The sequence below is a fragment of the Saccharopolyspora sp. NPDC050389 genome, from assembly GCF_040655595.1.
In the GTDB taxonomy this organism is placed as follows: domain Bacteria; phylum Actinomycetota; class Actinomycetes; order Mycobacteriales; family Pseudonocardiaceae; genus Saccharopolyspora.
Genome location: NZ_JBFAKG010000019.1, coordinates 46,552 through 103,500, shown reverse-complemented (window position 1 = coordinate 103,500; position 56,949 = coordinate 46,552). Strand labels below are relative to the sequence as shown.

General features: G+C 70.0%; 52 protein-coding genes (1 of these 52 only partly in view). 26 read left to right on the top strand and 26 right to left on the bottom strand.

Annotated elements, in window-relative coordinates:
* From AB0I53_RS15245 to AB0I53_RS15235, 3 genes are all read right to left on the bottom strand, one after another.
* Positions 1–1,515, bottom strand: the 5' portion of a protein-coding gene (locus AB0I53_RS15245) for a 2Fe-2S iron-sulfur cluster-binding protein (protein WP_358602199.1). 1,320 nt of this gene lie to the left of the window's left edge; the window shows 1,515 of its 2,835 coding nt (coding positions 1–1,515); the start codon lies at positions 1,513–1,515; the stop codon falls past the left edge of the window.
* Positions 1,512–1,778, bottom strand: a complete 267-nt coding sequence (locus tag AB0I53_RS15240; protein ID WP_358602196.1) for a sarcosine oxidase subunit delta — start codon at positions 1,776–1,778, stop codon at positions 1,512–1,514. The genes AB0I53_RS15245 and AB0I53_RS15240 overlap by 4 nt, the downstream gene beginning before the upstream one ends.
* 241 nt (positions 1,779–2,019) lie before the next feature.
* Positions 2,020–3,240 carry a sarcosine oxidase subunit beta family protein gene (locus tag AB0I53_RS15235; RefSeq protein WP_358602194.1) on the bottom strand — a complete coding sequence of 407 codons (1,221 nt, stop codon included), beginning with the start codon at positions 3,238–3,240 and terminating at the stop codon, positions 2,020–2,022.
* Between the two features lie 96 nt (positions 3,241–3,336).
* Between AB0I53_RS15235 and AB0I53_RS15230 the strand changes: the two genes are divergently transcribed.
* The 5 genes from AB0I53_RS15230 to AB0I53_RS15210 all read left to right on the top strand — a co-directional run bounded on the left by AB0I53_RS15230 (position 3,337) and on the right by AB0I53_RS15210 (position 10,972).
* Complete coding sequence (locus AB0I53_RS15230) at positions 3,337–3,993, top strand: GntR family transcriptional regulator (protein ID WP_358602191.1); 657 nt, start codon at positions 3,337–3,339, stop codon at positions 3,991–3,993.
* A gap of 221 nt (positions 3,994–4,214) precedes the next feature.
* Complete coding sequence (locus AB0I53_RS15225; protein WP_358602188.1) at positions 4,215–6,683, top strand: FAD-dependent oxidoreductase; 2,469 nt, start codon at positions 4,215–4,217, stop codon at positions 6,681–6,683.
* Positions 6,684–7,012: 329 nt separating this feature from the next.
* Entirely contained in the window at positions 7,013–8,206 is a 1,194-nt protein-coding gene (locus tag AB0I53_RS15220; RefSeq protein WP_358602185.1) for a glycine cleavage T C-terminal barrel domain-containing protein, read from the top strand.
* Between the two features lie 229 nt (positions 8,207–8,435).
* On the top strand, positions 8,436–9,278 hold the full coding sequence (locus AB0I53_RS15215) for a methylenetetrahydrofolate reductase (RefSeq protein WP_358602182.1): 843 nt from the start codon (positions 8,436–8,438) through the stop codon (positions 9,276–9,278).
* On the top strand, positions 9,275–10,972 hold the full coding sequence (locus AB0I53_RS15210; RefSeq protein WP_358602179.1) for a formate--tetrahydrofolate ligase: 1,698 nt from the start codon (positions 9,275–9,277) through the stop codon (positions 10,970–10,972). Before AB0I53_RS15215 ends, AB0I53_RS15210 begins: the two co-directional genes overlap by 4 nt.
* A gap of 63 nt (positions 10,973–11,035) precedes the next feature.
* Here the strand turns inward: AB0I53_RS15210 and AB0I53_RS15205 are convergent, their stop codons facing one another.
* Both AB0I53_RS15205 and AB0I53_RS15200 read right to left on the bottom strand, forming a co-directional pair.
* The gene (locus AB0I53_RS15205; RefSeq protein ID WP_358602176.1) at positions 11,036–11,233 is read right to left on the bottom strand and encodes a DUF397 domain-containing protein; all 198 of its coding nucleotides are present in this window, start codon (positions 11,231–11,233) and stop codon (positions 11,036–11,038) included.
* A gap of 5 nt (positions 11,234–11,238) precedes the next feature.
* Entirely contained in the window at positions 11,239–12,090 is an 852-nt protein-coding gene (locus AB0I53_RS15200; RefSeq protein WP_358602173.1) for a helix-turn-helix transcriptional regulator, read from the bottom strand.
* Positions 12,091–12,223: 133 nt separating this feature from the next.
* Between AB0I53_RS15200 and AB0I53_RS15195 the strand changes: the two genes are divergently transcribed.
* The 4 genes from AB0I53_RS15195 (at position 12,224) to AB0I53_RS15180 (ending at position 14,295) form a co-directional block, all read left to right on the top strand.
* A complete protein-coding gene (locus AB0I53_RS15195; RefSeq protein ID WP_358602170.1) occupies positions 12,224–12,448 on the top strand; it encodes a hypothetical protein in 225 nt (74 codons plus the stop codon).
* Entirely contained in the window at positions 12,445–12,786 is a 342-nt protein-coding gene (locus AB0I53_RS15190) for a hypothetical protein (RefSeq protein ID WP_358602167.1), read from the top strand. Before AB0I53_RS15195 ends, AB0I53_RS15190 begins: the two co-directional genes overlap by 4 nt.
* A 226-nt stretch (positions 12,787–13,012) precedes the next feature.
* Entirely contained in the window at positions 13,013–13,798 is a 786-nt protein-coding gene (locus AB0I53_RS15185; RefSeq protein WP_358602164.1) for a DddA-like double-stranded DNA deaminase toxin, read from the top strand.
* Positions 13,795–14,295: an Imm1 family immunity protein gene (locus tag AB0I53_RS15180; RefSeq protein ID WP_358602161.1), complete on the top strand. Its 501-nt coding sequence runs from the start codon at positions 13,795–13,797 to the stop codon at positions 14,293–14,295. Before AB0I53_RS15185 ends, AB0I53_RS15180 begins: the two co-directional genes overlap by 4 nt.
* Before the next feature lie 102 nt (positions 14,296–14,397).
* On the opposite strand, the gene AB0I53_RS15175 is transcribed toward AB0I53_RS15180, so the two are convergent.
* Complete coding sequence (locus AB0I53_RS15175; RefSeq protein ID WP_358602158.1) at positions 14,398–14,826, bottom strand: ASCH domain-containing protein; 429 nt, start codon at positions 14,824–14,826, stop codon at positions 14,398–14,400.
* A 72-nt stretch (positions 14,827–14,898) separates the two neighbouring features.
* Positions 14,899–15,243, bottom strand: coding sequence for a metalloregulator ArsR/SmtB family transcription factor (locus AB0I53_RS15170; protein WP_358389040.1), 345 nt, complete (start codon positions 15,241–15,243; stop codon positions 14,899–14,901).
* A gap of 98 nt (positions 15,244–15,341) precedes the next feature.
* Here AB0I53_RS15170 and AB0I53_RS15165 point away from each other — a divergent pair, with 98 nt between their 5' ends.
* From AB0I53_RS15165 to AB0I53_RS15155, 3 genes are all read left to right on the top strand, one after another.
* Complete coding sequence (locus AB0I53_RS15165) at positions 15,342–17,240, top strand: heavy metal translocating P-type ATPase (protein WP_358602155.1); 1,899 nt, start codon at positions 15,342–15,344, stop codon at positions 17,238–17,240.
* A gap of 134 nt (positions 17,241–17,374) precedes the next feature.
* On the top strand, positions 17,375–17,722 hold the full coding sequence (locus AB0I53_RS15160) for a hypothetical protein (RefSeq protein WP_358602152.1): 348 nt from the start codon (positions 17,375–17,377) through the stop codon (positions 17,720–17,722).
* A 40-nt stretch (positions 17,723–17,762) separates the two neighbouring features.
* The gene (locus AB0I53_RS15155) at positions 17,763–18,965 is read left to right on the top strand and encodes a hypothetical protein (RefSeq protein ID WP_358602149.1); all 1,203 of its coding nucleotides are present in this window, start codon (positions 17,763–17,765) and stop codon (positions 18,963–18,965) included.
* Here the strand turns inward: AB0I53_RS15155 and AB0I53_RS15150 are convergent.
* A complete protein-coding gene (locus tag AB0I53_RS15150) occupies positions 18,960–21,041 on the bottom strand; it encodes a tetratricopeptide repeat protein (protein WP_358602147.1) in 2,082 nt (693 codons plus the stop codon). The genes AB0I53_RS15155 and AB0I53_RS15150 overlap by 6 nt on opposite strands.
* 103 nt (positions 21,042–21,144) lie before the next feature.
* Here AB0I53_RS15150 and AB0I53_RS15145 point away from each other — a divergent pair, with 103 nt between their 5' ends.
* On the top strand, positions 21,145–21,999 hold the full coding sequence (locus AB0I53_RS15145) for an SAM-dependent methyltransferase (RefSeq protein ID WP_358602144.1): 855 nt from the start codon (positions 21,145–21,147) through the stop codon (positions 21,997–21,999).
* On the opposite strand, the gene AB0I53_RS15140 is transcribed toward AB0I53_RS15145, so the two are convergent.
* The 3 genes from AB0I53_RS15140 to AB0I53_RS15130 all read right to left on the bottom strand — a co-directional run bounded on the left by AB0I53_RS15140 (position 22,000) and on the right by AB0I53_RS15130 (position 25,716).
* Entirely contained in the window at positions 22,000–22,587 is a 588-nt protein-coding gene (locus AB0I53_RS15140) for a DUF1349 domain-containing protein (protein ID WP_358602283.1), read from the bottom strand.
* Positions 22,588–22,626: 39 nt separating this feature from the next.
* On the bottom strand, positions 22,627–23,040 hold the full coding sequence (locus AB0I53_RS15135; protein ID WP_358602141.1) for a universal stress protein: 414 nt from the start codon (positions 23,038–23,040) through the stop codon (positions 22,627–22,629).
* Between the two features lie 147 nt (positions 23,041–23,187).
* The gene (locus AB0I53_RS15130; protein ID WP_358602138.1) at positions 23,188–25,716 is read right to left on the bottom strand and encodes a DUF3516 domain-containing protein; all 2,529 of its coding nucleotides are present in this window, start codon (positions 25,714–25,716) and stop codon (positions 23,188–23,190) included.
* Between the two features lie 145 nt (positions 25,717–25,861).
* Here AB0I53_RS15130 and AB0I53_RS15125 point away from each other — a divergent pair, with 145 nt between their 5' ends.
* Positions 25,862–26,059, top strand: coding sequence for a hypothetical protein (locus tag AB0I53_RS15125; protein WP_358602135.1), 198 nt, complete (start codon positions 25,862–25,864; stop codon positions 26,057–26,059).
* Between the two features lie 40 nt (positions 26,060–26,099).
* A complete protein-coding gene (locus AB0I53_RS15120) occupies positions 26,100–26,252 on the top strand; it encodes a hypothetical protein (RefSeq protein WP_358602132.1) in 153 nt (50 codons plus the stop codon).
* A gap of 251 nt (positions 26,253–26,503) precedes the next feature.
* Here AB0I53_RS15120 and AB0I53_RS15115 read toward each other — a convergent pair whose 3' ends face one another.
* Positions 26,504–27,451, bottom strand: a complete 948-nt coding sequence (locus tag AB0I53_RS15115; protein WP_358602129.1) for a M23 family metallopeptidase — start codon at positions 27,449–27,451, stop codon at positions 26,504–26,506.
* Positions 27,452–27,814: 363 nt separating this feature from the next.
* On the opposite strand from AB0I53_RS15115, the gene AB0I53_RS15110 reads away from it, so the two are divergent.
* From AB0I53_RS15110 to AB0I53_RS15085, 6 genes are all read left to right on the top strand, one after another.
* The gene (locus AB0I53_RS15110; RefSeq protein ID WP_358602127.1) at positions 27,815–28,753 is read left to right on the top strand and encodes a hypothetical protein; all 939 of its coding nucleotides are present in this window, start codon (positions 27,815–27,817) and stop codon (positions 28,751–28,753) included.
* 120 nt (positions 28,754–28,873) lie between these two features.
* Positions 28,874–30,739, top strand: coding sequence for a methylmalonyl-CoA mutase family protein (locus AB0I53_RS15105; RefSeq protein ID WP_358602124.1), 1,866 nt, complete (start codon positions 28,874–28,876; stop codon positions 30,737–30,739).
* Complete coding sequence (gene scpA / locus AB0I53_RS15100; RefSeq protein WP_358602121.1) at positions 30,736–32,940, top strand: methylmalonyl-CoA mutase; 2,205 nt, start codon at positions 30,736–30,738, stop codon at positions 32,938–32,940. Before AB0I53_RS15105 ends, scpA begins: the two co-directional genes overlap by 4 nt.
* 2 nt (positions 32,941–32,942) lie before the next feature.
* Complete coding sequence (meaB, locus tag AB0I53_RS15095) at positions 32,943–33,929, top strand: methylmalonyl Co-A mutase-associated GTPase MeaB (protein WP_358602118.1); 987 nt, start codon at positions 32,943–32,945, stop codon at positions 33,927–33,929.
* A 118-nt stretch (positions 33,930–34,047) separates the two neighbouring features.
* Positions 34,048–34,404 (top strand): GntR family transcriptional regulator, encoded by a 357-nt coding sequence (locus AB0I53_RS15090; protein ID WP_358602115.1) that lies wholly within the window; start codon positions 34,048–34,050, stop codon positions 34,402–34,404.
* 154 nt (positions 34,405–34,558) lie between these two features.
* Complete coding sequence (locus tag AB0I53_RS15085) at positions 34,559–35,758, top strand: cytochrome P450 (protein WP_358602112.1); 1,200 nt, start codon at positions 34,559–34,561, stop codon at positions 35,756–35,758.
* 212 nt (positions 35,759–35,970) lie between these two features.
* On the opposite strand, the gene AB0I53_RS15080 is transcribed toward AB0I53_RS15085, so the two are convergent.
* Positions 35,971–36,867, bottom strand: a complete 897-nt coding sequence (locus tag AB0I53_RS15080) for a phosphotransferase (RefSeq protein WP_358602109.1) — start codon at positions 36,865–36,867, stop codon at positions 35,971–35,973.
* 406 nt (positions 36,868–37,273) lie between these two features.
* The gene (locus AB0I53_RS15075) at positions 37,274–37,459 is read right to left on the bottom strand and encodes a hypothetical protein (protein ID WP_358602106.1); all 186 of its coding nucleotides are present in this window, start codon (positions 37,457–37,459) and stop codon (positions 37,274–37,276) included.
* 200 nt (positions 37,460–37,659) lie between these two features.
* Here AB0I53_RS15075 and AB0I53_RS15070 point away from each other — a divergent pair, with 200 nt between their 5' ends.
* A complete protein-coding gene (locus tag AB0I53_RS15070) occupies positions 37,660–38,862 on the top strand; it encodes a cytochrome P450 (protein ID WP_358602104.1) in 1,203 nt (400 codons plus the stop codon).
* 157 nt (positions 38,863–39,019) lie between these two features.
* On the opposite strand, the gene AB0I53_RS15065 is transcribed toward AB0I53_RS15070, so the two are convergent.
* The 3 genes from AB0I53_RS15065 to AB0I53_RS15055 form a co-directional block, all read right to left on the bottom strand.
* Positions 39,020–39,859 (bottom strand): maleylpyruvate isomerase family mycothiol-dependent enzyme, encoded by an 840-nt coding sequence (locus AB0I53_RS15065; RefSeq protein WP_358602101.1) that lies wholly within the window; start codon positions 39,857–39,859, stop codon positions 39,020–39,022.
* Between the two features lie 65 nt (positions 39,860–39,924).
* Complete coding sequence (locus AB0I53_RS15060; protein ID WP_358602098.1) at positions 39,925–42,090, bottom strand: WD40 repeat domain-containing serine/threonine protein kinase; 2,166 nt, start codon at positions 42,088–42,090, stop codon at positions 39,925–39,927.
* Positions 42,091–42,256: 166 nt separating this feature from the next.
* A complete protein-coding gene (locus tag AB0I53_RS15055; RefSeq protein ID WP_358602095.1) occupies positions 42,257–42,892 on the bottom strand; it encodes a DUF305 domain-containing protein in 636 nt (211 codons plus the stop codon).
* 143 nt (positions 42,893–43,035) lie between these two features.
* On the opposite strand from AB0I53_RS15055, the gene AB0I53_RS15050 reads away from it, so the two are divergent.
* Complete coding sequence (locus AB0I53_RS15050) at positions 43,036–44,481, top strand: hypothetical protein (protein WP_358602092.1); 1,446 nt, start codon at positions 43,036–43,038, stop codon at positions 44,479–44,481.
* Between the two features lie 199 nt (positions 44,482–44,680).
* Here AB0I53_RS15050 and AB0I53_RS15045 read toward each other — a convergent pair whose 3' ends face one another.
* The 3 genes from AB0I53_RS15045 to AB0I53_RS15035 form a co-directional block, all read right to left on the bottom strand.
* Entirely contained in the window at positions 44,681–46,837 is a 2,157-nt protein-coding gene (locus AB0I53_RS15045; protein WP_358602089.1) for an EAL domain-containing protein, read from the bottom strand.
* 89 nt (positions 46,838–46,926) lie between these two features.
* Positions 46,927–47,736 carry an SAM-dependent methyltransferase gene (locus AB0I53_RS15040; protein WP_358602280.1) on the bottom strand — a complete coding sequence of 270 codons (810 nt, stop codon included), beginning with the start codon at positions 47,734–47,736 and terminating at the stop codon, positions 46,927–46,929.
* Positions 47,737–47,844: 108 nt separating this feature from the next.
* Positions 47,845–48,537, bottom strand: coding sequence for a DJ-1/PfpI family protein (locus AB0I53_RS15035; RefSeq protein WP_358602086.1), 693 nt, complete (start codon positions 48,535–48,537; stop codon positions 47,845–47,847).
* A 71-nt stretch (positions 48,538–48,608) separates the two neighbouring features.
* Between AB0I53_RS15035 and AB0I53_RS15030 the strand changes: the two genes are divergently transcribed.
* Positions 48,609–49,562, top strand: coding sequence for a helix-turn-helix domain-containing protein (locus tag AB0I53_RS15030; protein ID WP_358602083.1), 954 nt, complete (start codon positions 48,609–48,611; stop codon positions 49,560–49,562).
* Positions 49,563–49,565: 3 nt separating this feature from the next.
* Here the strand turns inward: AB0I53_RS15030 and AB0I53_RS15025 are convergent, their stop codons facing one another.
* From AB0I53_RS15025 to AB0I53_RS15000, 6 genes are all read right to left on the bottom strand, one after another.
* The gene (locus AB0I53_RS15025; RefSeq protein WP_358602080.1) at positions 49,566–50,468 is read right to left on the bottom strand and encodes an oxidoreductase; all 903 of its coding nucleotides are present in this window, start codon (positions 50,466–50,468) and stop codon (positions 49,566–49,568) included.
* A 246-nt stretch (positions 50,469–50,714) separates the two neighbouring features.
* Positions 50,715–51,422 carry a M50 family metallopeptidase gene (locus tag AB0I53_RS15020; RefSeq protein WP_358602077.1) on the bottom strand — a complete coding sequence of 236 codons (708 nt, stop codon included), beginning with the start codon at positions 51,420–51,422 and terminating at the stop codon, positions 50,715–50,717.
* A gap of 49 nt (positions 51,423–51,471) precedes the next feature.
* A complete protein-coding gene (locus AB0I53_RS15015; RefSeq protein ID WP_358602074.1) occupies positions 51,472–52,449 on the bottom strand; it encodes a LacI family DNA-binding transcriptional regulator in 978 nt (325 codons plus the stop codon).
* A 119-nt stretch (positions 52,450–52,568) separates the two neighbouring features.
* Positions 52,569–53,888 (bottom strand): M20 family metallopeptidase, encoded by a 1,320-nt coding sequence (locus AB0I53_RS15010; RefSeq protein ID WP_358602277.1) that lies wholly within the window; start codon positions 53,886–53,888, stop codon positions 52,569–52,571.
* A 110-nt stretch (positions 53,889–53,998) separates the two neighbouring features.
* Positions 53,999–54,766, bottom strand: a complete 768-nt coding sequence (locus tag AB0I53_RS15005) for an EI24 domain-containing protein (RefSeq protein WP_358602071.1) — start codon at positions 54,764–54,766, stop codon at positions 53,999–54,001.
* A gap of 79 nt (positions 54,767–54,845) precedes the next feature.
* Complete coding sequence (locus AB0I53_RS15000; protein ID WP_358602068.1) at positions 54,846–55,064, bottom strand: hypothetical protein; 219 nt, start codon at positions 55,062–55,064, stop codon at positions 54,846–54,848.
* A 204-nt stretch (positions 55,065–55,268) separates the two neighbouring features.
* Between AB0I53_RS15000 and AB0I53_RS14995 the strand changes: the two genes are divergently transcribed.
* A complete protein-coding gene (locus tag AB0I53_RS14995) occupies positions 55,269–56,297 on the top strand; it encodes an iron-siderophore ABC transporter substrate-binding protein (protein ID WP_358602065.1) in 1,029 nt (342 codons plus the stop codon).
* A gap of 49 nt (positions 56,298–56,346) precedes the next feature.
* Complete coding sequence (locus AB0I53_RS14990; RefSeq protein WP_358602063.1) at positions 56,347–56,841, top strand: Lrp/AsnC family transcriptional regulator; 495 nt, start codon at positions 56,347–56,349, stop codon at positions 56,839–56,841.
* Positions 56,842–56,949 lie beyond the last annotated feature (108 nt).

The following is a 56,949-nucleotide window of genomic DNA, read 5'->3' as shown; positions in this document are numbered from 1 at the left end:
GCCGGAGGTCTTGCCCTGGTCGCTTCCGGTGCCGATCGTGGTGTAGCGCTTGACGTGCTCGACCGAGCGCATCCCGGTGCCGACCGCGCGCCACACGTCGGCGACCGTGGAATCCCGTTGCAGGTCGACGAAGTGCTCCGTCCACCGCGCCGGGTCGCCGGACTCGCCGGGCACCAGCCACAGCGGGCGCGGCTGCGCGACCGGCCGGTCGCCGGTCACCGGCGGGACGGGCGGCGCGGCGACCCGGAAGCCGCTCGCGGTCGCCGCCTCGGCCCCGGCCGAGAGGCCCTGGGCGAGGCAGCCCGCGAGGTCGTAGGTGCCGCGCGCGGCCCCGATCACCTTGGGCAGCCCGGGTTTCTGCTCCGGCACGAACCCGGCCACCAGCTGGTCCCAGCGCACCGCGCCGCCCGCCTGGCTGAACAGGTGCACTGCCGGGCTCCAGCCGCCGCACACCGCCAACAGGTCGCAACCGACGTCCACCGGTGTGCCTGCGAGCAGCCCCGCGCCGTCGATCTCGGCGATCCGCGCGGACGACACCCGCCAGTCCCCCGCCGTGCCGATCACGGCGGAGCCGGTGAACACCTGGGCACCGATCGACCGGGCCTGCTCGACGAGCCGTTGCGGCGGCTCGGGCCGGGTGTCGACGACCGCGCGGACGCGCGCGCCCGCGGCGGCCAGGTCGAGCGCCGCCAGGTAGGCGCTGTCGGACGTGGTGACCACGACGGCCTCCCGGCCGGGCAACACCGCGAAGCGCTTGAGGTAGCTGCGCACCGCAGAAGCGAGCATGATGCCGGGCCGGTCGTTGTCGGCGAAGACCATCGGCCGCTCGTGCGCGCCGGTGGCCAGCACCACCCGCTGAGCGCGCACGTGCCACAGCCGCTGACGGTTGCCCCGGCGCTCGGCGATGAGCAGGTAGTTGTGGTCGTAGTGGCCCACGGCGGTGGCGCGGGTCAGCACCCGGACCTCCGGGAGGCCGACCAATTCCCTTGCCGCGCGGGAGATCCACTCGGCGGCGGGCCGGCCGTCGATGTGCTCGCCGCCGTCCAGCAGCGACCCGCCGAGCTCGCGGCCCTGCTCCACCAGCACCACCCGGGCGCCGCTGCGCCCGGCCGCCGACGCGGCGGCGATCCCGGCGGGGCCGGCGCCGACCACGACGACGTCGGCGTGCACGTACTTCTTGTCGTAGACCGCGGGATCCGGCGCGTTGCTGAGCCAGCCGACGCCCGAGAGGCTCGCGACCTGCAAGCCGTCGCGGAGCTCCAGCCGCGTGGCGGGCACCAGCGGCTCCGGGCCGCCGTCGAGCACCTGCACCAGCGCGTTCGGTTCGGTGCAGTCGGCGGTGACGATGCCGCGCGGCCGATCCCGGTAGATCGACGGGCCCACCTCGATCCGGCCGTTCGCGAGCAGCGCCGAGGCGAGCGTGTCACCGGGATGCCCGGCGAACTCCATGCCGTCGAAGGTGAACCGCAGCGTTCGGGCCCGGTCGATGCGACCACCTTCAGCGAGGCGTGTCATGGCGCCACCTTTCCGGGCATCTCCGGGTGCATCTCGTTGGTCGCGGTGTCGCGGACGACGTTGAACCAGCGCCGGCAGCCCGCGGCGTGCGTCCAGCGCTCGTGGAACAACCCGCGCGGGTTGTCGCGCACGAACAGGTACTCGGCCCAGGCAGCGTCGTCGATGTCGGCGGGGCTCTCGGGGTAGTCGACGTGGGCCTGACCGCCATAGTGGAACTCGGTCTCGTCCCGATCGCCGCACCAGGGGCAGTGGATCAGAAGCATTGGGGCTCCAAACCAATCAAGCTTTTGTCTTTGAAGCGGCGCAGCCGCTTAGCCCACCCACGCCACCTGCACCGCCGCGGGTTCACGGTGCCCACCCCTCCGGGGTTCTCCCAGCGAGGACAGCCCCGACGTGGTGAATTGGCATTCATGATGTCGGGGATCCCACAGCGAGAAGACCGCGGTGACTCCCGCAGGGGGCCGCCACCCGCACCGCCACGCAAAACGAGCCTGGAAATCCTCCTTAGTGGGCGACGGCGGCCGCGCCGTGTTCGTCGATCAGGGCTCCGGTGCGGAACCGGTCGAGCCCGTAGGGCTCGTTGAGCGGATGCGGGCGCCCGGTGGCGATGGTGTGCGCGTACACCCAGCCCACGCCGGGCGTGGCCTTGAAACCGCCGGTTCCCCAGCCGCAATTGAGGTAGAGGTTCTCGAACGGCGTCGGCCCGATGATCGGCGAGGCGTCCGGCGTGACGTCGACCGTGCCAGCCCAGGTCCGGATCACGTGGGCCCGCGCGAAGATCGGGAACAGCTCCAGCGCCGCGGCCATCTGGCGTTCGATCACGTGCACCGATCCGCGCTGGCCGTAACCGTTGTAGGAGTCGATGCCCGCGCCCAGCACCAGTTCGCCCTTGTGCGCCTGGCTGCAGTAGACGTGCACATGGTTGGACATGACGACGCACGGGTGGATCGGCTCCAGCAGCTCGGACACCAGCGCCTGCAACGGATGGCTCTGCAGCGGCACCCGCAGCCCGAGCGTGTCGGTCAGCAGCGTCGTCCGGCCGGCCGCCGCGAGCGCCACGCGCCCCGCGCCGATCGGGCCGAGCGACGTCCGCACGCCGGTCACCCGGTCGCCGTCGGTCTCGAATCCCGTTACCTCGCAACCCTGAATCAGGTCCACGCCCATTTCGTCGGCCTTGCGGGCGAACGCCCACGCCACGTGGTCGTGCTTGGCGATCCCGCCGCGCCGCTGCAGCGTCGCGCCCAGCACCGGGTACCGGATGTCTTCGGAGAGGTTCAGGATCGGGCACAGCTCCGCGATCTCGGCGGGCTCCACCCATTCCGCGTCGACGCCGTTGAGCCGGTTGGCGAACACCCGCCGCCGCGAATCCCGGACCTCCTGCTCGGTGTGCGCGAGGTTGAGCACGCCGCGCTGGCTGAACAGGAAGTCGTACTCCAGCTCGGCGGGCAGCTGCTCCCACAGGTCCAGCGCGTGGTTGTAGAGCGCCGCGCTGGCGTCGAAGAGGTAGTTGGAGCGGATGATCGTGGTGTTGCGCGCCATGTTGCCGCCGGCCAGCCAGCCACGTTCGAGCACCGCGACGTCGGTGATGCCGTGGTTGCGCGCCAGGTAGTAGGCCGTCGCCAGGCCGTGGCCGCCGGAGCCGACGATCACCACCTCGTAGTGCCGTTTGGGTTCCGGGGTGCGCCACAGCCGCGGCGGCGGCTCGGGCAGCAGGGGACGTGACACCGCAGCCTCCCGCAGAAACATGTTCTACCAGGTGGAATGGCATGGGTAGATGTAATCGACAACTGATATACCAGTCTTGCGGGTAGGCTACGAGACGTGTCCGCAGCCGTCAATTCCCGATCCGGCGATCCGCCCTCCCAAGCCGAACGCGCGTACCTGACGCTGCGCGACCTGATCCTGACCCTGCAGCTGCCGCCCGGCGCGCCGGTGCAGGAGGAGCCGCTGACCACCGAGCTCGGCATCGGCCGCACCCCGTTCCGGGAGGCCGTCAAGCGGCTGGAATCCGAGTCGCTGGTGGCGATCTACCCGCGCCGCGGCAGCTTCGTCACCGAGGTCAACATCACCGACCACGCGCTGATCGCCGACGTGCGCCGCCGCCTGGAGGGGCACGCCGCCCGCCGCGCCGCCGAGCACGCGACCGAGGCCGAGCGGGCCGAGCTAGCCGGACTGCGGGAACTGGCCGAGGACCTGGGCGGCGACCAGTCGGTGATCATCGACGTCGACGCGCGGGTGCACCGCACGATCTACCGCTGCACCCACAACCGCTACCTTGAAGGCACCCTCGGCCAGTACTACAACCTGGCGCTGCGGATCTGGCACCTGTTCTTCGACCGGCTGCCGAACGTCTCCGAGCACGTCGGGGAGCACGCGGAACTGCTCAAGGCGGTCATCGCGGGCGACGCCGACAACGCGGACCGGATCGCCGTCGTCCACGTCGATCACTTCGAGCGGGCCATCCGCCAGGCGATCTGAGATTCCCTTTGCCCGCAACGAGATCCGCGTTGATCCGTTCGGGTTCGCCGCCACCCGGACGGGCGCGCCGGGGCGCACCGCGCGTGGCCGCCGGGCAGTCTCCGGCCCTCGATCGGCCGACACCGAAATTGACTTACGCGCGTCCTTGACGCGGCCCATGGTCAAAGCGCACTGTTGCGATACACGCGGAGTGTTGTCGTAGACGCAACAAGGCGGCAGCGATGGATTCGAGCGCCCAAGTCCTCGTCGTCGGGGCCGGCATCGTGGGGTGCAGCACCGCATACCACTTGGCGCGCCTCGGGATCAGCGACGTCCTCGTGGTGGAGCAGGGGCCGTTGTTCGCCACCGGCGGCTCCAGCTCCCACGCGCCCGGCCTGGTCTTCCAGACCAACCCGTCGGAGACGATGAGCCGCTTGGCCGCCGACACCGTCCGGTGCTACGCCGGGCTGGAGCTCGACGGGCTGCCCTGCTTCCACCAGGTCGGCGGGATCGAGGTCGCCGTGACGCCGGAGCGCTGGGTGGATCTCAAGCGCAAGCTCGGATTGGCCACCGCGTGGGGCATCCGGGGCGAACTGCTCGACCCGCGGCAGGTGCACGACCGCATCCCGCAGATCGACCCGGCGCGCATCCACGGCGGCCTGCACGTGCCCACCGACGGCATCGCCAAGCCGGTCCGCGCCGCGGAAGCGATGGCGCGCGAGGCGAAGCGGCTCGGCGTGCGGTTCGCCGTCGGCACCGAGGTGATCGGCTTCGACGTGCGCGACGGGTGCGTCCGCACCGTGCACACCTCGAACGGCGACGTGGCGGTGCAGACCGTGTTGTGCTGCGCGGGAATCTGGGGCCCGAAGATCGGCCAGCTGGCCGGGGTGTCGATCCCGGTGCAGCCGCTGGCGCACCAGTACGCCGTGACCAGCCCGGTGCCGGGCCTGGAGCCGGACGGCGAGGTCCGGCAGCCGATCCTGCGGCACCAGGACAGCTCCATGTACTTCCGGCAGATCCACGACCGCTACGGCGTCGGCTCCTACCAGCACCGCGCGATTCCGGTGCACAGCGACGACCTGCTGCCCACCGCCGCGCCGGGCGCGGGCGCCGAGGCGCCCTCGGAGGGCGGCGGCTGGAAGGGCATGGCGTCGGTTCAGCCGTTCACGCCCGAGGACTTCGCCGGGCCGTGGGCGGACGCCCGCGAGCTGCTGCCCGCGCTGCGCCGCACCGAGATCACCGAGGGCATGAACGGCCTTTTCCTGTTCACCGCCGACGGCATGCCGGTGCTCGGCCCGTCCAACGAGGTCGGCAACTTCTGGGTCGCCGAGGCCGTCTGGATCACCCACGCCGCCGGGGTCGGCCGGGCGATGGCGCAGTGGCTGGCCGGCGAGGTGCCCGACATCGACCTGCGGCAGGCCGATCTCCGCCGCTTCGAGGAATTCGCGCACAGTCCGTCCTATGTGGGCGAACGCGGCGCGCAGAGCTTCCGCGAGGTCTACGACGTCATCCACCCGCAGCAGCCGCCGGAGCACCCGCGCCCGCTGCGCACCAGCCCGTTCCACGACCGGCAGCGCGAGCTCGGCGCGGTGTTCCTGGAGGCCAACGGCTGGGAGCGGCCGCACTGGTACGAGAGCAACAAGTCCCTGGTCGACGGCCGGGACATCGTCGAGCCTGGGCCGTGGGCAGGGCGCTACTGGTCCCCGATCGTCGGCGCCGAACACCAGGCCACCCGTGAGCGAGTCGCGATGTACGACATGACTTCCCTTCCCCGCGCGGAAGTCTGCGGTCGCGGCGCCCTGGACCTGCTGCAGCGGCTGACCACCAACCAGCTCGACCGCCCACCCGGCTACGTCACCTACACGCTGATGCTGGAGCCCACCGCGGGCATCCGGGCCGACATCACGGTCGCCCGGCTGGCGCGGGACGCCTTCCAGGTCGGCTGCAACGGCCCGCGCGACATCGCCTGGCTGCGCCGCCACGCCGACGAGACCGTGCAGGTCCGCGACATCACCGGCGGCACCTGCTGCATCGGTCTGTGGGGGCCGCGGGCCCGGGACGTGCTCGCCACGCTGGCCGACCGGGACGTCTCGCGCGAGGCCTTCCGGTTCTTCCGCGCGAAGCGGCTGTTCGTCGGCGAGGTACCGGTGCTCGCGCTGCGACTTTCCTATGTGGGCGAACTCGGCTGGGAGCTGTACTGCTCGGCGGAGTTCGGCAGGCGACTGTGGGACCTGCTGGCCGCTGCGGGCGCCGAGCACGGCATCTTCCCCGGCGGCCGCGGCGCGTTCAACGGACTGCGCCTGGAGAAGGGATACCGAGCCTGGGGGGCGGACATGTGGAGCTTGCACGATCCCGATGAAGCGGGCCTGGCCTTCGCGGTGAAGGCCGACAAGGGCGAGTTCGTCGGGCGAGACGCGTTGCTGCGGCGCCGGGAGCAGGCCCCGCGGCGGCGATTGTGCTGTCTGAGGATCGACGACGGCACCGTGTTGATGGGATCCGAGCCGGTGTTCGCCGACGACGCCCCCGTCGGCTTCACGACGAGCGCCGGCTATGGGCACAGCGTCGGAGCGAGCCTCGCCTACGCGTGGCTACCCGCCGACCTGTCCGATCCGGGCACCCCCGTGCGGGTGGCCTACTTCGACCAGCGGCATCCGGCGACGGTCGTCGCTGACCCCGTGTTCGACCCCGAGATGACCAGAATGCGCTGCTGATCAGCGCATTCCCCCACCAGATCTGCACAACGCCCGGCCGTGGCGATCGGCCAGCGGTGTGGGTGCCGCACACCCTGCCACACCCTCGGATTTGAAGGAGCTCGTCGTTGAAATCGCTTTGGTTCTTGCTTTTGAAGCGGCGAAGCCGCTTAGCCCACCCTCGCAGCTCGCGCCGCCGCGGGTTCTCAGGTGGTGTCTCGCGAGGACAGCCCCGGCGTGGTGCATCGGACATACATGAGTCGGGGATCCCACAGCGAGACGCCGCCTGAGGTTCCGCCACCCGCACCGCCAAGCAAAACGACCACGAAACAGTCACGGAGGAACCAGCCATGAGCATCAACCCGAACCCCGGCGTCCTGCTCTACCCGCGCCTGCGCAAGTCGCCGTTCTTCCACGCCTCCCGGCGGCACGGCGTCGGCCTCTACAGCGTGTACAACCACACCTACCACGCCCGCCACTACGGCGACCCGATCGGCGAGTACTGGGCGCTGCTGGAAGGCGTGACGCTGTGGGACGTCGGCGTCGAGCGGCAGGTGGAGATCACCGGACCCGACGCGTTCGAGTTCACCAACATGCTCGTGCCCCGCGACCTGACCAAATGCAAGGTCGGGCAGTGCAAGTACGTGTTCGTCACCGCCGAGGACGGCGGCATCATCAACGACCCGGTGCTGCTGCGGCTCGCCGAGAACCACTTCTGGCTGTCGCTGGCCGACAGCGACGTGCTGCTGTGGGCGAAGGGCCTGGCGCACAACCTGGGGATGGACGTGCAGATCCGGGAGCCGGACGTCGGACCGGTGCAGATCCAGGGGCCGAAGTCGCGGGACGTGATGGTCGACCTCTTCGGCGAGTCCATCCTGGACGTTCCCTACTACTACGCCGTCGACCGCGAGCTCGACGGCATGCGGGTGGTGGTGTCGCGCACCGGCTACACCGCCGAGCTCGGCTACGAGATCTACCTGCACGACGCCAGCCGCGACGGTGTCAAGCTGTGGGACGCGATCTGGGAGGCCGGGAAACCGCACGATCTGAAGGTGATCGGGCCGTGCCACATCCGGCGCATCGAGGCCGGGATCCTGTCCTGGGGCTGCGACATCACCTACGACACCAACCCGTTCGAGGTGGGCTACGGCTTCGAGAAGACCTGGATGGTCGACCTCGACCAGGAGGCCGACTTCATCGGCAAGGCCGCCCTGCGACGGATCAAGGACGAGGGCATCAGCCGCAAGCTCGTCGGCGTGGAGATCGGCGGCCCGAGCGTGGGCTCGTTCAACGACGGCGCGATGATCGACGCCTTCGACGTGCACGACCCGCACGGCCTGCGCATCGGCGAGGTCACCTCGGCCTGCTACTCGCCGCGGCTGGAGCGCAACATCGGCTACGCGATGGTGCCGATCGCCTACCACGGACTGGGCACCGAACTCGTGGTGGACACCCAGCACGGCCCGCAGGAAGCGGTCGTGGTGGAGAAGCCGTTCCTGGATCCCACCAAGGACATCCCCAAAAAACTAGTCCGGACAGCGTGAAGGATTGATCAGGAATGGCCTTCGCAGCGGTGCAAGTAGCGGAACCTCAGACGCCCCCTCGGTCCGGGATCCCCGACTCATGTATGTCCAATACACAGCGCTGGGGCAGGTCCTCCTGGAGGAGCCCTTCGGGGCGGGCACAGCCTGAGAACCCGCGGCGGTGCGAGTTGAGTCCCACACCGCAAGCGGCTGACGCCGCTTCTAAAGACGGCGGACGGAGGTGATCGCGATGGCCGCCAACGTCGAGCAACTGGAGCAGTACCTGATGAACGCCCGGTTCGAGGTGCTGCCGCTGCGCGGCGCGGTGGAGCAGGCCGAACTGCTGCCGCCGGGGACGACCGTGACCATCACCGCCTCCCCGTCGAAGGGCACCGAGGCGACCCTCGACGTTGCCGCCCAGCTGGTGGGCCGCGGCCTGCGCGCGGTGCCGCACCTGGCCGCCCGCTTGATCGCCGACAACGCGCACCTGACCGCGCTGCTGGACCGCGCGGAGGGGCTGGGGTTGTCCGAGGTGTTCGTGGTGGCCGGCGACGCCCCCGAGCCGCGCGGCGACTTCCCGGACGCGTTGGCGCTGCTGCGCGCGATGGACGAGCTGGGCAGGCGGCCCGCGCGAGTGGGCATCACCGGCTACCCCGAGCGGCACGCGTTCATCTCCGACGCCTCGACGATCCGCGCGATGGCCGAGAAGTCCCGCTACGCCGACTACGTCGTCTCGCAGATCTGCTACGACCCGCACACCGTGGCGGCCTGGGTGAAGACCGTGCGGGCCCGCGGCCTGGCGCTGCCGATCCACATCGGGGTGCCGGGCGTGGTGGACGCGCACAAGCTGCTGCGGATCTCGCTGAAGATCGGGCTGGGCGAGTCGATGCGCTTCCTGCGCAAGCAGCACGGCGTGGTGTCGAAGCTGCTCACCCGCTACACCCCCGAGGAACTGTTCGACGAGCTGTCCCCCTACCTCGCCGACCCGGCCCTCGGCATCGCGGGCTGGCACTTCTTCACGTTCAACGAGATCGCGAAGACGCTGCAATGGCGCCACGACCTGGCCGCCAGACTACGGGAGGTCCCAGCATGAGCATTCCGTCCGATTTGGACATCTCCCGGGCCACCGCGCTGCTGCCGCTGGAGGACATCGCGGCGCAGCTGGGCATCGGCGCGCACCTGCTCGAACCCTACGGGCGCAGCGCGGCGAAGATCTCGCTGGACGCGATCGACGAGCTGCCCGAGCGGCCGACCGCGCGCTACGTCGTGGTTTCGGCCATCACGCCCACCCCGCTGGGCGAGGGCAAGACCACCACGACGGTGGGGCTCGGTCAGGCGCTGCGGCATCTCGGCAAGCGGTCCGCGGTGGCGATCCGGCAGCCGTCGATGGGCCCGACGTTCGGCATCAAGGGCGGCGCCGCCGGCGGCGGCTACAGCCAGGTGGTGCCGATGGAGGCGCTGAACCTGCACCTCACCGGCGACATGCACGCGGTCACCGCGGCGCACAACCTGCTGGCCGCGATGCTGGACAACCACCTGGACAAGGGGAATTCGCTGGGCATCGACCCGAACCGGATCACCTGGCGGCGGGTGCTGGACGTCAACGACCGGGACCTGCGCAACATCGTCACGGGCCTGGGCGGCAGGCTCGACGGCACGCCGCGGCAGACCGGTTTCGACATCACGGCGGCCAGCGAGGTGATGGCCGTGCTCGCGCTTTCCACGTCGCTGCAGGACATGCGGCGGCGGCTGGGCCGCATCGTCGTCGGCTACACCCGCGACGGCGAGCCGGTCAGCGCCGAGCAGCTGCGGGCGGCCGGGGCGATGGCGGTGATCATGCGCGAGGCGATCAAGCCGAACCTGATGCAGACCACCGAGAACACGCCGGTGCTGGTGCACGCGGGGCCGTTCGGCAACATCGCGCACGGCAACTCGTCGGTGGTGGCCGACCGCATCGCCAGCCGCTGCGCGGATTACGTGGTCACCGAGGCGGGATTCGGCGCCGACATGGGCGCGGAGCGGTTCTTCAACATCAAGTGCCGCACCTCGGGCCTGCGTCCGGACGCGGCGGTGCTGGTGGCGACGGTGCGCGCGTTGAAGGCGCACTCCGGCCGGTACAAGGTGGTGGCGGGCAAGCCGCTGCCCGCGGCGATGCTGGCGGAGAACCCCGGCGACGTGCTGGCGGGGGCGGCGAACCTGCGGAAGCAGATCGACAACATCCGGCTGCACGGGGTGTCGCCGGTGGTGGCGATCAACGCGTTCCCGACCGACTACTCCAGCGAGCACGAGGCGATCCGCCAGGTCGCCGAGGCGGAAGGAGCGCGCGTCGCGGTCAGCAACCACTTCCTGGAAGGCGGCAAGGGCGCGCTCGAGCTGGCCGAAGCGGTGGTGGCGGCGGCCGAGGAACCGAACGGTTTCCAGCTGCTGTACCCGGATTCGGCGGATCTGCGGGCGAAGATCGAAACGATCGCGACGAAGGTGTACGGAGCGGACGGCGTGTCGTACCTGCCGGCGGCGGCCCGCGCCCTGGACGACTACGAGGCAAACGGCTTCGGGAACCTCCCGGTGTGCATCGCCAAGACTCACCTGTCGCTGAGCTCGGACCCGACGCTGCTCGGAGCCCCGACGGGCTGGACCCTCCCGGTCCGAGAGGTCCGGGCGTCGGTGGGAGCGGGCTTCATCTACCCGATCTGCGGAGAGATGAGGACGATGCCGGGCCTGGGCTCCCACCCGGCGGCGGAGTCGATCGACATCGACGAACACGGCCAGATCATCGGCCTGAACTGAGGCATGCAGGGCTTGTGAGTGAATATCCGGGCTCTAGCCAGGATATTCACTCACGACTCCGCGTCAGGCGTCGAAGCGACCGGACTTGATGCTGCTGATCAGGCCCGCGAAAGCCTTGGATGACAAGACCATGACCGGAGACGATTCGCCGAGCTTGCTGTCACGGACCAAGGCGGTATCCGTCATGTTCGTGGCGATCTCAACGCAATTGCCTGCCTGAGCACTACGGCTGGATTTGCGCCATAAGGGTGTCGGGCTCACGTCTCTCACTCCTTCGAACCGGTGTGCGCATCCGCGATGCTACCCAGCAGGCGCTTGGACTCCTTCGCCGAAAGAGCCTGCGCTTGGAGGGTGCCGAACAACCGCGAAAGCTCCGCCACGTCGCGCAGATCATCGATCACGTGCCCACCGAGCGGGGTGTCGCTGAACGCCACATCGTCGTGCGAGGCGTCCTCGAACCGCAGAACGGTGATCGGACCGACGGCGCCGGCATGAGCACCGGCTTCGAAGGGCAAGACCTGAAGATTGACGCTCGGTCGCTTCGCCGCGGCTGCCAGATGTCGAAGCTGCTCGGCCATAACGGTCCGAGATCCAACAACGCGATGTAGGGCCTCCTCGGCCACCACGGCGTGCAGCGTCAGACCGCCGCCGTCATTCAGCCTCTCCTGCCGCTTGAGGCGGACATCAATCCAGCTCTGGAGTTCCGGCTCGGACAGCTTGAGTCGGCCGACCTCGTGCACCGCTCGCGCGTAGTACTCGGTCTGCAACAGCCCTGGGACCAAACCGAGCTCGAAGTGGAAGATCTCGCTGGCCTCGGCCTCGAATCCGACGAATGGAGCGAGGTACGACGGCAACTTGTAGCTGTGCCACCAGCCGCGCTGACCGCTCTCCCGGCGCAGCTGCTGGAGCTGTTCGACCATCTCCTCCGGAGCGTTGTAGAGCTCCAGCAGCGCATCGAGATCTTTCGAGGACACCCTGGAATGCCCGCGCTCCCAATGCCCGACCGTGGCTCGCGATCGCTCCAGGTGCGCGGCCGCTTCGTCCAGAGACAAGCCCGCGTCAGTCCGCAGCTGCCGGAGCTGGCGCCCCAGATGCACTTGTCGTGCGGTTCCTGCCATGCGCCCAGCTTCGCACGGAAGTGCGAGCGGACAAGATCGCCCGATCAGGCAGTCGACTTGATTACCGGGTAACTATTACCGTCTAACGCATAGTCGCCAGCTCGTAACTCAACGCAGCAGGAATGAGGTCGGCATGACACAGGCATGTCAGCGCTACTACTGGCTTCCCGTGGTCGACGAATCGAGCAGCCACGGGCTGGTCCGCCACGCCTTCGCCGGTCGGTACATCGACGCCGGGGCGAATGGCGAATCGTTCTGCGCCAAGAACTTCGCCCTCGCGAAACCATCCGAAGTGGACTGGATCCAGGCACCGTCCTGCCAGGACTGCAACTCCATGCTGAAGGAGCTCAAAGGATGAACACGCAGATCGTGATCGCTTGGAGCACCATCCTCGGCATCGCAGCTCTTGCGATCCTCGCAGTCTGGATCCTCCGCTACTGGTCACATCGCCCGCAGCATTCCGGCGGCGGCGAAGGTGCCCTGACGGTCCGCTACCTGGCCATGCGAATAGAGGCAGAGACCAGCGGCGGCGGTCGCCACCGGCTACGCGAACCCACCACGACCCGCGAGGCTCCGGCTGACGAACAAACCCGGACCCCCCTGCCACATCCCGAAGACCAAGCGCCTGTGCCTGACGAATGGACGCGTGATCCCACGGCGCTGCACCGCATCCTCACCGGGCTGCGGCGCTGTTAGACCGGCTCGGTGCCGACCTCCCCTCCCCGACCCCCGGCACCGAGTCACCACCGGCCGGGCGGCCCCTCCCTCAAGGCCGCCCGGCCGGGCCCCGGCAGCACGACGTACCGGGAAAATGGCATGCCGAGTTACCTCACACCCGTGCCGGAACAAGCCCTTGCGGGTGTGTCGGTGGTGAGCGGCAGGATCGTCGGCACGACCGAACGGCAACGGGATCGGGTGGCGCATGTCTGCTCTTGAAAGGGTCCAGCAGCAGTTAGCAGATGCCGTCGGCAAGCTCGATGAGGCGGCCACGCACCTCGATGCGGCGTTCACGTCGTGCGAGGAGAGTCAGGCCGCTCTCGGCCTGGCGCTCGACGGCGCGACTGATCAGGAAGCGACCGAGGCACTCGGCTCGCAGGAGACAGCCACCGCTCAAGTCGACGAGGTACGCAGCAAAGTGCAGGCGATCCGCGAGCGGATCATCGCCTACCTGACCAGCATCGGCGCGCTTGCCAGATCGGGTTCTGGCGTCGGGAGCAACCCGCCGGAGCGGGAGCGTCCGGCCGCACTTACGCACCCGCCGAACGCCATCGGCCTCGATGGCTCCGAGTACCCGCCGGAAGCAGCGTGGGCGGTACCGGAGCTTCCACCTAGAGTGCAGAACCAAGGAGACCGCACAGTCGGCAAGGTCAAAATTGGGGACCAACCGATCCCCGGCTCGATCCGGTCAGGCCAGCGCGACATCTGGGCTGATGAGGCTCAGCAACGGCTGAGACGACTCGGCATTAGAACGCCGCCGTTCCTGCGGTTCCACGTCGAGTTGCGGGCGGCTGCGATGCTGATAAGAAGCGGCGTAACCGCGGCCGAGATCGTGATCAACCACGTACCGTGCGGCTACCTGTCAAGGCCACCTGGGTGCCATCAGGTGCTTGAGCCGTTCCTCCCAGAAGGCTCACAGGTGACCGTGATGGGTACTGATAAGAAGGGGCGTCCCTACCGGCGCACGTACACGGGGAAGGCGAAGGCATGACATTGAAGATCGAGCGCGACGACGGCACGCCGCTCGACGCGGCCGACGTGCGCGCGACCCTGACCGCTGAGTCGGAAACCGATCGGAACATCGTGTTCATCTGCTTTAGGACGGATGACAGCGAAGCCCAGGGCAGGGACTTCGAAACCGCCCTCGAAGCTGAGCTCTTGGTCGGATTCCGAGCGGATCGCGGCGTCTGCATGTGGCAGACGTACGGGGACGACGACGCCGTGACGACGGACGGAACGAATGACGAAGCCATCATCTACGGGACACATCAAATCCCGTTCCCCCCTGGCTCGGAGATCGACGCGGCGGCCGTGATCGACGCAGCGGAGGAGTTCGCGTCGACGGGGGCGCGGCCAACATGCGTCACTTGGACCAGCTACCAGGAGTCGATCCCCTTTGAGGACACGGGAATGAGCGGTGAAGCCTTGGACGCGTTGTTCGAAAACTCCGGCAACGCTAGTTCGGCAAGCCCGGACGCGAGCCGCTGAGGACCGCGATTCGCACAGCCAGGCACGAAAAGAGCCCCGCGCCGAACAGGGACGAACCCAAGTCAGCGTGTGGGCGCGTTCGGCTCGGAGCGAAGGCGAGGGTCAGTACCGCTCCGCCGCTGTTCGGTCGCGGGGATCGATCGTGCGGGTGAAGTGCATGCACACCACGGGGGTGGTCTCGTCGACTCGGCGGCCTTCGGTTTCCTCCCAGTACCGGCGGTGGGCGCGGCGCCAGTGGTCGAGGTCGGCGTAGCCCTCGCCTTCGGCCTCGGCGAACTCCCACGGCACCTCGCCGAAGGCCACGGTCGTCACCGCCGTGACCCGGAGCTCGGCCAGGACCGCGCCGTGGTCGTCGAGCAGGGCGAGGCGCTCGCCGGGCGATTCGAGCTCCTCCCCCTCTTCCGCGTACTCGGCCAGCAAGGAGGCAGTGGCGGTCTTGGTGCCCGCCAGGACGAGGGCGTTGAGTTCGCCGCGGAGGCCACCGAGAGTGCCGAGTTCGAGCGTCCGCATCCCGTTCACACGTGGCCACATCCCGCCGACTCTACCGAGGCTCCGGCCGGTTCCACCGCCGTGATCATGTACGCGCCGCGTTCGGCCTGACGGTCAGTCCGACAGCCCGAGGCGCAAGTGCTCGATGTGGTAGACGGCCTCGTCGAGCAGCTGGGCGACGTGGTTGTCGTACAGCGAGTAGACAACGCTGCGGCCGGAGCGGTTTCCGACGACCAGCCCGAGCGAGCGCAGCAGGCGCAGCTGGTGCGATACCGCCGACTGCTCCATGCCCACCGCCTCCGCCAGCTCGCCCACCGCCATCGCGCGCTGGCGCAGCTCGCTGAGGATCAGCAGCCGCGACGGCGTGGCCAGGGCCTGCAGGGTCTCGGCGACCGAGGCGGCCGACGCCGCGTCCAGCCGCGCAGTCGGCGTGACATCGCGCTTGACCACATGACCCATGTACGGGAGTCTAACGTTCTGGGACATATGAACGATTGATCAGACGTTCATGTATTGTGCTCGCCCGGACCGAAACCGACGCCGGAAGGGTGCTCGCGATGACCACCGTCACCGACCGCACGACGACGCCGATACCTGAGCCGCCGAGCACCAGGCGCGGCCTGTTCGCGCTCCCGGAGGCGCGGTGGGCCGCCGCGGCGCTGGTGGCGTTCCTGCTCGGCCTCGCCGTGCAGCTCGCCGGCGGCCCGGCCGGGCTCTACTGGGCGTTGTACCTGGTCAGCTACGCCACCGGCGGCTGGGAGCCGTGCCTGGCCGGGCTGCAGGCGCTGCGCGAGAAGACCCTGGACGTGGACCTGCTGATGATCATCGCGGCCATCGGCGCCGCCGCGATCGGGCAGATCACCGACGGCGCGCTGCTGATCGTCATCTTCGCCACCTCCGGCGCCCTGGAGGCCTACGCCACCGCCCGCACCGAGGACTCGGTGCGCAGCCTGCTCGACCTCGCGCCGGAGACCGCGGTGCGGGTGCGCGACGGCGTCGAGGAGACCGTCGACACGGCGAAGCTGCAGGTCGGCGACGTGATCGTGGTGCGCCCGGGCGAGCGGATCGGCGCCGATGGCGAGGTGTTCGAGGGCACCAGCGACGTCGACCAGGCGACCATCACCGGCGAGCCGCTGCCGGCCGCGAAGCAGCCGGGCGACGAGGTGTTCGCGGGCACCCTCAACGGCACCGGCGCGCTGCGGGTGCGCGTCGCGAAAGACGCCTCGGAATCGGTGATCGCGCGCATCGTGGCGCTGGTCGCCGAGGCCGGCGAGACGAAAGCGCCGACGCAGCTGTTCATCGAGAAGATCGAGCAGCGGTACTCCATCGGCGTCGTCGTGGCCACGCTCGCGGTCTTCGGGATTCCGCTGCTGTTCGGCGACGATCTGGAGAGCGCCCTGCTGCGCGCGATGACGTTCATGATCGTCGCCTCGCCGTGCGCCGTGGTGCTGGCCACGATGCCGCCACTGCTGTCCGCGATCGCCAACGCCGGGCGGCACGGCGTGCTGGTGAAGTCGGCCGTGGCGATGGAACGGCTCGGCGAGGTCGAACGCGTCGCGCTGGACAAGACCGGCACCCTCACCGAAGGCACGCCGCGCGTGGTGCGGGTCGACCCGGCCGACGGCCGCGAAGCCGACGAACTCCTCGCGCTGGCAGCTGCCGCCGAGCACCTCAGCGAGCACCCGCTGGCGCGCGCGATCGTGGCGGCCGCGCGCGAAAAGGGCCTCGTCATCCCGGCCCCCGATGGCTTCCAGGCGACGCCGGGGCACGGCGTATCGGCCACAGTGGACGGATGTGCCGTGGAGGTCACCAGCCCGCGCGACTCGGACATCGCCGCCGATCTGGAGACCGCGGGCCACACCGCGGTGCTGGTGACCGTCGACGGCGCTCCCGCCGGAGTGCTCGGGATCGCCGACCGGCTGCGCCCGGACGCCGCCGAAGCGGTGCGTGATCTGCGGGAACTCACCGGCTCGGAGCCGGTGCTGCTCACCGGCGACAACAAGCGCGCGGCGGCCCAGGTCGCGGCCGAAGTCGGCATCGGCGACGTTCGCGCGGGCCTGCTGCCCGCGGACAAGGTCGCGGCCGTGCGGGAATCCGGGCAGCGAACGATGGTGCTCGGCGACGGCGTCAACGACGCACCCGCGCTGGCCGCCGCGCACAGCGGGGTGGCGATGGGGCGCACCGGCTCCGACCTCACGCTGCAAACGGCGGACGTGGTGATCGTCCGCGACGAGCTGCTAGCCGTGCCGAAGGTCGTGGACCTGTCCCGCCGGGCCCGCCGCCTGGTCAAGCAGAACCTCGTCATCGCGGGCACCTTCATCACCGTGCTCGTGGTGTGGGACCTGGTCGGGCACCTGCCGCTGCCGCTGGGAGTGGCCGGCCACGAGGGCTCGACGATCATCGTGGGCCTCAACGGCCTGCGCCTGCTCGGCGAACACGCCTGGCGCCGCCGCTGACCGCCCGCGGCTAGTGTTGCGCCATGGCGGAATCCCCGGGTGACGGCGCGGCGCAGCCCGATGTCGTGAGTGGATGTGGTCGCTGCGACGACCACGACCACTCACGACTCGAAACCGTCCGCACCCAGCGCCGCGTGCGGATCGTCGTCGACAACGTCACCGCGATGACGCGACTGCTCGACGTGGTGGACCTGTTCGAGGGGGACTTCCGCGTCGGGCTCGACTTCGCCTGGAACAGCGCCGATCCGCAGCCGAACGGGCTGGCGGAACTGTTCGCCGCCAAGGGCGTCTTCCCGGTGCCGCCGGGATGCAAGCGGGAATACCACCTCGCCATCACGGCAGGCCACAGTGGACTCCGTGACCTGAAAGCGCCGATTCTTTCGCTACCACACGGGATTCGTTACACTAAGATCGTTCCGGAAGCCCGGAAGCCCGGAAGCCCGGAAGCCCGGAAGCCCGGAAGCCTTCGGCCTGTCGCCTGAGCTGCTGCTGGACGACGGCCGTCCGATCCCGTCGGCGATCGTGCTCTCCCACCACGAACAGCTCGCGAGGCTGCGCGCCTCGGCTCCGCAGGCCGCCGAGGTAGCGGCCGTCACCGGCGATCCCTGCTACGACCGGCTCCGCGCCAGCGTGCCGTGGCGGCTGCGCTACCGCCTGGCGCTCGGTGCCGACGGCGACCAGACCGTCATCGCCATCAGCTCGACGCATCGGAAGAACTCGCTACTGGGCGAGGTTTCCGTGCTGTACGAGCGACTTCTGACCGAGCTGCCGGTCGACGAGTTCCGCGTGGTGGCGATCCTGCACCCGCACATCTGGAACCAGCACGGCCCGCACAACGTGCACCGCTGGCTCGCGCCGCACCAGCGGTCGGGCCTGATGGTGGTGCCGCCGGAGTACGGCTGGCGCGCCGCGCTGGTGGCCGCCGATCTGCTCATCGGCGACCACGGCTCGGTGACCGCCTACGGCGCGGCGCTGGGCCTGCCCACGTCACTGGCGGCGTTCCCGGAGTCCTCAGTCGCACCCGACTCTGCGGTAGCGCTCGTCGGATCGCAAGCGCCCCGGCTGGACCTGGGGCAGCCGATCCTGCCGCAGCTGCGGAAGACCATCGCCGAGCACACGCCTGAGAAATCGGCCGCCGTGCACCAGATGATCACATCCTGCCCCGATGGGGCGGCGGAGCGGCTGCGGGAGCTGTGCTACTCGATGCTCGGCCTGACGGAACCCCGAACAGAACCGGGCGTGCCTCCCGACACCGTGCAGGGACTTCCTGGCGGGAACTGGCCGTGGCGTCCAACTGCCATGTACGCCATCGGAAGAGTGCACAGTGGATGCGAGATCTCGTTGGACCGGTATCCGGCCGAAATGGTTCCGGTAGAGCGCATTCCGGAGCGAAGCCACCTGGTGGTAGCCGCAGACCATCCCGGTCCACGGCTTCGCGCCGTCGCCGACGTGCTCGTGCTTGCCGACGCCGAGCAGTGGGGCCGGCACACCGAAACCTGGCTCCGGGAAGCCATTTCCGCACGTCCAGGGCTGCAGCTGGCCGCAGCGGTGTGCGGAGACTCGTGCATCATCCGAACCCGAGGCGGCGACCAAGCACGCCTCAGCGGCTCCGACGACCCGGTGATCTACGCCTCCGCGGTGTTCGAATGGCTGGCGACGGGGCGCGAGCTCGCCGGACTCTCCCCCGGCCTCGCCGTCAACGGCCGACCGGTCGCGGTATCATGACTCGCGCGCCAACAGCGCCTGAGCACGCCGATTTCCCAGCACGGTGAGGATTTCCGCCGCCTCCCGGCGCTGACCCGCCGCCGCCTGCACGTCCCCGTTGCGCGCGCTGAGCTCCGCCAACAGCTCCAACGCCGCCGCCTGGTCGGCAGCCATCCGCGCCGCGCGGCACAGTTCAAGCGCCTTCTGGCCCCACCGCAACGCCTCGGCCAGGTCGTTGCGCTGCAAATGGGCTTCGGCCAGCGACAGCGCCACCTTCGCGCTGTTGGCCTGCTCCCCGAGGCCGACGAAGAAGTCGAACGCCTCCGCCAACCGCGGCAGCGCCTCCGATGCCCGCCCGGCACGGGTCAACACCCGCCCCGAGTGCATGCGGTAGAGCCCCAACGGGCGGGACTGCCGATCCGCCGCGAAGCGCTTCTCCACGATGGCGCGGGACCGTTCGAAGCAGCGCAGGGCCTCGCCGTACTCCTCGCGCCGCTCGCGGATGAGGCCGATCCATTCGATGGCGCTCTGCTGTCCCCAATCGTCGTGGTTCGCCTCGGCGATGTCGTACGAGAGCTCGAATTGCTCCTGTGCCGCGCGGTATTCACCCGCCGCGTAGCAAGCCGAGCCGAAGTGCGAGTGCATGCGCACCAGCGCCCGGGGATCACCCAGCCGCTCGGCCGCCGCAATCCCGAGCGGGAGGATCTCGATCAGGTCCACGAAGTAGTTGCGGTCGGTGTAGTAGCTGAACAGGCTCTCGCACAGCTGCCAGGCGCGGTCGTCCAACCCGGTTTCCACCGCGATGCCCACCAACGCCGACAGCGTCTCGCGCTCCGCCTCCAACTCCTCCAACGCCCGCTCCGCCGCGCGCTCGCCTTCATGCGCCGGACGCACCGCGTCGTAGCGCGAGCTGAGTCGTCGCCGCTTCGACAGCACGATGTCTCGCGCCATCAGGAAGTCGTGGTAGTGCTCGACGATCCGGCGCAATGCGGCCGGAGAATCGTCGTCCGCGGACAGCTTGGCCTTCGCATGCTGCCGCAGCAGTGCATGAATGCTGTACCGTCCGCTGACCGACACCACGAGGTTCGCCCGGGACAACGCCAGCAGCAACTCCTCGGTATCCGCAACCGGCTCGCCGAGCAGCGCCGCAGCCGCCTCCAGGGAGAACTCCGTCGCCGGGTGGCAGCCCAGCAGCCGATAAGCGTGCTGCTGATCCTTCGACAACGCCTGGTACCCGAACTCGAAGGCACCGTCGAAGGGCCGTTCCCCGTCCACTTCCAAGCGGCGCAACAGATCCGGCGCGATTCTGTCCACATAGGACGATATTGAGGAGCGGCCGGGCAATTGCGCGGCCGCCACCTGCAACGCCATCGGGTGCCAGCCACACGCCTTGCTCAACTTCCGCAGCGCGGCCACTTCTGCCTCGGCGCTGTTCCCGAGCTGCCCCGCCAGCAGTGCGATCGCCGCTTCCTCCTCGAACGGCGCCAACCGCATCGGTTCGACAGCGCCGCCCAGGAACGTGAGCTCGCGGCGGCTGGTGACAAGCACCGCACTGGTCGGCGACGACGGCAGCAGCGCCCGCACCTGCGCTGCGGTCGCGGCGTCCTCGAGAATGACCAGGATCCGGCGACCTTCGGTGATGTTGCGGAACGCGGCGGCTCGCTCGTGCTCCGTCGCCGGCAGCGCCGCGCCGGCCAGGCCGAGCATCCCGAGGAAGCCGCTCAGGATCTCGCCCGCGCTTCGCGGCCCGGCAGGATCGGATCCGCGCAGGTCACCCACGAAGATCCCGCCCGGGAACTCCTTCCGCACCTGGTGCGCCCAGCGCAGCGCGGTCAGCGACTTGCCGATGCCCATCATCCCGCTGAGCACCACGATCAGCGGCTTGCCCGCGCGCTCCGCATCGCGCCACAGCCGGTCCAACCGGGCGAGTTCCGCGGTTCGGTTGGTGAAGCCGAAGTGTTCGGGGTTGATCGTCAGCATGTTCGGCGCCGGCGGCTCCGAATGGCCGCCGAGGTTCATCACGATCTGGTCGGCGCGCCCGACCTGGAGCAGGTTGCCCGCGATGTCAGCGTTGTTGGCGTTGTGCCACTCGTCCATCCCGACCCCCACCGGCGCTGTCGATCTGTTCCCGCGCGACGATACCGGGAGGGGAATCGGAGCGTGACAGCTTCAGCACTCGCTGACAACGGAGGGGGACACCGTGCCGGCAAATGAGGAGTGGGACGTCGCGTCCGGCGTCGGGATCACTGCGCTGATGGTCGCCGCGGCCCGCGCACTGGAATCCGAGCGCGCCGACCGGCTGATCGAAGATCCGTACGCCGCGGCGCTGGCCACGGCCGCCGGGCGGGCGGTGCCCACGGCGGCGGCCGACTTCGGCGAGGGCTGGCAGGACACGATCGACTACATCGGCCTGCGCTCCCGGCTCTTCGACGAGTGGTTCGAGCGGGCCTGCGCCGGAGGCGTGCGGCAGGCGGTCATCCTGGCCGCCGGCCTGGACACCAGGGCGTTCCGGCTGCCGTGGCCGCCCGGCCTCCGGCTGTTCGAGGTCGACCAGCCGAAGGTGCTGGCCTACAAGGACGCGATTCTCGCCGACCACGGCGCCCGGCCCGCCTGCGAGCGCCACGAGGTCGCGGTGGACCTGCGCGACGACTGGCCCGCCGCGCTCCGGCACGCCGGGTTCGACCCGGCCCTCCCCACGGCGTGGCTGGGTGAAGGGCTGCTCTGCTACCTGCCCGCCGAGACCGACGTGCGGCTGCTGGAGGTCGTGGACGAGATGTCCGCGCCCGGCAGCAGGATCGCGATCGAGAACCTCACCGCGAAGCAGAGCGTGCTGCTCGACGACGACCTGGCGCAGTCCTCGGAGAAGTGGGGCGTCGACCTGAACGCGCTGTTCAGCCCCGACGACCGGCCGGACCCGGCCGACCGGCTCGCCGGGTTCGGCTGGCAGGTGCGGCGCGAGACCGTCGACGAGGCCGCCGGCCGGCTCGGCCGCGCCCTCACGTCCGGGGGACGCGGCCTGACCCGGGCCGGCGACTTCCTGACCGCGGCGCGCTGATCAGTCCTCCGCGAGGGACAGTTCGGCGAAGCGGATCGCGAAGCCCGCGCCATCCGGCGAGGCGCACATCGGGCCGGCCTCGGCCGGCAGGTCCGGCGGGAAGTACGCCAACCGCAGCGCCGTCTTCGGCTCGTCGCCGTCGGCGGCGTAGCGGATCGTCACGGTGTCGCCCGCCCGCTCCAGTTCCAGGGTGATCGACTCGACCGGCCCGCACACCGCCTCCAGCGGCACCACGCTCCAGTCCGAGACGTCGCGGGTCACCACTGCGCTGAGCAGCTGCTCGCCGTCGACGAACTCGATGCCCGCTTTGATCCAGTTGCGCTCGTCCAGCCGCAGCAGCAGCCCGGCCTGGTCGTACTGCTCCCGGTAGTCGCCGAATAAGCGGGTCGTCAGCTTGAACCGCGGGCCCACCGGCCGCAGCAGCGCGTGCCCGCTGTCCCGCACGAAGCCGTAGTGCGTCGTCCGCCAGAAGTCCGTGCCGGAGTCGGCGGTCACCGTCAGTCCCCCGTAGGACATCCAGTTCACCGGCGGGTTGAGCCACCGCCACCCACTGAGCCCGAACAGCGTGATGTCCTCGGCCTGCTGCATGCCCACCCGTCTCCACTTTTCCGGCGGGGCCGGCTGTCGTCAGCGGACGACGACGACCGGGCAGGCCGCGTGGTGCACGAGCTTCAGCGCCACCGACCCGACCAGCATGCCGGTGAAGGCGCCGTGCCCCTTGTTGCCCACCACCAGCAGATCGGCCTGTTTGGACAGCCCGACCAGCTCGTCGACCACGTGCCCGCGGATGAGCCTGGATCGCAGGTCCACGTTGGGGAAATCGGCCTTGACCGCCGCCACAGCGGTGTCCAACGCCTTGTTCGCCCGCTCTTCCAGCTCGGTGTCCGGGGTCGGCAGACGATATCCGAACTGCACCGGCTGGTGCCAGACCATGATCGCGTGGGCGATGCCGCCGACCTCGCGGATCTGGTTGGCCGCCCAGCGCAATGCCCGTACCGACTCGTCCGATCCGTCCACTCCGACTGCGATGGTCTGCGGCATGCCCGGCTCCTTCCGACGAGGTTTTGGGTGATCCCGCCGGGATGGTAGGCCAGGCCGGAGTGCTCCGCGACCCCCGGAACGGTCGCGTTTCGCACGGGCCGTGAGCGTTTTGGGTTGCCCTGGCGCCCCAAAACGCTCACGAGACCGTCAGAGCTGGTTCACCTCGGTGACCCGGATGACCGCGTTGCCCGCCTCGTCGGAGGCGGCGAGGTCGACCTCGCCGCTGATGCCCCAGTCGTGGTCCTCGTCCGGGTCGGCGAAGATCTGCCGGACCAGCCAGCGCTCCGGCTCCTCGGTGATCAGCAGCAGCGCCGGGCCGCGAGCGTCGGGGCCGGTGGCGATCTCGTCGTGCTGCTCGAAGTACTCCTCCAGCGCGTCCGCCCACGCGTCGGCGCCCCAGCCGCTGTCGCCGTCCAGCTCGCCGAGCTCGTCGTAGCGGCGCCGGGCCGCGAGCTCCACGCGGCGGAACAGCGCGTTGCGCACCTGCACCCGGAAGGCCCGCTTGTTCAGCGTGATCCGCTCCGGGCCTTCGTCCACCGCCACGACCGTCGGCTCCGCGCCAGGGTGGCGCAGCTTCTCCCACTCGTCGAGGAGGCTGGAGTCGACCTGCCGGACCAGCTCGCCGAGCCACTCGATGATGTCGGTGAGCTCCTCGGTCTTGGCGTCGTCGGGCACCGTGTGCCGCAGCGCCTTGTAGACGTCGGCCAGGTAGCGCAGCACCAGACCCTCGGAGCGGGCCAGCCCGTAGAAGTTGACGAACTCGACGAAGTTCATCGCCCGCTCGAACATGTCGCGGGCCACCGACTTCGGCGACAGCTCGTGCTCGCCGACCCACGGATGCCCCTTGCGGTAGGTCTCGTAGGCGGCTTCCAGCAGTTCGACCAGCGGCTTCGGGTGGGTGATCTCCTCGAGCAGCTCCATCCGCTCGTCGTACTCGATGCCGTCGGCCTTCATCTGCGAGACGGCCTCGCCGCGCGCCTTGAACTGCTGCTGCGAGAGCACCTGCCGCGGATCGTCCAGAGTGGACTCGATCACCGACAGCACGTCCAGCGGATAGCGCGGCGACTCGGAATCCAGCAGCTCGATCGCGGCCAGCGCGAACGGCGAAAGCGGCTGGTTGAGCGCGAAGTCGAACTGCAGGTCCATGGTCAGCCGCACCCGGCGGCCCTGCTCGTCGGGCTCGTCGAGCTGCTCGACCACACCGGCGGCCAGCAGCGCGCGGTAGATCGCGATGGCGCGCAGGATGTGGCGGCGCTGCGTCGGCCGGTCCTCGTGGTTGTCGGTCAACAGGTGAGACATTGTGGCGAACGCGTCACGGTGCCGACCGTTGGAGGGCCGGTTGATGACGTTGAGCAGCATCGCGTGGTTGACGTTGAAGCTGGACCGCAGCGGCTCCGGCTCGGCGGACTCCAGCTTCTCGAAGGTCTTCTCGCTCCAGGACACGAAGCCCTCGGGCGCCTTCTTGCGCACCAGCTTGCGCTTCTTCTTCGGGTCGTCGCCGGCCTTGGCCAGCGCCCGCTCGTTCTCGATCTCGTGCTCGGGCGCCTGCACCACGACGTAACCGGCGGTGTCGTACCCGGCGCGGCCCGCGCGACCGGCGATCTGGTGGAACTCGCGCGCCTTCAGGTGCCGCGTGCGGACCCCGTCGTACTTGGTCAGCCCGGTGATCAGCACGGTGCGGATCGGCACGTTGATGCCCACCCCGAGGGTGTCGGTGCCGCAGATGACCTTGAGCAGCCCGGCCTGCGCGAGCTGCTCGACCAGCCGCCGGTACTTCGGCAGCATCCCGGCGTGGTGCACGCCGATGCCGTGCCGCACCAGCCTGGAGAGGGTCTTGCCGAACCCGGCGGTGAACCGGAAGTCGCCGATCGCCTCGGCGATCTGGTCGCGCTGCTCGCGGGAGGCGACCTTGACGCTCATCAACGCCTGCGCCTGCTCCAGCGCGGAAGCCTGGTTGAAGTAGACGACGTACACCGGGGCCTGCTGGCCGGCCAGCAGCTCCTCGATCGTCTCGTGCAGCGGCGTCTTGGCGTAGCGGAAGGTCAGCGGGATCGGCCGCTCCGCCGAGGTGACGACGGCGGTTTCCCGGCCGGTGCGCCGGGTCAGGTCCTTCTGGAAGAACGTGACGTCGCCGAGCGTGGCGGACATCAGCACGAACTGGGTGCGCGGCAGCTCCAGCAGCGGCACCTGCCACGCCCAGCCGCGGTCGGGCTCAGAGTAGAAGTGGAACTCGTCCATCACGACCTGGTCCACGTCGGCGCGGTCGCCGTCGCGCAGCGCGATGTTGGCCAGGATTTCCGCGGTGCAGCAGATGATCGGGGCGTCGGCGTTGACGCTGCTGTCGCCGGTCATCATGCCGACGTTCTCGGCGCCAAAGATGTCGACCAGCGAGAAGAACTTCTCCGACACGAGCGCCTTGATCGGTGCGGTGTAGAAGCTGCGCTTGCCGGCGGCCAGCGCGGTGAAGTGCGCCCCGGTGGCGACCAGGCTCTTGCCGGAGCCGGTCGGTGTGCTCAGGATCAGGTTCGCCCCGGTCACGACCTCCATCAGCGCTTCTTCCTGCGCCGGGTAGAGCTCGATGCCCTGGTCGGTGGTCCAGGACACGAACGCATCGAGCAACGCGTCGGGGTCCGGGGAGTCGGTCGGCAGGGCTGGGAGCTGGTCGGTGAGCTTCATCGTGCCCCCCATCGTCCCTGGTCAACTCCCGCCGAAGCGACCCGGGGTGGCCGAACCCACGCGCTCGGAGGCACGCCGGTTCGCGTGCTGGTGCTGGGCACCTGCGATCGGGGACGATTGGGATACGTGCGGGAGGAGGGGTGTCATGGTGAGCCGGAACGTGCGCTTCGTCGGCGGGCCGCTGGACGGCCGGATTCAGGATCTGCGCGACTCGGAGGCGGTCGCGGGACGGCTGCTGCGGCACGTCCACCTGCACGACGGCCCGAAGATCGAAACCCACTACGAACTGCACTACACCTCGGAATCCGGCTGGGTCTACCACCTCTGCGGCCGCCGCCCGTAGCCGAGCCACGTTGCACCTGACCGCGTCATACGCTTTGCACATGAGCACGGAAACCGTGCCGACCAGCGGCGACGACGCCGAGCACTGGGAAGCCCCAGAAGAGGTGTACTGGGTGAACCGGCTCGCCCAGGCTGAGAAGTCCGGCACGATTCCCCAGGAAGCCGCGATCGTCGCGCTGGAGCGGCAGTCGTGACCACCCCGGGTTGGAGCGCAATTTCACGAGAAATTGACGTTCACTAGGGTGACGGTCAATTTCTCGAGAAATTGCCCCGCCTGCGAAAACGGAGTGCGGGCGTTACCGAACGTAACGATGACGGTGACCCTGCGATGGCGCAATTTCTCGGGAAATTGCCAACCCCGGGATGGGAGCCCTCGATTGCCCGGTCTTGCGTTGCTCCGCAGCAGTAGATCGCCCCGGGCGCGCGGCGCGCCCGGGGTGGGTTGTCAGGCCTGGCCGTGGTTGGTGACTCGGCCTCCCGGGGCGACCTGGGTGCCGTTTCGTTCGGCGTAGCCGCCGTAGGCCCTCGGGCCTTCCCAGAACGTCCAGCCTCCGATGGTCTGGCCGTCGACCGGCGTGTGGGAGCTTCCCGTCAGCAGGGAGAAGTGCACGTGCGGGCCGGTGGTGCTGCCTCCGCAGGGCAGGCCGACGTCGATGCGGCCGAGGTATTCGCCGTAGTCGACCGGCTGGCCGTCGCCGAGACCGGTGAGCCCCGTCATGTGGTAGTAGGTCGTGCTGTAGCCGTTCTCGTGCACGACCCGCACCAGTCCGCTGCCGTTGCGCAGGCAGCTCTTGTAGACCCGGCCCGCGCCCGCCGACAGCACCTGCCCGTTGCCGCCGTTGAAGTCCAGCGAGCTGTACGGGCGGCTTTCGCCGCTGTCGCCGTGCGGGCCGCCGCCCATCCACCACGCCACGCCCTCGGCCCACGGCAGGCCCAGGCCGGTGGCGGCGGCGGCGTGGCTGCTGTTGTCGTAGTTGCGCGCGAAGAGCCGCTTCTCCTCCGCGCTGACGATGTCGGCGGGCGCCCGCTCGGCGACCTGCACGAACTCCGCCGTGCCGTCCAGCACGACCTGCCAGCCCCGCGCGTCCCGGTGCGCCACGAAGATCGCGGTCTGCGGCGTCGCGTGCTCCTTGGCCGGGGCGGGGATCGTCGTCGTGCCGAACGCCCAGCCCTGGTCGTTGGTGCGGGTCGGCTCCACCCACGGCTCGTCCAGCGCCTGGACGTCGAACGCGGAGAGGGCGGCCGGGCCGCGTTCGGCGAGCATCGCGTCCCGGACCGCCGAATCGAGATCCGCCCGATCCGCGCCGACCGCCGCCGTCGGTGCCACCAGCAGCACGGTCACCGCCACCGCGCCCGCGGCCGCGCCCAGCGCGCGCTTGGTCAACGAATGCATCTTTCCTCCCGGGGAGATCGACTGCTCGGGGTATTCGCGGAAACCATTTGGCGACAACAGAAAAGACCGTTCGGTGCAATCCGGAAAGGAGTTTCGGCTCCCGTCGCCAGCGGTTCCGCGACAGCGAATAGCGGAATGCGCGGCGGTGTCAAGATCACCCGCGGCAGCCCGGGCGACGGCCTGAAACCCGCTGCGAAAACTGTTAAATCACCAAAATCGGACAGTCCCCGCAGGTGGGCTCGCCCGGCAGGCAATTCGATCCGGCCGCCCGCGGCTCCCGGCGTGGTTGAAAACTTCGTTGTTCCACAGAATGCGTATTCCACCCGCAGCAACGCGCACCGACTCGCAATTGCGGAGGACACGATGGACAGCGCATCCCCCAGCCCGCGGGCCGACCTGGAGGCACTGCTGCGGACGGGCCCGTTCCACGCCGCGCTGCGCGCCGCGATCGAGGAAAGCGGGCTGACCCTGGAGGGACTGCGCGGTAGGCTCGCCCGGCGCGGCATCAAGGTCAGCCTGGCCAGCCTCAGCTATTGGCAGCAGGGCCGCAGCCGCCCGGAACGCGCCGACTCCCTGCGCGCGCTGCGCGCCATCGAAAGCATCCTCGGCCTGCCCGGCCGTTCGCTGATCGTGCTGCTCGGGCCGCCGCGCCCGCGCGGCCGGTGGATCCACCGCGCGCCGAAGTACCGCCGCTACGACGGGATCCTCGAACCGTCCATCGCCCTGGCGCAGACCATCGAGCCGGTGCTCGGCCCGTCGGACAACAAGCTGCGCACCTACGCCATGGAGGACATCGCCACGGTCGGCCCGGATCTCGCGATCCACCGGGTCCGCACCCGGACGGTGCTGCGGGCACTGGAGGACGGACCCGACCGCCACCTGTTCGTGTACCGGGGCGAGCCGGGCAGCGATTCGCGCTCGCTGGTTCTGCAGCCGACCGAGAATTGCCGCTTGGGTCGGGTGAGCCGGCATTCGGTGGTTCCGATCATCGCCGCGGAGCTGTTGTTCGACCGCAGCCTGCGGGCCGGCGAGACGCAGCTGCTGGAGTACGAACTGCGCATCGAGCACCCGGCCGTCAGCCTGGACCACCGCCGCGCCTTCCGGTATCCGGCCGATGCCTACGTGATGTCGGTACGCTTCGCCGAGTCCGCGCTTCCGGTGCGGTGCCACTCGTTCCGGCAAGATCCGTTCGACACCGAGAGCCCCGGCACGGAATTGCTCATGACCGGCGGCCGGTCGGTGCACCTCGCGACCCGCGACGTGCCGCGAGGCACCCTCGGGATCGCCTGGGAATGGGACTGACCGGACCGCCGCCGGGCTACCGCACGGCGGCGCTAAGTGAATCGCCGCTAGGCCGGCTTGCGACCTGATTCACAGATCAGGGGTATTCCCAGAACCGGCCACTCGGCTAACCTCAGCTCCATGGTGGCGCACTCGATGTCGAGCGGCGGCGGGCCTGACCTCTCCTCCGCCACACCCGTGGACCGCGAGCAGTGGCGGGCTCAGGTCAAGAAGGTGCTGCAGCGATCCGGGCTGATCGGCGAGCGAACTCCGGCCGGTCCGGTGGAGGACGTGCTCGCCTCGACGACCTACGACGGCATAGCCGTGCACCCGCTCTACACGGAGGGACCGCCCGAGGCCGGCGCGCCCGGGCTGGCGCCGTTCGTGCGCGGCAGCCGCCCGCAGGGCAGCGTCGCCGAGGGCTGGGACGTGCGGCAGCGGCACGAGAACCCGGATGCCGCCGAAACCAACCGGGAAATCCTGGCCGACCTCTACAACGGCGTGTCGTCGCTGTGGCTTCGGCTGGGCTCCGGCGGGCTGGCCGTCGACGACCTCGCGGACGCACTGGAAGGCGTCCACCTGGACATGATCGGCGTCGCCCTGGACGCGGGCGAGGACTTCGAGGCCGCCGCCGAGGCGCTCCTGGCGGTGGCCGCCGAGCAGGACGCGCGCGGCAGCGCGCTGAGCGGCAACCTCGGCGCCGACCCGCTGGGCGTGCAGGCCCGGACCGGCCGTCCCAGCGACCGAGACGGCGCGGTTCGGTTGGCGCGCCGCTGCGCGGCGGAGTTCCCGGAGCTGAAGGCGCTGGTCGTGGACGGGTTGCCGTACCACGACGCGGGCGGCTCGGACGCGCAGGAGCTGGGCTGCTCGCTCGCCGCGGGCACGACCTACCTGCGGTGGCTGACCGAAGCCGGGCTGGACGTCGACACCGCCGCCGGGCTGCTGGAGTTCCGCTACGCCACCAACGCCGACCAGTTCCTGGGCATCGCCAAGCTGCGCGCCGCGCGGCGGCTGTGGGAGCAGGTGACCCGCTCCTGCGGCACGTCGGAGCCGGCGCGGGCGCAGGCACAGCACGCCGTGACGTCAGCAGCCATGCTGACCAGGCGCGATCCGTGGGTGAACATGCTGCGCACCACGATCGCGACCTTCGCCGCCGGGATGGGCGGCGCGCAGGCGGTCACCGCGCTGCCGTTCGACGCCGCGATCGGCCTGCCGGACGGCTTCGCCCGCCGCATCGCCCGCAACACGCAGACCCTGCTGCTGGAGGAATCGCACCTGGCGCAGGTGATCGACCCGGCCGGCGGCTCCTGGTACGTCGAGTCGCTGACCGACGAGCTGGCGCAGGCCGCCTGGCGGTGGTTCCAGGAGATCGAGGCCGCCGGCGGGCTGCCCGCCGCGCTGGAATCCGGCCTCGTCGCCGAGCGGCTCTCGGCCACGTGGGAGAAGCGCCGGGCGGCGATCGCGCACCGCGAGGACGCGATCACCGGCGTCAGCGAGTTCCCGAACCTGGACGAGGCGCCGCTGGAGCGCGAGCCCGCACCACAGCAGCCTTCGGGCGGCCTCCCGGTGCACCGCTACGCCGAGGACTACGAGCGGCTGCGCGACGCCGCCGACGCGCAGCTCACCGAGACGGGCAACCGCCCCACGGTGTTCCTCGCGACGCTCGGCTCGCTCGCCGCGCACAACGCGCGCGCCTCGTTCACGCGGAACTTGCTCGCCGCGGGCGGCATCGAAAGCACCGACGCCGGAGCGACCGAGTCCACAAAGGACGTTGTGGCGGCTTACACCGGATCGCCGGTGGTCTGCCTGTGCTCCAGCGACAAGGTTTACGCCGAACGCGCCGCGGAAACCGCCGCGGCGCTCAAGCAGTCCGGAGCGAAGCACGTGCTGCTGGCCGGGAAACCGGGCGATCCGCCACCGGAGGGCGTCGACGGATTCGTCTTCGCCGGGTGCGACGCGCTGGCCGTCCTCACCGACGTCCACGAGAAGCTGGGAGTGGGCCGATGACGCAGATCCCGAACTTCGCCGACATCCCGCTGGATGTCCCGCCCGCCACCGACCAGGCGCGGTGGCAGCAAGAACTCCTCGCCGCCACCGGCAAGGAGTCCGACGCCCTGGTCTGGGAGGCGCCGGAGGGCATCGGCATCAAGCCGCTCTACACCTCCGCCGACGTCGAGGGACTCGAGTTCCCGCACACCTACCCGGGTTTGGCGCCGTTCCTGCGCGGGCCGTACCCGACGATGTACGTCAACCAGCCGTGGACGGTGCGGCAGTACGCCGGGTTCTCCACCGCCGACGAGTCCAACGCCTTCTACCGCCGCAACCTGGCCGCCGGCCAGAAGGGCCTGTCGGTGGCGTTCGACCTGGCCACCCACCGCGGCTACGACTCCGACCACCCGCGCGTCGCCGGCGACGTCGGCATGGCCGGGGTGGCGATCGACTCGATCTTCGACATGCGCCAGCTCTTCGACGGCATCCCGCTGGACCGGATGAGCGTGTCGATGACCATGAACGGCGCGGTGCTGCCGGTGATGGCGCTCTACATCGTCGCCGCCGAGGAGCAGGGCGTCGCGCCGGAGAAGCTGGCCGGGACCATCCAGAACGACATCCTCAAGGAGTTCATGGTCCGCAACACCTACATCTACCCGCCGCAGCCGTCGATGCGGATCATCTCCGACATCTTCGCCTACACCTCGCAGCGGATGCCGAAGTTCAACTCCATCTCCATCTCCGGCTACCACATCCAGGAGGCCGGGGCGACCGCCGACCTGGAGCTGGCCTACACCCTCGCGGACGGCGTCGAATACCTGCGCGCCGGGCGGCAGGCCGGGCTGGACATCGACGCCTTCGCGCCCCGGCTGTCGTTCTTCTGGGGCATCGGGATGAACTTCGCGATGGAGGTCGCGAAGCTGCGCGCGGCCCGGCTGCTGTGGTCGAAGCTGGTGCAGGCCTTCGACCCGCAGAACCCGAAATCGCTGTCGCTGCGCACCCACTCGCAGACCTCCGGCTGGTCGCTGACCGCCCAGGACGTCTACAACAACGTGGCGCGCACCTGCGTCGAGGCGATGGCCGCCACCCAGGGCCACACCCAGTCGCTGCACACCAACGCGCTCGACGAGGCGCTGGCGCTGCCCACCGACTTCTCCGCGCGCATCGCCCGCAACACGCAGCTGCTGCTGCAGCAGGAATCCGGGACCACGCGGGTGATCGACCCGTGGGGCGGCAGCTACTACCTGGAGCGCCTCACCAAGGACCTCGCCGAACGTGCCTGGGCGCACATCGCCGAGGTCGAGGACGCCGGCGGCATGGCGCAGGCCATCGACGCCGGCATCCCCAAGCTGCGCATCGAGGAGGCCGCGGCCCGCACCCAGGCCCGCATCGACTCCGGGCGGCAGCCGCTGATCGGCGTCAACAAGTACCGCTACGACGGCGACGAGCAGATCGACGTGCTCAAAGTGGACAATGCCGGGGTCCGCGCGCAGCAGCTGGAGAAACTGCGGCGGCTGCGCGAAGAACGCGACAGCGCGGCCTGCGACGACGCGCTGCGCCGGCTCACCGCGGCGGCCGAGGCGTCGATGTCCGACCAGCGGCCCAACGACATGGCGCACAACCTGCTCTCGCTGGCCGTGGACGCGGCGCGGGAGAAGGCGACCGTCGGCGAGATCTCCGATGCGCTGGAGAAGGTGTTCGGCCGCCACTCCGGGCAGATCCGTACGATCACCGGCGTGTACCGGGACGAGTCGGGACCGTCGGAGCAGCTGGAAGCGGCCCGCCGGCAGGTGGTGGACTTCGCCGAGGCCGAGGGCCGCCGACCGCGCATCCTCGTCGCCAAGATGGGGCAGGACGGCCACGACCGCGGCCAGAAGGTGATCGCGACCGCGTTCGCCGACCTCGGCTTCGACGTCGACGTGGGCCCGCTGTTCCAGACCCCGTCCGAGGTGGCCCGCCAGGCCGCCGAGTCGGACGTGCACATCGTCGGCGTCTCCAGCCTCGCCGCCGGGCACCTGACCCTGGTGCCCGCGCTGCGCGACGAGCTGGCCGAACTTGGCCGGGAGGACATCATGGTCGTCGTCGGCGGGGTCATCCCGCCTGCCGACTTCGACGCGCTCCGGCAGGCCGGGGCCAGCGCGATCTTCCCGCCCGGCACGGTGATCGCCGACGCCGCGCTGGGCCTGCTCGAAGAACTCCGCACCCGACTCGACCACTGATCATGCCGCGACAGATCGACGTCCAGGACTACGCCAAGGGCGTGCTCGCCGGTTCCCGCACCAAGCTGGCGCAGGCGATCACGCTGGTCGAATCCACCCGCAAGGACCACCGAGCGCTGGCCCAGGAACTGCTCATCGAGCTGCTGCCGCACAGCGGCGGCGCGCACCGGGTCGGCATCACCGGCGTGCCCGGGGTGGGCAAGTCGACGTTCATCGAGTCGCTGGGCTCGACGCTGACGGCGGCGGGGCATCGCGTCGCGGTGCTCGCGGTCGACCCGTCGTCGACCCGCAGCGGCGGCAGCATCCTCGGCGACAAGACGCGGATGGGCCGGCTGGCCAGCGACCCGGCGGCGTTCGTGCGGCCGTCGCCGTCGGCGGGCACGCTCGGCGGCGTCGCGCGCGCGACGCGCGAGACGATCGTGCTGATGGAGGCGGCCGGATTCGACGTCGTGCTGGTGGAAACCGTCGGCGTCGGCCAGTCCGAGGTGACCGTGGCGGGCATGGTGGACTGCTTCCTGCTGCTCACCCTGGCCCGCACCGGCGACCAGCTGCAGGGCATCAAGAAGGGCGTGCTGGAGCTGGCGGACGTCATCGCGGTCAACAAGGCCGACGGCGACCACGCGGCCGAAGCCCGCAAGGCGGCTCGCGAACTCCGCGGCGCGCTGCGCCTGCTCACCCCGGTCAGCGCCGCGTGGACGCCGCCGGTGCTGACCTGCAGCGGCCTGCAGGAGCTGGGGCTGGACACGGTGTGGGAGCAGATCGAGCAGCACCGGGCGGCGCTGGCCGAGGCCGGCGAGCTGGCCGAAAAGCGCAGCCGCCAGCAGGTCGAGTGGACCTGGGCCCTGGTGCGCGACCAGCTGATGTCGGAACTCACCCACCACCCGGCGGTCCGCGCGATCGTCGGCGACGTGGAAACCCAGGTGCGAGCGGGAGAACTCACCGCGAGCCTGGCGGCGGAACAGCTGCTCGACGCCTTCCGGAAGCCCTGAACGCAATCTGGCGGCAGGCGCCTTCCACGCCGTACCAGCGAGCCTGATCCCGCCGCGATCCGCATCTGACCGGGGCCGATACTGGCGGTACCCAACCTCGACCCGGAACCGGTGAGCCATGCGGATCAGCGTTGACAACGCCTCGGGCGTCGCGCCCTTCGAGCAAGTGCGGTCGGCGATCGCGGAGCAGATCAACAGCGGCGAACTCCCGGTGGGCACCAAGCTGCCGACGGTCCGCGCCCTGGCGGCGGAGCTGGGCATCGCGGCGAACACGGCGGCGAAGGCCTACCGGGAACTGGAACAGGCGGGCCTGCTCGAAACCCGAGGCCGCGCAGGCACTTTCGTCTCGGACGCGGGCAACCAGGCGGCGGCCCGAGCAGCGGAAGCGGCGGCGACTTACGCCCGGATCACCCACGCCCTGGGCATCTCCGGGGATGAAGCGTTGGCGATCGTGAAAGCGGCGCTCAAGGCGTGATCACTTCTTCCCGCTGCGTGATCTTTTCGTTCCGCCTCGCAGGCGCTCGGTCGCGTGCTAGCGTGCCGACGAACGCGAGACGGCAAGAAATGCCGGAGTTTTCGGGATTTCGTCTGTCCAAAAGTGATTCTTAGGCTCCGGAGGGAGGGGCGCTGTGCGTGCAGCCGCGAGCGAACTTCCGACTTTCCCGTTCACTACCGCGAACGGCAGCGGGGATGTCGAACGCATCCTCAGGTTGCGCGACGAGCAGCCGATCTCGCGCGTGCTGCTGTCCGGCCAGCCGGTGTGGCTGGTCACCACGTACGCCGACGTGCAGGCGGTGCTGCAGGACCCGCGGTTCAGCCTGGCCCGGGCCATCGAACCGGACATCCCGCGGCTCGGCATCCTGGAGATGCCACCGGGGCTGCTGATCACCACCGACCCGCCGCAGCACACCCGGTTGCGCAAGCTGGTGGCGAAGGTGTTCACCGCGCGAGGCGTGGAGCGGCTGCGGCCCCGCGTGCAGGAGGTGGTCGACCGGCTGCTCGACCGGCTGCCGGAAGCGCCACCACCAATCGACCTGATCGAGCACTTCGCCGCGGCGCTGCCGATCGAGATCATCTGCGAGATGCTCGGCGTGCCCGAATCCGACCGCGCTGACTTCCAGGAAGCGACCGAATTCATCCTGTCCGTGACCGGCCGCTCCGGTGACGAGGTCCAGGCGGCGTGGGTGCGCCTGTGCGAATACATCGCCGCGCTCGTCGCCGAGAAGCGCGCCCGCCCGACCGACGACCTGCTCAGCTTGCTGATCGCGGCCCGCGACGAGGGCGACCGGCTCAACGAGTACGAACTCGTCCTCTTCGGACTCACGCTGCTCACCTCCGGGTACGAGACCACCAAGAACCAGCTGGCCAATTCGGTGCTGGCGCTGCTCGACGAGCACCCCGACCAGTGGCGACGCCTCGTCGAGCACCCCGAACTGGTGCCTTCCGCCGTCGACGAGCTGCTGCGCTACGTGCCACTGTTCGGCTTCAGCGTGATCTTCCCGCGGGTGGCCACCGCAGCCGTCGAGCTCAGCGGCGCGACCATCGGCGAAGGGGACACCGTGCTGGTGGCGCTGACCTCTGCCAACCGCGACGCAGCCGTGTTCGACGCCCCGGACTCCTTAGACCTGGAACGCGACGACAACTGCCACCTCGCCTTCGGCAGCGGCGTCCACCGCTGCCTCGGCGCGCAACTGGCCAAGATCGAGCTGGAGATCGGCCTCACCGGCCTGCTGCAGCGCTTCCCGAACCTCCGCCTCGCGACCGGCGAAGTCGCGTGGAAGACCGGCGCGTTCATCCGAAGCCTCCACGCGCTGCCGGTCACCTGGTGACCGGTACGCCGGGGAGCGCGCCGGTCAGCCCACCTCGGCCTGCAGCGCGCATGGTGTTGATCGCCAGGACAGGTCAGCTGCCACGTCAGGCCACCCGCACGGTTGATCTGTGAGCTGTCCGCAGGTGAAGGGGAGGGACCTGATGATCCCGCGAAGGTGGGCTGCCGCGTGGCCCTCAAGCAAGATCGACAACAGGTTCGACGAAGCGTGCATCAAACACCCTTCAGAACACGATCAAGTGCCGCCCGACCTGCAGGTCCCCAGTGAGGCTTGCCGCCGGGAAGACCCCGATCTCCGTTCTGCCCCATGAGCATTAGGAAGAGGCTCTTCATAGCGGCCAGCCCGCGGGCGCGCCGGATCGCCGCCTCGTCCGCATGCGCGTACATGTCGAAGAACCGTGAGGCCGTGCCCGCGGGTAGCAGCACCCATGCGGCGGCGAGGTCCCACGCTGGATCGCCGGCGAACATGTCACCGAAGTCGACGATGCCCGAGAGCGTTCCGTCCGAGACGACGACGTTCGCGGGATGGAGGTCGCCGTGCACCCACACCGGCGGGCCCTCCCACGCCTGGGCCGCAACGGCGTCGTCCCAGACGGCCCGGACGTCGGCAGCGATGTCGTCGGGGGTAACGGCCTGGAAGAAGTTCTCGAAGCCGTCCGTGCAGTTCCTGGGATGGGCACCGCGGTCCGTAGCGATCGGCGCCTCGGCGGGCGCCTCCACATGGAGCGCCTGGAGGAAACCCGCCAGAGTGTCGGCCGCGTGGGCGCCGCGGCTGATCGAGCCGTGGTCAAGCGGCTCGCCGGGAACCCACGTCATCACGGTCCAGTGCTTGGGGAAGCGCTCGGACGGTTCGCCGAACCGCACCGGGGTCGGCACCGGGAGCGGCAGGAGCGGGGCCAGCACAGGTAGCCATCGCCGCTCCTTGAGCTGGAGCTCCGGGGTGGGGTCCATGTGCTGCACTCGCACGGCCAACTCGTCCCCGAGACGCCACATTTGGTTGCCCCAGCCGCCCGCCACCTCACGGATGGCCAGCCCTGCAAGGTCTGGATGTTGCTCCTGCAGCAGGTCGCGGACCAGGTCTGCGGTGATCTCGATCTCGGTGTCGGTCATACGAAATCACAGTACTGAGGCGGCAGGCGGAGCGGCTCTCGCCCTCCGGAACATCTCGCTGTTCCCGCTGCCGTCACCAATTCGGTTTCAGAGAGCTATAGAGGCTGTTTTGGATGTGGTGACGTGCGGATGTGGTAACGCGGGGCTTTGTCTTTGAAGCGGCGCAGCCGCTTAGCCCACCTATGCAACCTGCACCGCCGCGGGTTCTCAGGTGTCTTCTCGCGAGGACAGCCCCGACGTGGTGAATTGGCATTCATGATGTCGGGGATCCCACAGCGAGAAGGCGCCTGAGGTTCCGCCACCCGCACCGCCACGCAGATCGAGTTTGGAAACAGCCTCTATAGATCAGAGGTTTTGGGAGGGAACGGCCCCAAAGTTCAGAGAAGCCGGAGTCAGCGGGCCGCCACTACTCCGGGCGGGTGTACCGCGCCCGCACAGCGTCGCCCGACTCCTCGCCCTGGTTGGGCACTTGCCAGTCACCGATGGGAACCGTGCTGGGCTGGCGGATCTGGTAGCCGCCCGCCTGCATCCGGTTCAGCCGCTCCCGCGGAAGAAGCCTTCGCCGCGGGGACAGGTTCGTCCTGTCGGGCAACGATTCTGGCCATTCTAAATTGATCGACGACAGCTCAGCAGCGCGATAGCCTGCCGGTGGTGGGTGCTGCACCGAGCGGAAACCACCGAGGTCCCCAGAGTTCAGCCACCGGCAAGGTTCCGCCGGAACGGTTCCTCCCCGGACGGCTCCACCATGTCCGCGCGCGACCGGGCCGGTCAGATCCCTCCCCAGGAGGCGTTGTGCGCGCGACCGAGAGCGAACTCCCGGTTTTCCCGTTCACCACCGCGGACGGCAGCAGCGACCACCACGAACGATTGGTCCGGCTGAGCGACGAGCAGCCGATCACCAGGGTCCTGTTGTCCGGTCGGCCGGTCTGGCTCGTCACCCGCTACGCCGAGGTCAACGCCGTGCTGCTCGACACGCGGTTCAGCCTGGCCCGCGCCATCGACCCGGGCATCCCCCGAGTGGGCAACTTCGAGCTGCCGCCGGAGCAGATCCTCGCCACCGACCCACCGGAGCACACCCGGCTGCGCAAGCTGGTCGCGAAGGTGTTCACCTCCCGGCAGATCGAACAGCTCCGGCCGCGCGTGCAGGAAGTGACCGACCGGCTGCTGGACCGGCTCGCCGAGCTGACACCCCCGGTCGACCTGATCGAGCACTTCACCGCCTCGCTGCCCATCGAGATCATCTGCGAGATGCTCGGCGTGCCCCACCAGGACCGGGACGACTTCCAGGACTGGACCGAGCGCATCCTCACCGTGACCGGGTTGCCGCCCGAGGAGGTCCAGGCGGGGTATGCGCGGATGGGCGGCTACATCGCCGGACTCGTCGCCGACAAGCGCCGCACCCCCACCGACGACCTGCTCAGCCTGCTCATCGCGGCGCGCGACGAGGACGACCGGCTCACCGAGGACGAACTCGTGACGCTCGGATTCACACTGCTGATCGGCGGGCACGAGACCACCAAGAACCAGCTGGCGAACTCGGTGGCCATGCTGCTCACCGACCACCCCGACCAGTGGCGCCGGCTGATCGAGCACCCCGAGCTCATGGGGCCCGCGGTGGACGAGCTGCTGCGCTACCTCCCGCTGTTCAGCTACGAGGTGGCCTTCCCCAGGGTCGCCACCGCGACGGTCGAGCTGGGCGGGGTGACCATCGCCGAGGGTGACACCGTGCTTGTCTCGCTGAGCTCGGCGAACCGCGATGCCGCGGTGTTCGACACTCCCGACGATTTCGATCCCGCCCGCCTGCCCAACCGCCACCTGGCCTTCGGCAACGGCATCCACCGCTGCCTCGGCGCGCAGATGGCCAGGATCGAGCTGGAGATCGGGCTCGGCGAACTCGCCCGACGCTTCCCGCAACTGCGCCTGACCGACGCCGAACTGTCCTGGAAGACCGGCGGTCTCGTCCGGGGCCTGCACCAGCTCCGGGTCGAGTGGTGAGCCCGCTCGGCCCACCCCGGCCCGCGGGGTGACCAGGACGTCCTGCACCAGGGCACCCCGTGGCGGGCGATCATCATGCGCACATAGCCGTGCCTACACCCGGATCGGTCTCCCCTCGCCGAGCAGCACTGAGTTCTTCGAGGTGGAGAGGCAACTTTCAGGCGACTACCGCGAGCAGGGCCGTCGCCGCGTCGATCAGGGCGGGGTCACCTTGCGCGGCTACTCGTCGGCGGGCTTCGGTGACGGTGATTCCCCGGGTGGCGAGCCGCCAGAGGTCGTCCGGGCGCATGGTGATCGTCGCTGCTGGTTCACCGACGGGGTCCGCCTCGTCACCGACCATTCGCCAGCGGCCTTCGTCGGACACCGCCCGCCAGGTGCCACCTGGCGGGCCGGTGACGACGACACGGACCGCGGTCCCGTGCGGGCGGGTGACTTCACGCAGCGCATGGGGCAGTGCACGCAAGAACGTGTCCAGCACTGGATGCACCAGTTCGGGCCGATCGGCGCCCGGCTGCCCCACCGCGTCCCGGATCTGCTGCTGGTGCACCCAGAATTCGGTGTAGTCGCGAGCGATGTCCAACCAGGCCGGGCTCGGACCGGGGCCGGCCCAGGACACGTCCAACGCGGCCGGGGCGGTGAGGTCGAAGGTCCCCCAGAGCCGATCCAGCTCCGGGCCGAGGTGCGCCAGCAGCTCGATCATCAGCTCGGGGCTGAACTGCCGCGCGGCTCGGACGAATTCGTCGTTGGTGCGGGCCAAATAGCCGGGCAGGGTCTCGTCGTTGGCGAAGGTCGCCCCGGCGAAACCGTCCCGGCTCCCCGAAATCCGCCGCAGGTAGTCGTTCAGGACGTGCCCGACCACGTCGTGCACGTCCCAACCCGGGCACACCGTTTCCCTCGACCAGTCCTCGGCGCTCAGCGATCGGAGCAGCGCGAGCAGCTCCTGCCGCTCCTGGCCGAACAGGGGGCGAACGTCCAGCACGGGCCCGAAGATCGTCATGCCAGGGGATGCTCTCATCACCCGCGCACCGCTGCCATCGAATTTGTTCCCACCCGAGGCCCAGGTCAGCTGCCGGGGACGCTCCACAGCCGCACGACGCCGTCCTCGCCCGCGGTTGCCAGGGTGCGGCCGTCCGGGCTGAACGACATGGTGGCGATGCGGTCGATCGAGGAGCCGATCTGCTCATTGCCGGGCACGTTCCACAGCCGCACGGTGCTGTTGTCCACGATGGCGAGCACACTTCCGTCCGCGTTGGGCACTTGCCAGGAGCCGTCGGGAATGGTGCTGGGCTGGCGGATCTGGTTGCGGCTGGACAGGTCCCACAACCGCAGCCAGCTGGTCTCGGTGGACGCACTGTCGGTCTCGTCGTCGGACGTGGTCGCGTCGGCCGTGCCCACGGTCACCAGGACGCGGCCGTCGGGGCCGAACGCGGCGGTGCTGAGGCTCTCCGCCCGGGGCAGGCTGATCGGGTCGCCGATCTGCTGGCGGCTGGCCAAGTCCCACAGGATCACGGCGCTGACGTCGTTCTCGGACCCGGACTTGTCGGACCACTTCACGCTGATCGCGACGGTGCGGCCGTCCGGGCTGAAGGTGATCCCAGGAGCGCTGTACCCCTCGTTCCGGACGTTGAGGTCGCCGATCCGCTGACCACTGGCCACGTCCAACAGCCGCACGACGTTCTCTTCCACGTCGTCCGCTTCCGCGACGTCCTCGTCGTAGCTGACGGCCAGGTAGCGGGCATCCGGGCTGAACACCATCCACTCGGATCGCTCGGCCAGTTCGCCGACCCCGACGATGGGGTGTTGGCCGACCTGGGCACCGCTGGCCACGTCCCACTGGCGCACCGAACCGTTGGAGTCGGCGTAGATCGCGGCGATCAGGGTGCGGCTGTCCGGACTGAACACGAGGTCGTTCAGACCGTCGAGCGGGCCGATGATCTGGCCGACCTGCCGCTGTTCGGCAACATTCCACAGCTGCACGGTGCTGTCCTGGTGGACGGTCGCCAGGGTGCGGCCGTCCGGGCTGAACAACAGACGCCGGGCCGGGACGGCAGCGGCCATCGAACCGATCTGGGGAACTTGCGGCGGCGGCGTGGAGACCTGCGGTGGCGGCTGCAGCGCCCAGATCAGGACGCCGACCAGCGCCAGCGCGACGGCGGCGACGCCGAGTCCCAGCAAGCGCCGCCGGGCACTCCCGTCGGGCCGGTCGGCCGTCGGTTCGGTGCGCGTGGGCGGGGTGGTTTCCTCGGCGGTGGCCTCGCGGGTCGCGTCAACCGGGCCGGTGTCCACCCGGGTGGACACCACCGTCGGCGTGCCGGTGATCGCCGTCGGTACCTGCGACGCGTCGAGGAGCCGGGCGATGTCGGCGTTCCGCTGCGCGATCAGCCGGTGCACCCCGGCGGGCCACGGCCGCGCGGACGGCGCGATCTGGCCGATCGATTCCAGCAGCTCGACCGGGGTCGGCCGCTCGGCGGGGTCCTTGGCCAGGCACGGCTCGGCGATGCGCCGGACCGCGCCGGGAACCCCGGAGAGGTCCGGGTCGACCTGCACGACGTTGTTCAGGGTTTGCAGGGTCGCCGAGTCGGTGAACGGGCTGGTACCAGTGCAGGCCGCGACGACGACCGAGCCGAGGGAGAACACGTCGCTGGCCGAGGTCACCGGCTCGCCCTTGGCCTGCTCGGGGGACATGTACTCGGGCGAGCCGACCAGCCAGCCGGCCCGGGTCAGGTCGCCGGCCTGGTCGCCGTTGACGGCCCGGACGATGCCGAAGTCGATGACCCGGGGACCGTCCTCGGCTAACAGCACGTTGGACGGCTTCAGGTCTCGGTGCACCAGCCCTGCCCGGTGGATCTGGACCAGCGCGGTGGTCAGCCCGGCGGCCAGGCGCAGCACCGAATCCTCCGGCAGCGCACCGATGGCCGCGGCCGTCTCGTGCAGCGAGGGACCGGGCACGAAAACCGATGCCAGCCACGGTGTGGGCGCGTCCGGGTCGGCATCGATGACCGCGGCGGTGTACGCGCCGGACACCGCGCGAGATGCCTCCACCTCGCGGCGGAACCGCTCCCGGAACCCGTCGTCCTCGGCGAACTGCTCGTGCACCAGCTTCAGCGCGACCAGCCGGCCGTCCGGGCCGCTTCCCAGCAGCACCCGACCCATGCCGCCCCGGCCGAGCTCCGCGAGCATCCGGTACTGCCCGACCTCGCGCGGGCCCGACGGACCTAACGGCCTCATGGCAACCCCGTTCCACCCAGTGCCGGATCGGCTCCCAGAACACCGCCGGACGTCACGTCGGCCGCCATGATCCCCTCTTGGGGATCGCACGGATCCAGAGCATGAATCCTAGTCAGGAAGGCCTCTCGGCGTGAAGCGGAACCTCGCATCGCGCCCTCGGCGGCGGTCAGCCCACTTCGGACTGCAGGCTGCGCATGGTGTTGATCTCGTCCTGCTGGGTCACCAGGACGTCCTGGGCCATGGCGTGGACCTGCTCGTCCAAGCCGTTGGCCAGGACGTCCGTGGCCATCGTCAGGGCGCCTTCGTGGTGGGCGATCATCAGCTGGAGAAACAGCCGGTCGAAATCCGCGCCTCGGGAGTTCTTCAGCTGCTCCAGCTGCTCCGGCGTCGCCATGCCCGGCATGCTCGCGTGATCCTGTCCACTGTGCTCACCGTGGCTCCCGTGTCCACTGTGGCCGGTCTGCTCGTCCAGGCCGCGGGTGGCCAGCCAGCCCTGCATCGAGCCGATTTCCGGCCCCTGCGCGCCGCCGATGCGCTCCGACAGCGCGCGAACCTTGGGATTCTGCACGCGTTCCGGGGACAGCGCCGTCATTTCCACCGCCTGCTGGTGGTGCGCGATCATCATGCGCACGTAGTCCGCCTCGACGTCGACCGGCGTGCTCCGCTCCGGCGCCGCGCTCGCCACCACCTGCGGTTCGTCGCCCGGTGCGCCCGGTAGCACCACCGGTGGCGACGCCTGCTCGGTCGCGCAACCGGCCAGCGCGCCAACCGCCAGAAGTAACGCGGCTGTGAACCGGCGCATCGAATCCTCCTTATGTTGCAGGCAAATGCGGCCAGATGGCTGATAGGGCCACGATCCGGACATAACAATACTGATCTCAAGCGGTACTCGGTACCGCCCATTTCGACTGCCCGAACTCAGGGCAGCGACGAGCATGGGAGTGGATGGTCTTGAAACCGAGCCCCAGGGGAAGGTTGCGCGTGCTGGGCGCCGCGGTCGGAGTGTTGACTCTCGGCTTAGCGCTCGCCCCGGCATCCGCGGCGACGCCGCCGAACAACGGCCCCGAGGAACTCTCCGCGCAGACCGTCGCCGCACCGGCCGGCGACGTCAGCAAGAGCGAGAACATCGAGCACGTCACGAACCTGCCGAAGCAGGCGCCGTTCAACACGCTCGAAGCCTTCGGCACCGACATCGCTTTCAAGCAGGACTTCGCGTTCGTCGGCAACTACGACGGTTTCGTCGTCTACGACATCAAGAACCCGAAGAAGCCGGAGATCGTCACGCAGGTCCTCTGCCCCGGCGGTCAGGGCGACGTCTCCGTCTCGGGTGACCTGCTGTTCGTCTCCACCGACTACCCGCGCACGAACAACACGTGCACCAGCGAGAAGACCGACGTCCAAGATCCCAACGGCTGGGAGGGCATGAAGGTCTTCGACATCAGCGACCCGGCCAAGCCGCGCTACGTGTCGGCGATCGCCACCGACTGCGGCTCGCACACCCACACCCTGGTGCCGGACAAGGCCGGCGAGGCGGTGTACCTCTACGTCTCGTCGTACGGCCCGCGGGCGGAGTTCCCGAAGTGCCAGCCGCCGCACGACAAGATCTCCATCATCAAGGTGCCGCTGGACAATCCGGCCGAGCCGGTGATCGTGGACGCGCCCGTGCTGTTCCCGGACGGCGGTAACCCGGGCACGCCGGACACCAGCGCGACCACCGGTTGCCACGACATCACCGCGTTCCCGGAGAAGGACCTCGCCGCCGGCGCCTGCATGGGTGACGGCGTGCTGCTGGACATCTCCGACCGGGAGCAGCCGCGGGTGATCAACCAGGTCCGGGACGAGGAGAACTTCGCGTTCTGGCACTCGGCGACGTTCAACAACGAGGGCACCAAGGTCGTCTTCACCGACGAGCTCGGCGGCGGCGGCGCGGCCACCTGCAACGAGGCGACCGGCCCGACCCGCGGCGCCAACGGCGTCTACGACATCGTCGGCTCCGGCGCGGACTCGAAGCTGGAGTTCCGCAACTACTTCAAGATCCCGCGCCACCAGGCCGACACCGAGAACTGCGTGGCGCACAACGGTTCGCTGATCCCGGTCGACGGCCGCGACATCATGGTGCAGGCCTGGTACCAGGGCGGCGTGTCGGTGTGGGACTTCACCGACTCGGCGAAGCCGGAGGAGATCGGCTTCTTCGACCGCAGCGCGTTCGACCCGGCGAAGCTGCGGACGGCGGGTTCCTGGTCGGCGTACTACTACAACGGCTACATCTACTCCAGCGGCATCCAGGAAGGCCTGGACGTGCTGGACATCAAGGACGAGCGGACGGACCCGGCGAAGAAGGTCCGCTTCGAGGAGTTCAACCCGCAAACCCAGCCCGTGTTCCAGAGCTGAGCTGGTAGCGACATGACACGGCCCCCGCCGGAACACCCGGCGGGGGCCGTGCCGCGTTCGGGTAATGCCGTCGATCACCTTGCGCAACCAGGACCACCTCGCGCCGTGGGAGAAGCGCAATTTCACGAGAAATTGGCGTTCACCCGGGTGACGGTCAATTTCTCGTGAAATTGCGCCGCCACCCGGCTCGGCGTCCGGGCTAGTCCTTCGCGTCGAGGAATTCGGGGACGTCGAAGGCGAACAGCGGGTCTCCGAAGTGGGCTCCCGCTCCGACCTCGCAGCCCATCTCGCGCCAGGTGGCCGCCTGCTCCGCCGTGTCGATCCGGCCGACCCACAGGCGGGCTCCGCAGGCGTCGACCAGCGGCACCAGGCCGCGGATCGCCTGCACCTCCGGCACGTCCGCGGCCTCCGCCGCGTGCACGAGGTCGACGAGCTCGTCCGCCAGGCGCACCGAGTCGACCGGCAGGTCGCGCAGCAGGCGCAGTTCGTCCGCGGAGCCGTGGAAGCTGTGCAGCGACGTCTTGATGCCGCGGCTGTTGAGGTAGCGGACGTTGTCCCGGGCTTCCTCGTGGTCGCCGCTGATCGCGGCCATCGGCATGCACAGCCGCATCCAGGTCGCGTCGATCTCGCAGGAGTCCAGCACCCGGTGGATCACCGCCGCCAGATCCGGGTCCTGGCCCTGGTTCGGGCTCAGCGACAGCTTCAGCTGCACGCGGTGCCCGGCCGTGTGCCATTCGCACAGCTGCCGCCACGCGGTTGCCAGCATCCAGTCCCGCAACGACAGGGTGACGCCGGAGCGTTCCGCGAGGCGCTGGCACTCACCGTGCTCCAGAGTGCCGTATTCGCCGGTCTCCCAACGGAGTTCGGCCTCCAGCGCGACCAGCGCACCGTCGTCCATGCGGGCCAGCGGCCGGTAGAGGACCTCGAACTCGCCCAGCTCCAGGCCGCCGGGCATCACCGCGGCCAGCTTCGACTCGATCCGCTCCTCCGGCGCCTTGTCCGGATCGAACAGCGCCCACTGCCGCTTGCCGGCGGCCTCCGCCCGGCGCAGCGCGACGTCGGCGGCCCACAGCATGTTCGCCGCGTCGGCGTCGGCCGCCGTCCGCTCCACCACGCCGATCCCGGCCGACGCCGCGATGCCGTGGTCGCCGACGTAGACCGGCTCGGCGAGCAGGTCGTTGATCCGCTGGGTCAACGTTGCCACCGGCGGTGTCTTCTCCTGCTGCCAGAGCAGGATCGCGAACTCGGTGCCGCCGAACCGGGCGACGATCGCCTCCTCGTTCTCGACCAGCTGCTCCAGCCGCCGGGCCACCGCCTTGATCACCCGGTCGCCGACCTCGTAGCCGAGGCCGTCGTTGATCAGCTCGAAGCCGTCCAGGCCCAGGTGGTAGAGCGCCAGCCAGGAGTCGCGCGGCAGGTTCGCCAGCGCCGCCTCCAGCCGGGTGTGGAAGAACTGCCGGTTCGGCAGCCCGGTCAGCGCGTCGTGCAGGGCCTGGTACTGGAAGCGGTCCTGCAGCAGGTGCAGCTCGGTGATGTCCTCGACCATCGTGACGAAGTGCCGCGGCGCGCCGTCGGAGCCCCGCAGCACCGATACCGCCAGGTAGACCCACGCCTCCTCGCCGGTGGCGTGCTGCAGGCGCTTGCGGTCGCCGAGCCGCTTCGAGCTGCCGCCCTCGGCGAGCTCGCGGTAGGCGGCCGCCAGGTATTCGGCGTCATCGGGGTGGAACAGGTCGTGGATCGTCATCGCCGCCAGGTCGTGCGCCTGGTAGCCCAGGGTGCCCTCGAACGCCTGGTTCACCTGGACGAACTTTCCTTCGAGGTCGCAGATCGCGACCCCGATCGGCGTCGTCGTGAACACCTCGCCGAACCTCGCCTCGCTGGCCGCGAGCTCCCGGTCGGCCTTCAGCTTCGAGCGCAGCAACGCCTTCTTCAGCGTCTCCTGCTGGACGAAGGTGCTCTCCCGGTCGGCGGCGGCGTAGCCGGCCGCGACCGCGGTGACCAGCCCGAGGATCCGGCGCACCGCGTCGTTGCCGGGCAGCTGGACCAGCTCGTCGCGGAGCAGGTTCAGGCTCAGCGGCAGACTGTCCTCGCCGGTGGCGTGCATCTCCACCAGCCTGCTGCCGACGGCGCGCCCCACCTCGTCCACTTCGGACGGATCGTCCAGGGCGCGGATGACGCGGTCGACGAGTTCCTGCAGCGTCTGCTCGACGGTCTCGCGGGCCAGCGGGATGTAGGACGCCGTGCTGAGCTGCGCCGCCCAGCGGCGCGCCACCGCGGCCCGCCAGCCGGCGTCGTACCGCTGCGGGTCCAGCACTTCCGGCATCCCCCGCGGGGCGTCCGGAGTTCCCTCGCTCATCTCACCCGTCCGTCAACGTTCGGCGAACCGCCCTGGTCACACACCTTCCTAGCATCATCGGATATCAGCGCCACGCCCCCCGTGACCTGTCATAGCCGGCGTCCCACCCCCGCGTAGATCTGCGCGCCGCCGGGCTCGTCGGCGGCCCGTTCGGGCCGGTCCGGCCGCCACAGCGCGGTGCCGACGACACCCGGCTCGACCAGCTCGAATCCGGTGAACAGTTCGGTGATCTCGGCGTGCGTGCGGGTGTGGATCGGGTCCGAGCTGCGCCGCATGACTTCCATCACACCGGCCATCTCGTCCGGGCTGATGTCGGCGGTGAAGTGCGACAGCGCCAGGTAGCTGCCGGTCGCCAGCGCGTCCCGGTAGCGGGCGATGATCGCCGGGGCGTCCAGCTCGTGCGACACGAAGTGGAACACCCCGGCCATGATCAGGCCGATGGGCTCGTCGAAGTCGAGCAGCCGCCGGGTCTCCGGGTGCTCCAGGATCGCGCCCGGGTCGACCAGGTCGGCCTGGATGATGGTGGCGTTGTCGTTGCCCTCCAGCAGCAGCTGGCTGTGCGCGACGGCGACCGACTCGTAGTCCACGTACACCACGCGCGCGTGCGGGTCGGTGGCCTGGGCGATCTCGTGCACGTTGCCCACGGTCGGGATGCCGGAGCCGACGTCGAGGAACTGCCGCACGCCGTGCTGCGCCATGAAGACCACGGCGCGCCGCAGGAAGGCCCGGTTGAGCCGGGCCACGTCGCGGGCGCTGGGCAGCGCGGACAGGAACTTCTCCGCCAACGCGCGGTCGGCGGCGAAGTTGTGCGCGCCGCCTAGCAGGTAGTCGTAGAGCCGCGCCGCGCTCGGGACCTCCTCGTCGACTTCCTGGGGTACCCACGTCGCCTGTTCGGTCACGGTTCGCCTCACTTCTCGCACCGTTGCGTGTCGGCCAGACTACTGGGTGACACCGAACGGCTTGACGGGCGTGACCATGCCGCGACTATCCGTATCGATCGAGACGGCCTACCGGTGCCAGGCCGTGCCGCGTCGCTCGTACTCCATGTTGGTCTCCACGCCCAGCGCCGCATCGGCGCCGAAGTGCCGCTGCACCAACCAAAGCGCCAGGTCGAGCCCGGAGGTGATGCCGCCGGCGGTCACCAGGTCGCCGTCGTCGACGACGCGGCCACGCGTGATCCGGCCGCCCTGCGCCTCCAGGTCGGCGATGGCCCGGTGGTGCGTGGTGCACGGCCGGTCCTTGGTGATCCCGGCCGCCGACAGCAGCATCGCGCCGGTGCACACGGCGGCCAGCGTCAGGCCGGGGCGCCGCGCGTCGCGCAGGATGGCCGGGAGGTGGCCGCGCCGGATCTCGGCGGGCACCCCGGGCTGATCGGCGGGCTTGCCGTAGCCGCCACCCGCCACCACGATCAGGTCGGCGTCGCGCGGCGACCAGCCGGCGGCCACGACCTTGGTGCCGAAGGCGGAGGAGATGGTGCCGGGCTCGCCGCCGGTGACGAACTTCGACTCGATGCGCGCGCCTTGGTGCGCGGCGTGCTGGAAGACCTCGTTCGGCGCGACGAAGTCCAGGTCGTCGGCGCCGTCGAACACGAGCACGTGCACGCGCAGCCGGTCGCGCTGCTGGGCGTGTGCGGGAGTTGCCATCGCGACGCCGGCCACGGCCACGGCCGTGCCGGCGCGGAACAGAGATCGTCGATCCATGCCGTTGATCCTGATCTTGACCGCCGCCCGGGACCAGCAGCGGGAATGCCGCTTTCCGCTAGATTCTGGTCATGCACGTTGTCGGTGTGCTGGCCGTGGACGGTGTGGTCGGCTTCGACCTGACCACCGTGTGCCAGATCTTCGCGTCGGCCTGGTCGCCCGGCGAGGAAAGCCCCTACGAGGTGCGAGTATGCGCGGCCGAGGACGTTCTCGTCACCGCCGTGGGCACCGGCAACTTCCGGCTTTCCGCGCCGTTCACCCTCGCCGATCTCGCCGGAGCGGACACGATCGTCGTGCCGGGGCTGCGGAGTTTCCGGCAGCCGCCGGCACCGGAGGTGCTGGACCTGCTGACCGGCGCCGCGGCCCGGGGCGTGCGCATCGCGTCGATCTGCACGGGCGCGTTCGTGCTCGCCGCCGCCGGATTGCTGGACGGAGCGCGGGCGACGACGCACTGGGACGCCGCCGCGCAGCTCGCCGAGAACTTTCCGCGGGTGCGGGTCGATCCGTCGGTGCTGTTCATCGACAACGGGCAGGTGCTCACCTCGGCCGGGGTGTGCGCCGGGGTCGACCTGTGCCTGCACCTGATCCGCCGGGATCACGGCGCGGCGCTGGCCGCCCGCGCGGCCCGGCGGATCGTGATGCCGCCGTACCGGGACGGCGGTCAGGCGCAGTTCATCGAGTACGAGCGGCCCGGCGGCAGCCTGCAGCCCACGATGGACTGGATGCGCGACAACCTGCACCGCGACCTCGCGCTGGACGAGATCGCGATGCGGGCGAGGGTGAGCGTCCGCACGCTGAACCGCCGGTTCCGCGCCCAGACCGGGACGACGCCGCTGCGCTGGCTGGTGCTGGCGCGGGTGCACCGGGCGCAGGAACTCCTCGAAACCACCGACCTGCCGGTCGAGGTGATCGCCGACCACGCCGGCTTCGGTTCGGCCGCGGTGCTGCGCCGCCACTTCGGCGAGCGCGTCGGCAACAGCCCGATCGCGTACCGCACGGAGTTCCGGCGCAAGCAGCTCCGGTGAGCGTCAGTGCGCCTCTTCGAGGGTTTCGCCGTCGGCGACCAGGGTGTCCAGTTCGGCGATGTCCTCGGCGGTGAGCGCCACGCCCGCGGCCGCGGTGTTCTCGTCGAGGTGGCCGAGCGAAGAAGTGCCCGGGATCAGCAGGATGTTCGGCGAGCGCTGCAGCAGCCAGGCCAGGGACACCTGGGCCTGGGTCGCACCGCGGCGCTCGGCGACCGCGCGCAGCACGTCGTCCTCGCGGGCACGGCTGTCCGCGAAACCGGAGCCCAGCGGGAAGAACGGGACGAACGCGACACCGGCCGCCGCGGTCTGCTCGACCAGGTCGGCCGAGGTCCGGTTCACCACGTTGTAGAGGTTCTGCACGGACGCGATCTCGGTGTGCCGCCGCGCCTCCTCGAACTGCGCAGCGGACACATTGGACAGTCCGATGGCGCGCACCAGGCCCTGCTCGCGGAGCTCGGCCAGCGCACCGAGCTGGTCGGCCAGCGCGATGCCCCGGTCGACGGTGTGCCGCAGGTAGACCAGGTCCAGCGCGTCGAGCCGCAGGCGGCGCAGGTTGTCGTGCACCTGCGCGCGCAGCGCGTCGGGGTGGTTCAGCGGCAGCCACGCCGCCTCGTGGTCGCGGTAGGCGCCGATCTTGGTGGCCAGCACCAGCTCATCGCCGTAGGGCCGCAGCGCCTCGGCGATCAGCTCGTTGACCACCCACGGGCCGTAGAAGTCGCTGGTGTCGATGTGGTCGATGCCCAGCTCCACGGCGCGGCGCAGCACCCGGATCGCCTGGTCGCGATCGGCCGGCGGGCCGAACACGCCGGGCCCGGCCAGCTGCATCGCACCGAAACCGAGCCGGCTCACGGTCAGGTCCGCGGCCAGCGGGAACTTGCCACCCAGGGAGGTCGAAGCACTCGTCACGCCGCGATGCTGCTAGAAAACCGCGGCCGCGGCAACAAGCCGTTGCTCACACCCTTGTCTTTGACGCGGCGCAGCCGCTTAGCCCACCTACGCAACCCGCACCGCCGCGGGTTCTCAGAGGTCTTCTCGCGAGGACAGCCCCGACGTAGTGAATTGGTCATTCATGATGTCGGGGATCCCACAGCGAGAAGACCTCTGAGGTTCCGCCACCCGCACCGCTAAGCAAAACGAGTTCGAGGTCAGAATTCACACCTGCGGCATCAGGAGCAGCCAGGTCGCGCCGATCAGGAGGGCGGCCAGCCCGACGAGGAACCAGACCGCCAGCCAGATCCCGGCGGGCAGCCCGGTGAGCCGGGCGAGCTGGTCGGCGTCGGAGTTCGGGGCGCGGCCGCCGGAGCGCTTGCGGCGCAGCTCGGCGATCGGCCGCAGGCCGCCGAAGAGCAGGAACCAGCTGAACAGCGCGCAGCACAGCGCCTGCCAGGCCGGCGTCGCGAACCAGGACACCGCGAAGATCACGCCGCCGGTGAGCACGATCGACAGCACTCCGTAGGCGTTGCGGATGGCGAGCAGCATCGCGGCGAGCAGCGCGATGCACGCCCACAGCATCACGTGCGCGAGGTCGACGGTGACCAGCCACGCGCCGCCGAGCCCGAGCAGCGACACCGCCGGATAGCCGGCCAGCAGCGTGAACACCATGCCCGGCCCGGTCGGCTTCCCCGTCGACACGGTCAGCCCCGAGGTGTCGGAGTGCAGCCGGATGCCGTTCAGCTTGCGCCCGCTGAGCAGCGCGATCACCGCGTGCCCGCCCTCGTGGGCGATCGTCACCACGTTGCGCAGCAGCAACCAGGTGTTGCGGCTGAGCACCAGCAGCAGCGAGAGCACGCCCGCGACCAGCGCGGCGATGTTGCCCGAATCCAGCAGTTGCGCGGTCCATTCCCGCACTAAATCGTCCACAGTAGACACCCAAGGTCGGCGACAGACCGCGGCCCAGCGTAGCCGCCGCTCAACCGGAGGCGCGGACGACCAGCTCCGGGGCGATGGCGATGCTCCGTGGCGCGGCCTCGTCGCCGGCCAGGCGCGCGCCCAGCGCCCGGACCGCTTCCGCGGCGATCTGCTCCTGCGGCTGCCGCACCGTGGTCAGCGCGGGCTGGGCCAGTTCGGCGTACGGGATGTCGTCGAAGCCTGTGACGCGGACGTCCTCCGGCACCCGCACGCCCCGCCGCGCCAGCTCGCTCAGCACGCCCAGGGCGATCGTGTCGTTGCCGCACACGATGCCGTCCGGCAGCGATCCCTGCGCCAGCAGGCGCTTCCCGGCCTCCTGGCCCCATTCCTTGCTGAAGTCGCCGAGCAGCACGTCGGCGCCGTCGCCCGCGGCGCGGCGGAAACCGTCCAGCCGGGCCTGCGCCGACGAGTCGGTGGGCCGCGAGCCGACGAACACCAGGCGCGTCGCGCCGAGCCCGAGCAGGTGCCGCACGACCTGGCTCATCCCGGCCGCGTTGTCGACCCCGACCCAGCTGCCCGCGAAGCCGTCCACCCGCAGGTCGAGCTGGATGACGGGAACCCGCGCGGCGGCAGCGGCCAGCACGTCGCCGCTGCGTTCGCGGTGGCACGGGATCATGATCAGCGCGTCGACCCGGCGATCGAGCAGCGCGCGGACCTGGCGTTGTTCGATTTCCGGCTCGTAGTGCGAGTTCGCGAGCAACAGGCTGCGCTGCCCGTCCTGCAGCTGCTTCTCCACGGATTCGACGAGCGTGGCGAAGAAGGGGTTGCCGATGCGCGGCACGACCATGCCTATGGTGTGCGTGGTGCGGCTGCGCAGTGACGCGGCGACGACGTTCGGCTCGTAGTCGAGCTCGCGGGCCGCCGCGAGGACCTTCTCCCGGTTCTCCGCCCGCACGCCGCGCTGCCCGGACAGGGCACGTGACGCGGTCGCGACCGACACGCCGGCCCGCGCCGCCACGTCGTGGATCGTGACGCCCACGCCACCTCCTCCGTTTTGTGCCGCCGGGATTGTAATCGATTTCGCCCTGATTTATCGACGAAAATCCGATTTTTCAGGCTCAGATCCGACGGTTTACGGAAACCGATTCCACCGATCGGTCAGGCGAAGTAGGTGGCGACGTCCAAGGCTCCGCCCGCGGCCTGGAACTCGGCCTGGACGGCCTGCCGGAGATCGGCGTCGGCCAGGTAGTCCACTGTGGTCAGAGCCAGGCCGATCGCGCCGTCGAGGACCGCGCGGTCGCCCGCCGGGGTCGCCGCGGCGGCGGCGAATTCCTCGGTGTGCAGAGCTAGGTTCGGGTCGCCGAGGCCGATCATCGGGTGGATCGCCGGGAGCCGGTAGCTGATGTTGCCGAGATCCGTCGAGCCGGTGAGGTACTCCGGGACGACGCCGCGCGGCAGCGACGTCCGGCCCCGGCGGGCCTGGTGCTGCGCCCAGCGGGCCGCCAACGCGTCGTTGTGCCGGATGGGCAGGTAGGCCGGGTTGTTGTCCCAGTTCAGCTCGACGCCGCAGCCCGTCATCGATGCCGCGCCGTGCGCGATCGCTTCGATCCGGGCGGCGAGGTCCTGCAACGAGCCCGGCTCGGCGGAACGCACGTAGAACACCGCGGCGGCGCGGTCGGGCACGACGTTGGGCCGCTTGCCGCCGTCGGTGATGATCCCGTGCACCCGGTCCGTCGACGGCATGTGCTGCCGCATCGCCGCGACGCCCTGGTACGCCGCCACGACCGCGTCGAGCGCGTTGCGGCCCATGAACGGCTGCGCGGCGGCGTGCGCGGCGACGCCGTGGAACACCACCTCCACCTGGCGCCGCCCGAGGAACGGGTGCGCGGCGATGTCGTGGGAGAACGGGTGCAGCATCACGACCGCGTCGACGTCGTCGAAAAGCCCGGCCCTGGCGAGGTGTTCCTTGCCGCCGCCGCCCTCTTCGGCCGGCGTGCCGAACAGGCTCACCCGGCCGCCGGTCTCCGCCACCGCGGTTGCGGCGGCGAGGAACCCGCCGACGGCCGCCGAGCAGATGATGTTGTGCCCGCAGCCGTGCCCGATGCCCGGCAGCGCGTCGTACTCCGCCAGCACCGCGACGTGCGGGCCGTCGCCGCCGGCCTCGACGCGCAACGCGGTGTCCAACCCGCCGACGCCCACCTCCGCGTCGTGCCCGTGGCGCCGCAGCAACTCGGCGACCTGGGCGACGGACCGGTGCTCCGCGAACGCCTCCTCCGGATGCGCGTGCAGATCCCGGCTCAGCGCAACGAGATCCTCGGCGTTGCCGTCCACCCACCGCTCGACGTCGGAGCGCACCGCCTCGCCGACGCCCGCGAACTCGGAGCGGATCGGCTCGGCCGCGGCCACCGCCCGCTCGGTAGCAGCGGAAACGGCGCGGAGGTAGGAGTCATCGGGCTGCGTAGGCTGTGTCACACCCAGACTCTAAAACCTGTGTTCAAACGCGTCTTGCGTGGCGGTGCGGGTAGCGGAACCTCAGACGCCCCCTCGGTCCGGGATCCCCGACTTATGTATGCCAGTTGCGCCGCGAATCACCGCCGCGCAACGCCATCCTGCCGGGGAACCGGCCCGAGCACCCGGTGCGCCAGGAGCGTGCCGCCGACGACGGCCGACGGGATCACCAGGAGCTGCGCGATCGGGATCAGGCACAGCAGGTAGGTCGGCAGCCCGAAGCCGAACACGACGGCCCGGTGCTGCCGCAGGGCCCGGCGCCGGTCGCGGAAGGTCAGGCCGCGCCGCTGGAACACCAGGCCGACCATCTCCAGGGTCACCAGCCACGCCCCGAAGAACGCGCCCAGCACCAGCGCCGCGATCTGCCCGACCACCGGGATGAAGCCGATGCCGAACAGCAAGAGCGCGCCGACCAGCGCCACGCCCACCAGCTTCAGCGAATCCCGCACGCCGCGGCCGAGCTGGCGCGCGAAACCGGCGCCGTCGTCGGAGGTGTCCAGCCCGAGCTTCTGCTCCGCCTGCTCGGCGATGTGCTCGTAGAACGGTCCGCCGATGAGCAGCGTGACGGCGATGAACGACACCGACGCCAGCAGCCCGCCGGCACCGACCAGCGCCACGCCCACCAGGATGCGCAGCGCCTGGCGGGCGGCATCGCCCCAGCCGTCGGCGAACGGCGTCATCCAGCTGACGAGGTCGGGGCTGAAGTAGATCAGCGTGCCGAGGCCGCCCAGCAGCAGCAAGGCGCTGATCAGCGCCGGTATCGCGCCGAGGAGCAGCAGCTTCGGATTGCGCAGGATGATGCCGAAACCGGTGCCGAGCGTGCGGATACCGGAGAGGAACGAACTCATCAGGATTGGTCTCCCGTGCGGTGGCGATCAACGCCCACCGTATCGGCCGCGCCTCGGCCACCGGACGGGAAACCGCGGATCAGCGCGCCACGCGATGCCGATTGCGCCGCGGATGCGGCACCGACCGGGGCGTCCGCCCGCCGAACGGCCCGGGTTTGCGGCGGTCTTCCTGGTGGTTCGCGTGGAGCTCCAGCAGCAGGACGTCCGGATTCTCCCCGGCGTGGCTGCGCCAGAGCATCCTCAGCAGCTCGTCCTCGGCGAGCTCCCAACGACGGCCGAAAACATCATCGTCACTCATCGCGCCTCCAGCATCCCCGCGGCTGTTCACGCATGGTGCACGTGCGATCTCTCCGCGTTCACCATACCCCGCGAGGCGCGCCCGGTGATCCGTCTCACCGGGCCGCGATCCGTGGTTGCCCGCCCGGTAGAGGTCAACTTAGGTTAGCCTTTCTTGACAGAACTTCGGGCGGTCGCCCGAACCGGACGACGAAGGACTTCGGTGATGACCCCTCCCCCAGCAGCTGGTGCCCGGTTCGGCCGTCGGGGCTTCCTGATCGGCACGACCGGCGTGCTCGCGGCCGGACTGGCTGCCGGGCTGACGGCCTGCGGCGGCTCCGGCGGACCGGACGCGACGGGCAACGCCCAGGCCGGACCCGGCTTCCCGACGAGCATCCCGAACCGGTACGGCGCGGCGGAGCTCAAGGCCGCGCCGCAGCGCATCGTCACCCTGGGCATCACCGACCACGACGTGCTGCTGCCGCTGGGCGTGATCCCGGCCGGGCTGACCAAGTGGGGGCCGTGGGAAAGCGGCGTCGGCCCGTGGGCGGAGCCGCTCCTGGGCGGCCAGCGCCCCAAGGTGTTCGGCAGCGAGGTCGACGTGGAAGGCGTCATCGCGCTCGGCCCGGACGTCATGATCGCGCTGCAGAGCGCCCTGACGCAGGAGCAGTACAACCGGCTCATCACCTTCAACCCGGTGGTGGCGCAGCCGCCGAACTCCATCGACTACGGGGTGAACTGGCGGGTGCAGGCCGAGACCATCGGCCAGGCGCTGGGCAAGCAGGCCGAGGTCGCCAAGCTGCTCGCCGACACCCAGGCGCGCATCGACCAGACCCGCCAGGCGAACCCGCTGTTCGAGGGCAAGACGCACGTGACGGTTCGCACGGACTCGGCTGGCACCTACGCCGCCTACACCAAGCAGGACGCCCGCACCGCGCTGCTGGAGCAGCTCGGACTGCGGCTGTCGCCGGCCATCGAGAACCTCGACAGCGGCGGCAAGTTCAACGTCAAGGTCAGCAAGGAGCAGGTGGCGCTGCTGGACGCGGACGTCGTGATCGTGACGACCGCCAAGGCCGCCGACGTGGACGCGGTCCGCAAGGACCCGCTGCTCAACAACCTGCCTGCGGCCAAGCGCGGATCCCTGGTGCTGCTGGACGACTACGACCTGACCATGGCGCTCGGCTCGGCCACCGTCTCCAGCATCCCGTTCGCCCTGGAGCGGCTGGCGCCGAAGCTCGTCGACGCGCTGAGCTGACGGACCCCGGGTTTGCACCAGGCTCGCGCGACGGCAACGATACGTCGCTGTGACACGCAAGCCCCACGAGCAAGACTCGCCGGACGCGAAATCGCCCGTCCACGTGGACGAGTTGTCCAAGCGGATCATCGAGCAGCTGCAGCAGGACGGCCGGCGGTCCTACGCCGCGATCGGCAAGGCCGTCGGCCTGTCCGAGGCTGCGGTGCGCCAGCGCGTCCAGCGGCTGCTGGACTCGGGGCTGGTGCAGATCGTCGCGGTGACCGATCCGCTGCAGCTCGGCTTCCTGCGGCAGGCGATGATCGGCGTCACCGTGTCCGGCGACGTGCAGGAGGTCGCCGACCGGCTCGCGGAGCTGCCGGAGATCGAGTACGTCGTGATCACGGCGGGCTCGTTCGACCTGCTCGTCGAGGTGGTGTGCCGGGACGACGACCAGCTGCTGGAGGTGATCAACCGCCGAATCCGCAGCCTGGAAGCTGTCACCGGCACCGAGACCTTCGTCTACCTCAAGCTCCGCAAGCAGACCTACGCCTGGGGCACCCGGTAGGGGGGGGGGGGTTTTTGTTTTGATTTGAAACCCAAAAAAAAAAACGCCCCCCCGCGGGACCCCCCCGCGCGAAACAGGGGTTTTTGGTGGGTTTTTTTGAAAGAGCGC

Excerpts from the sequence above, each read along its gene's own strand:
- AB0I53_RS15240 (WP_358602196.1), bottom strand. The coding sequence starts at position 1,778 with ATGCTTCTGATCCACTGCCCCTGGTGCGGCGATCGGGACGAGACCGAG.
- AB0I53_RS15225 (WP_358602188.1), top strand. The coding sequence starts at position 4,215 with ATGGATTCGAGCGCCCAAGTCCTCGTCGTCGGGGCCGGCATCGTGGGG.
- AB0I53_RS15220 (WP_358602185.1), top strand. The coding sequence starts at position 7,013 with ATGAGCATCAACCCGAACCCCGGCGTCCTGCTCTACCCGCGCCTGCGC.
- AB0I53_RS15215 (WP_358602182.1), top strand. The coding sequence starts at position 8,436 with ATGGCCGCCAACGTCGAGCAACTGGAGCAGTACCTGATGAACGCCCGG.
- AB0I53_RS15210 (WP_358602179.1), top strand. The coding sequence starts at position 9,275 with ATGAGCATTCCGTCCGATTTGGACATCTCCCGGGCCACCGCGCTGCTG.
- AB0I53_RS15200 (WP_358602173.1), bottom strand. The coding sequence starts at position 12,090 with ATGGCAGGAACCGCACGACAAGTGCATCTGGGGCGCCAGCTCCGGCAG.
- AB0I53_RS15195 (WP_358602170.1), top strand. The coding sequence starts at position 12,224 with ATGACACAGGCATGTCAGCGCTACTACTGGCTTCCCGTGGTCGACGAA.
- AB0I53_RS15190 (WP_358602167.1), top strand. The coding sequence starts at position 12,445 with ATGAACACGCAGATCGTGATCGCTTGGAGCACCATCCTCGGCATCGCA.
- AB0I53_RS15185 (WP_358602164.1), top strand. The coding sequence starts at position 13,013 with ATGTCTGCTCTTGAAAGGGTCCAGCAGCAGTTAGCAGATGCCGTCGGC.
- AB0I53_RS15180 (WP_358602161.1), top strand. The coding sequence starts at position 13,795 with ATGACATTGAAGATCGAGCGCGACGACGGCACGCCGCTCGACGCGGCC.
- AB0I53_RS15175 (WP_358602158.1), bottom strand. The coding sequence starts at position 14,826 with ATGTGGCCACGTGTGAACGGGATGCGGACGCTCGAACTCGGCACTCTC.
- AB0I53_RS15170 (WP_358389040.1), bottom strand. The coding sequence starts at position 15,243 with ATGGGTCATGTGGTCAAGCGCGATGTCACGCCGACTGCGCGGCTGGAC.
- AB0I53_RS15165 (WP_358602155.1), top strand. The coding sequence starts at position 15,342 with ATGACCACCGTCACCGACCGCACGACGACGCCGATACCTGAGCCGCCG.
- AB0I53_RS15150 (WP_358602147.1), bottom strand. The coding sequence starts at position 21,041 with ATGGACGAGTGGCACAACGCCAACAACGCTGACATCGCGGGCAACCTG.
- AB0I53_RS15140 (WP_358602283.1), bottom strand. The coding sequence starts at position 22,587 with ATGCAGCAGGCCGAGGACATCACGCTGTTCGGGCTCAGTGGGTGGCGG.
- AB0I53_RS15135 (WP_358602141.1), bottom strand. The coding sequence starts at position 23,040 with ATGCCGCAGACCATCGCAGTCGGAGTGGACGGATCGGACGAGTCGGTA.
- AB0I53_RS15130 (WP_358602138.1), bottom strand. The coding sequence starts at position 25,716 with ATGAAGCTCACCGACCAGCTCCCAGCCCTGCCGACCGACTCCCCGGAC.
- AB0I53_RS15125 (WP_358602135.1), top strand. The coding sequence starts at position 25,862 with ATGGTGAGCCGGAACGTGCGCTTCGTCGGCGGGCCGCTGGACGGCCGG.
- AB0I53_RS15120 (WP_358602132.1), top strand. The coding sequence starts at position 26,100 with ATGAGCACGGAAACCGTGCCGACCAGCGGCGACGACGCCGAGCACTGG.
- AB0I53_RS15115 (WP_358602129.1), bottom strand. The coding sequence starts at position 27,451 with ATGCATTCGTTGACCAAGCGCGCGCTGGGCGCGGCCGCGGGCGCGGTG.
- AB0I53_RS15110 (WP_358602127.1), top strand. The coding sequence starts at position 27,815 with ATGGACAGCGCATCCCCCAGCCCGCGGGCCGACCTGGAGGCACTGCTG.
- AB0I53_RS15105 (WP_358602124.1), top strand. The coding sequence starts at position 28,874 with ATGGTGGCGCACTCGATGTCGAGCGGCGGCGGGCCTGACCTCTCCTCC.
- scpA (WP_358602121.1), top strand. The coding sequence starts at position 30,736 with ATGACGCAGATCCCGAACTTCGCCGACATCCCGCTGGATGTCCCGCCC.
- meaB (WP_358602118.1), top strand. The coding sequence starts at position 32,943 with ATGCCGCGACAGATCGACGTCCAGGACTACGCCAAGGGCGTGCTCGCC.
- AB0I53_RS15090 (WP_358602115.1), top strand. The coding sequence starts at position 34,048 with ATGCGGATCAGCGTTGACAACGCCTCGGGCGTCGCGCCCTTCGAGCAA.
- AB0I53_RS15080 (WP_358602109.1), bottom strand. The coding sequence starts at position 36,867 with ATGACCGACACCGAGATCGAGATCACCGCAGACCTGGTCCGCGACCTG.
- AB0I53_RS15065 (WP_358602101.1), bottom strand. The coding sequence starts at position 39,859 with ATGACGATCTTCGGGCCCGTGCTGGACGTTCGCCCCCTGTTCGGCCAG.
- AB0I53_RS15060 (WP_358602098.1), bottom strand. The coding sequence starts at position 42,090 with ATGAGGCCGTTAGGTCCGTCGGGCCCGCGCGAGGTCGGGCAGTACCGG.
- AB0I53_RS15055 (WP_358602095.1), bottom strand. The coding sequence starts at position 42,892 with ATGCGCCGGTTCACAGCCGCGTTACTTCTGGCGGTTGGCGCGCTGGCC.
- AB0I53_RS15050 (WP_358602092.1), top strand. The coding sequence starts at position 43,036 with ATGGTCTTGAAACCGAGCCCCAGGGGAAGGTTGCGCGTGCTGGGCGCC.
- AB0I53_RS15045 (WP_358602089.1), bottom strand. The coding sequence starts at position 46,837 with ATGAGCGAGGGAACTCCGGACGCCCCGCGGGGGATGCCGGAAGTGCTG.
- AB0I53_RS15035 (WP_358602086.1), bottom strand. The coding sequence starts at position 48,537 with ATGGATCGACGATCTCTGTTCCGCGCCGGCACGGCCGTGGCCGTGGCC.
- AB0I53_RS15030 (WP_358602083.1), top strand. The coding sequence starts at position 48,609 with ATGCACGTTGTCGGTGTGCTGGCCGTGGACGGTGTGGTCGGCTTCGAC.
- AB0I53_RS15005 (WP_358602071.1), bottom strand. The coding sequence starts at position 54,766 with ATGAGTTCGTTCCTCTCCGGTATCCGCACGCTCGGCACCGGTTTCGGC.
- AB0I53_RS15000 (WP_358602068.1), bottom strand. The coding sequence starts at position 55,064 with ATGAGTGACGATGATGTTTTCGGCCGTCGTTGGGAGCTCGCCGAGGAC.
- AB0I53_RS14995 (WP_358602065.1), top strand. The coding sequence starts at position 55,269 with ATGACCCCTCCCCCAGCAGCTGGTGCCCGGTTCGGCCGTCGGGGCTTC.